The organism is Enterobacter cloacae complex sp. S1 (assembly GCF_014930525.1).
Classification (GTDB): Bacteria; Pseudomonadota; Gammaproteobacteria; order Enterobacterales; family Enterobacteriaceae; genus Enterobacter; species Enterobacter hormaechei_C.
The window spans coordinates 1-55,879 of record NZ_JADBRE010000022.1; the positions used below are offsets into that span (position 1 = coordinate 1).

Here is a 55,879-nt window from a genome sequence, read left to right on the forward strand (position 1 = left end):
ATTCTAAAATGCCCCGGTGTACATTTTTGCGTTAATTTCACCCCGAATCAGACACAAAGATTTTCAAAGAAATGTCAACTTAAGTAATACACCGAATAAAATTGAATTATTTTACTTTAAAAATAAAAACTCATAGATATATGCACTAATTTATAATTACAAATTAGTTAAACATTCTGGTTAGAGCCAATAATCCGGCAGCTTAAGCCAAATTTTCAAGTAAAACATAGCGATAACAACATACCTAAAAGATACATACATGTTTTTGATGACTGATTAATGCGATATCAATAATCACATCATTAAACTGTTTTTGGATAACATCCCGCACCTGTCGCGATTCCCTTTCCTGAAAAATGCTGTAAACTGCGATTTATTGCGACCTTTTGCAGGATACTGCCCCATGCATAAAACCGCCAGACAGAAATATGTGCTTGATATCATTACTGAGCAAGGCCAGGCCAGCATTACCGAGCTGGCAGAGCGATTGCAGGTTTCGGCGGACACCATCCGTCGCGATCTGACCGACCTGGAAAAACAGGGACTGGCACAAAAAAACCATGGCGGCGCCATCGCGCTGAATCTCTCGACGATGACCCGAGTAAGCAGGAATAGCTTGCTCCCTGAAATTAAGCAGCGGCTGGGTAAACAGGTTGCGCAATGCGTGCCTGCGGGCTCGACGCTTTTTCTGGACGCCGGAAGCACACTGCTGGCCGTTGCCTCTTTCCTTCAGGGGCCGCTGACCATCATCACCCCTTCTCTTGATATCGCCCAGCAGGTTAGCGATCGGGAAGATATTGACCTGATCCTGCTCGGTGGAAAGTGGGATCAGAAACAACGCCTGTTTGCCGGAAGCGCCACCCTCTCCCTGCTCTCTCGCTACCGGGCGGATATTGCCATCCTTGGCGCATGCGCCATCCATGCCGGGCTCGGATTGAGCGCCAGTCAGGAGGCGGATGCCGAAGTGAAGCGTGCCATGCTGGCCGCAAGCCAGGCGCACTGGGTCGTCGCCGACCATCTAAAACTCAACCAGTGCGAACCGTATCTGGTGTCAGGGTTATCCGAGATTCATCAACTGTTTTTAGATCGTCCCTGGGCAGAGCTCGGGGACCATAGCGCCTTGCAGGTTACCGTTTGCGCGCATTAACGTGGAGAAGGTCATGAATAAAGTGAAGACAATGAATATTGCGCTGATCGGGTATGGTTTTGTAGGTAAGACGTTCCATGCCCCGCTGATCCAGTCCGTCGAAGGCCTGAAGCTGGCGGTGGTCTCATCCCGGGATGAAGAGAAAGTGAAACGCGACCTGCCGGACGTCCTCGTTGTCGCCACGCCGGAAGAGGCCATTCAGCATCCGGATATCGACCTGGTGGTTATCGCCTCCCCTAACGCGACCCATGCGCCGCTGGCCACCCTGGCGCTCAATGCCGGCAAGCATGTGGTAGTGGATAAGCCGTTTACGCTGGATATGCAGGAAGCGCGAGATCTGATTGCGCTTGCGCAAGAAAAACAGCGCCTGCTCTCGGTCTTCCATAACCGCCGCTGGGATAGCGATTTTCTCGGCATTAAGCAGGTGATTGAGCAAGGCCGTATCGGCAAGGTGAAACATTTTGAGTCGCATATCGACCGTTTCCGCCCGGAGGTTCGCGTGCGCTGGAGAGAGCAAAACGTGCCCGGCAGCGGCCTGTGGTTCGACTTAGGCCCGCACATGATTGACCAGACGCTACAGCTTTTTGGTCTGCCGCAGTCGGTACAGGGCAACATCGCCACCCTGCGTGACGGCGCGGAGATTAACGACTGGGCGCACGTGGTGCTGAATTATCCGGAACACAAAGTGGTCCTCCATTGCAGCATGCTGGTGGCGGGTGGCGTTGCCCGCTTTACCGTCCACGGCGATAAGGCCAGCGCGGTGAAAGCGCACATCGATCAGCAGGAAGCCCAGCTGCTGGCAGGCGTCATTCCGGGTAGCGAAAGCTGGGGTGAAGACAGCGACGCTATGGTGCTGTTTAATGCCCAGGGTGAAGCCAGCGCTATCCCTGCGCCAAAAGGCGACCAGCGGCAGTACTATATAAACGTGCGCGATGCCCTGAACGGCAAGATTGACAACCCGGTCCATCCGGTGGAAGCCCTGGCGGTGATGGCGGTGCTGGAAGCGGCGGTAAAATCTTCGGAAACGGGTTCAACTCAGGAACTGGACTTAACGGCGCAGGAGCGCGCGCAACTGCAATAAGCCGCAAAAAAATGCCCTGCGGGTTCGCAGGGCATTATCGGTTACTGACGCTTTTTCGGCATCATGCGCAGCAGCGTGTTGTCCTTCCAGAAGTAGTGATGCATCAGCGCGGCAAAGGCGTGCAAACCAATCACGAAGTACCCCAGATTCGCCAGCGTTACGTGCCACTCCTTTAGGGTATCCACCAGGTCAAAATTCCCCTCCGCCGCATGCGGCATCGTCAGGCCAAACGCAAACCAGTCATTTCCCCGGTTATACATCATCACCATACCGATCAGCGGCAGCGCAATGAACAGCAGGTAGATTACCAGATGCCCGAGATGGGACAGCCCGGTGATCATCGCTTTTGGTTTCGGTTGAATAGGCGGAGCCGGGAATTTGAGGCGGATAAGCAGGCGCGCCACCATCAGCACCAGGATGCTGATCCCGCAGGACACGTGGATCATATTAATAAGCGGACGATCGGTTCTTGGGAACCACCCTCTCAACTCCATGGCGCAATAGGCCATAATGACTAACAGAAAAACCAGCCAGTGAATGCTGATTTGCAGACCCGTATATTTTGTGCGCATGTTGTTTCCCGATAAAGAATCATTATCGCGCCAACATAACCACCTTTCCTGAAAATGTGAACCCCCTCGCATGGAGGGGGCTCCTGATTACGATTGCAAATAGACCACCTGCGTCTGCAAATACTCATTCAGACCGTGTTTGCCATCCGCCCCGCCGATACCGGATTTACGCCAGCCTGCATGGAAGCCCTGCATCGCTTCAAAGTTTTCGCGGTTAATGTAGGTCTCGCCGAACTTAAGCCCCTTAATGGCTTTCATGGCGACGTTCAGGTCCTGCGTATAAACAGACGAGGTTAAACCGTAGTCGCTGTCGTTGGCCATGTTCAGCGCCTCTTCCAGGGTGTCGAATGCCACCACTGGCAGCACCGGGCCAAAGGTCTCTTCGTGCATGATGGTCATATCCTGACGTACGTCCAGCAGCAGCGTTGGGGGATAAAAATACCCTTTACCTTCTGCCGCTTTACCGCCAAGGACCACTTTAGCCCCCTCCTGCACCGCGCGCGCCACCTTCTGCTCCACGCGCTCCAGCGCGGCGGCGTTGATCAGCGGCCCCATGGCAATATCCGTTCGCTCAGCCGGATTGCCAAACTGGACGGCTTTCATTGCCTCGCCCAGACGATTCACAAAGCGGTCGTAGATCCCCTTCTGGACATAGACACGTTCCGCGCAGTTACACACCTGTCCGGTATTGATGACGCGTGAATCCACAATGGCCTTCACGGCCAGCTCGAGGTCGGCATCGTCCATCACGATGGCCGGGGCTTTACCGCCCAGCTCCAGCCCCACTTTGGTGATGTTTTTCGCCGCCGCAGCCATGATCTTTTCACCTGCCCCGACGCTGCCGGTCATGCTGACCATCGCCACTTTCGGGTTCCCGGCCAGCTCCTGTCCGACGGTTTCACCCCGGCCCAGCACCAGGTTAAAGACGCCTTTCGGCAGGCCAATCTCATCGACGATTTTGGCAAACGCAATGGCGTTGTTTGGGGTAAATTCGCTCGGCTTGATAACGATGGTGTTACCGGTGAGCAGCGCGGGAGCGAGCTTACGGGCAATCAGGAAGAAGGGGAAGTTCCACGGCAGAATGCCGGTGGTGACGCCCAGGGCACGCTTAAACACCAGAATATTTTCGCCCGGACGGTCGCTCTGAATGATTTCCCCTTCATAACGGCGCGCCCACTCGGCCATATAGTCGATATAGTCAGCGGTAAAGTTCACTTCCACTTCCGCCAGCTGCTGGATCTTACCGCCTTCGGCCACAATCAGCGCGCTGATTTCACTGACGCGCTCGCGGATCCCGGCGGAAATTTTACGTAGCCAGCTGGCGCGTTCAATAGCAGGCAGCGCCTCCCAGCCAGCCTGCGCGCGATCTGCCGCGTCAATGGCCTTGCGGGCGTCCTCGGCGCTGCCGTCGGGAATACGGGAAATGACCTCTTCCGTGGCCGGATTTATCACGTCAATCCATGCATCACCCTGCCAGGCAACAAACTGTCCATCAATATACATAGGATGTTGTACGGGTACTGTCATAACCTGCTCCTGTAATCACACTGTTTTTAACAAGTAAACTTAATGTTAAAAACTATAATTACCGGGGCAATTGCCTACTCTATGAGTCTGTTTTTGTGAGATATCTCATAAAAGAAACGGGTCAGCCCGTTTCCAAAATCACAAATCGGCAACACAGGATGCCCGTTTGCGTAAAAGATTGCGCAAACGGGCAGAGCATCACAGCAGAGAACGGCTCACCAGCGCGTCGGTGAGAATGACGTCGTTTCGCAAGATCTGCCACGCGGCGTCCACGTCGGCAGGGATATCGACATGGGCAATGAAATCACGTCCCGCCGGACCGTAGCCGTTGATGTCGTCCCTGAGTCGCGGAAATTCACCCAGCACCAGCGACAAGTAGCGCTCTACCGGCCATAACCCCTCGACCGGGCCGCTAAACACCAGACCGTCGTCGCTGTTTTGCAGCACGGGCGTCAGGCCGGGATGACTCACCCATGCGGGCGATGCGGCCTCGTCGCGGCAAACGCGGGCAAACGTAGCCATTGTGCGACGCTGCATTGTCGGGTCCTGCACCACCAGCACCCGGGCGGCGTTCAGTCCGGATTGTTTCATCAACGCCCGGCTGAATCGGGCGTTTTCGCCACAGTTGGTCGACTGATCCTCAACGTGAAGATGCGCAGCCGGAATGTTCCAGAACTCACGGGCGATGTCGGCCAGAATAGCCGCCTCAGCACGTCCGGTGGTGGGTATCCTGTTATAGCGGGCGTGTTTCGCAATCGCGGCGTAGAGGAAGGTCGTCGAGTGACCGATCCCGCCGCTGATGATCAGAGGAACACCCTGTTCAGCCGCGATTTTACAGGCAGCATCAATCGCGGGGATCACCGCATTACCCGCCAGAATCACCAGATCAACGGGCTGGTTGTCCTGATAGTCGTCCTGAGCAAGCCACGCCCCAACGGTATTCACGGCGTCGAGGGTTGTGCCAGGCAGACAGGGGAAAAGTGCCATTGTCATCGTTACCTCCTTACAGCATACAGAGCCTTCGATTATCCCCCTTTCTGCGCGTCATGCTATGGCATGAATGCTGAAAAAAACGGGCCGTGACGTGCTCAAAAAGCACTCACATTTGATTAACTTGAGAAAATCGTATTCACTTGAATTATGATTTGCGTCAGCCTTAGAATCATTAGCCCGCTCACAATTCAACATTTTGAAAGGTAAACTACGTTATGCGCCTGCCCCAACGCGACCCTTATGCTCCTCGCGAGTGGCAGCCACACGAGAAACCCGCCCTGCTGGGATCCCCTTCCACCCCGGAACATCCAACGTCGAAACGAATCGCCTATGGCGTGGTCGGCCTGCTGGTGTGTCTGACCGGGGCGCTGGGTAACGCGGTCGTCACCGCCAATCTGCAAAACCTGCAAGGCACCTTTGGCGCCTGGTCGACCGAAATCGCCTGGCTACCCGCCGTCTATGTCATGACCAACGTCTCCATCAACCTGCTGCTGGTAAAATTTCGCCAGCAGTACGGTTTGCGCGCCTTTACGGAAGGCTTCCTGGTGCTGTATGTGCTGGTCACCTTTTTCCACCTGTTTGTGAACGATCTCAGCTCGGCGCTGATGGTACGGGCGGCACACGGGATGGTCGCCGCCGCGCTCAGCTCGCTCGGCATTTATTACCAGATCCAGGCCTGGCCCGCGAAGCACCGACTGAAGGCGCTGACCATCGGCATAACCGGGTCGTCGCTGGCGATCCCGCTGGCGCGGCTGTTCTCCACCGAGCTGTTACAGCTTGATGAGTGGCGCGGGCTGTACTTCTTCGAGCTGGGTCTGGCCCTGATCTCCCTGGCCTGCGTGATGGCGCTCAAGCTGCCGCCGGGCGATCGACGCAAGGTCTTCGAGAAGAAAGATTTCATCACCTTCTTTTTGCTTGCGCCCGGCATGGCGCTGCTGTGCGCGGTTCTGTCGTTAGGGCGTCTGGACTGGTGGTTTGAAGCGCCGTGGATCGGCTGGGCGCTGGCTCTCTCGCTGGTGCTGATTGTCTCCGCGATCGTGTTTGAACATAACCGCAACAACCCGCTGCTTAATACCCGTTGGCTCTCCAGCGGCAGCATCGTACGCCTGGGGCTGATTATGCTGCTGATCCGCATCGTACTGGCGGAGCAGAACACGGGCGTCATCGGCTGGCTGCAATATGTGGGCCTACAGAATGAACAGATGACCCATCTGGCGTGGGCTATTTTCGCCGGGATCGTCTGCGGTATCGTCACCAGCTGTCTGACGATTAAGCCCACTAAACTGGCCTGGCCGATTATCACCTCGCTGGCGCTGATGATCATTGCCTCGCTGCTGGACAGCCAGTCCAACAACCTGACCCGGCCGGATCAGCTTATATTCAGCCAGTTCCTGCTGGGCTTCGGCAGCGCGTTCTTCCTTGCGCCTGCGATGCTGGCCGCCATTGGCGGGGTGATCGCCGATCCGCGCAATCTGGTCAGCTTTTCCGTGATGTTTGGCATGAGTCAGAACCTTGGGGGCCTGCTGGGTTCCGCGATCCTCGGCACCTTCCAGACCTGGCGCGAGAAGTACCATTCCAGCCTGCTGGCTGACCAGCTCACCACCCTTAACCCGCTGGTGAACGAACGGATTCAGCTTTACACCCAGATGTACAAAAGCCTGATTGGTGACAGTTCCCTGCTGGGAACCCAGGCCATAACCCAGCTCCAGACGGTGACGACGCTTGAGGCAAACATTCTGGCTTACAACGATACTTATCTCCTGACGGCGAGCATAGCCACTGCCACGCTGGTCTGGATTTTATGGCGCTTGCTACGCCTGCGCATCACCGCCCGTATGGCCTTAAAGAACGCCACTGGCAACAAGTAATGACTATTTTTCAGGAGAAGTTATGAGTCAGCAGGATGCCGCCAAAGAGCAGGCCAACACCCGCAAAAATGTGCGCGTCGTTTCCATTTTCACCGCCGCGGCTATCGGCATTGTTGGGGTACTGGTGATCCTTTATGCCTGGCAACTGCCCCCGTTCACGCGTCACGCCCAGTTTACCGATAACGCCTATGTGCGCGGCCAGACCACGTTCATCAGTCCCCAGGTAAACGGCTACATTACCGAGGTCCATGTTCAGGATTTCGCGCAGGTTAAAAAAGGCGAGCTGCTGTTGCAGATAGATGACCGCATCTATCGCCAGCGCGTCCATCAGGCCGAGGCGCAGCTGGCAATGAAAATTGCAGCCCTGAATAACAACCTGCAACAGCGCAGAAGCGCGGAAGCGGTGATTGCCAAAAACGAGGCGGCGCTGAAAAACGCCCGTGCCCAAAGTCTGAAAACCCAGGCGGATTTGAAACGCGTGAAAGAGCTGACCGCGGACGGTTCCCTCTCCATTCGCGAGCGCGATTCGGCGCTGGCCAGTGCCGCCCAGGGGAGCGCCGATATCGACCAGGCAAAAGCAACGCTTGAGATGTCGCGCCAGGATTTACAAACGGTCATCGTCAATCGCGGTTCGCTGGAAGCGGACGTTGAGAATGCGAAAGCCGCGCTGGAGCTGGCGCAGATCGATCTGCAAAACACCCGGATTGTCGCGCCGCGTGACGGTCAGCTCGGGCAGATTGCGGTGCGTCTGGGGGCGTACGTCACCGCCGGGACGCACCTTACCACGCTGGTCCCGCCGCAGCACTGGGTGATCGCCAATATCAAAGAGACGCAGCTGGCGAATTTACGCGTCGGACAGCCGGTGAAATTCACCGTCGATGCCTTAAACGATAAAGCCTATCAGGGCCGCGTAGAGAGCATATCCCCGGCCACAGGGGTCGAGTTCAGCGCTATCACCCCGGACAACGCCACGGGCAACTTTGTTAAAATCGCCCAGCGCATCCCGGTACGCATTGAGGTACTCGGTGAGCCGGAGGCGTACCGGCTGCTGCGTCCTGGCATGTCGGTGCAGGTGACCATCGACACGCGGGAGGCGAAACAATGACGCTTCGCCCGATAGCCGGCCTGCTGATAATGACTATCCTGGCGGGATGCCAGTCGGTAGACGTTGAGCCCGCCAAATCGTCCCTGCACATACCGGCCCAGTGGCGCGCGACGTCGGGGCCAGCCAGCCCGACAGAGCAGCTCTGGTGGCGAAATTTTCACGACAGCAATCTGAATCGCTATGTGGATCAGGCGCTGAAGAATAACAGCGACGTGCTGATTGCCCGCGAGCGGATTAACGAGTACCAGGCCCGGGTGTACGCCGCTGACGGCAGCCTGTTCCCGTCGCTTGACGCGGGCGTGACCGGGACGCGCGCGCGCTCGCAGTCCGCCGCCACGGGGCTTCCGGTATACGGTACGTTGTACAAAGGCAGCCTGACCGCCAGCTACGACGTGGATATCTGGGGCGTAAACCGCAGCACCTCCCGTGCCGCTGAAGCGTCGCTGGAGGCACAAAAGGCGGCGGCCGCGGCGGCTGATCTTACCGTCGCATCCTCGGTGGCCTCCGGGTACGTCACCCTGCTGTCGCTGGACGAACAGCTTCGCGTCACCCAGTCCACGCTGAAGTCGCGTGAAGAGGCGTTCAACCTCGCCAAGCGACAGTTTGAGACGGGATACAGTTCTCGCCTTGAGCTGATGCAATCGGATTCTGAGCTGCGCGCCACCCGCGCCCAGGTTCCACTGCTTCAGCACCAGATTGCGCAGCAGGAGAATGCGCTTAGCCTGCTGCTGGGCAGCAACCCGGGTGACGTTGCGCGCGGTGAAAGCTTTGATGCCCTGACGCCGCTGAAACTGCCCTCCCAGCTGCCGTCGACGCTACTGAGCCGGCGCCCGGATATCGTCCAGGCTGAACGTCAGCTGATCGCGGCGGACGCGACGCTGGCGGCATCGCGTGCCAGCCTGCTGCCGTCGATCAACCTCACGGCCACGGGATCGGTACAGGATCGCACGCTGTCGGGGTTGCTGGATAACCCGCTACAGCTCTGGAGCGTGGGCGGCAGTATTCTTGCGCCGCTGCTGAACCGTCAGGCGCTGAATGCGCAGGTAGATATCTCTCAGTCCCAGCGGAATCAGGCGCTGTATAGCTACGAAAAAACCGTGCGTAACGCGTTTGCTGAGGTGAATGACAGCCTTGATGCCATCACCCGCTATCAGGAACAGCTTACCGAGCTGCTGGCACAGCAGACGGTCGCGCAGGAGACGCTGCGGATTGCGCAAAACCGCTACCGCAACGGGTACTCTTCTTATCTGGATGAGCTCGATGCGCAGCGCACGCTGTTCTCGGTGCAGACCAGCGTGGTACAGGTGAAAAACAACCTGCTGCTGGCGCAAATTGATTTGTATAAAGCGCTGGGCGGCGGCTGGAGCAGTGCCTGAAGACATGCCGGGTGGCGGCTACGCCTTACCCGGCCTACGTGCTCTACATGCTCTCCCGTAGGCCCGGTAAGCGCAGCGCCACCGGGCAAGGGTTATACCCGGAGAAACGATAAAAAGCCGGGTGGCGGCTACGCCTTACCCGGCCTACATGCTCTACATATTCTCCCGTAGGCCCGGTAAGCGCAGCGCCACCGGGCAAGGGTTATACCCGGAGAAATGATAAAAAGCCGGGTGGCGGCTACGCCTTACCCGGCCTACATGTTCTACATATTCTCCCGTAGGCCCGGTAAGCGCAGCGCCACCGGGCAACGGTTTTAGCCGGAAATCTGCTCCATCGCCTGCAAGATACGCTTATCCGAAATGGGATACGGCGTTCCCAGCTGCTGAGCGAAGAAGCTGACGCGCAGCTCCTCGATCATCCAGCGGATCTCCCGCACGTCGTCGTCATCGCGACGCGCCGGCGGCAGTTTGTTGAGCCACTGCTGCCACGCCTGCTGCACGTTTTCGACTTTCAGCATCTGCGCACGATCGCGATGCGGATCGACCGCCATTTTCTCCAGACGCTTCTCTATCGCCTGCAAATAACGCAGCGTATCGCCCAGACGCTTAAAGCCATTGCCGGTGACAAAGCCGCGATACACTAGCCCCGCCATCTGCGCCTTGACGTCCGACAGACCCAGGGCCATGGTCATATCTACCCGCCCCTTCAGGCGCTTGTTGATATTGAACACGGCGGTGAGGATCTGCTCGACCTGTTTGGCAATCTCGACCACGGTGTCGTTCAGCTCCGCGCGCACCTTTTCATGAAGCTGAGCAAAGGCCTCTTCCGTCCAGACCGGCCCCCCCGCCTCGTGGATCAGCTTATCCACACCGCAGGAGATGCAGTCGTCGATCAGGTCAAGCACCTTGCCGTATGGGTTAAAGTAAAGCCCCAGCTTGGCTTTGTTCGGCAGCTTCTCGTGCAGATACTTAATCGGCGACGGGATGTTAAGCAGAAGCAGTCGACGCAGCCCGCGCCACATCATCTGCTGTTGCTCCTGCGGATTGTCAAAGAGCTTAATCGCCACGCTGTCGCGCTCATCCACCAGCGCGGGCCAGGCTTTCACCCTGTAGTTCCCGCGCTTCTGCTCGTAGCTTTCCGGGAGCTGACCAAAGCTCCAGATGTGCAGCCCGCTCTGCTCAATGCCGTCATCGGCCACCGCAGAGAGCGTCTCCTGGACTTTACCTTTCAGCGCCTCTTTCAGCTCCGTCAGAGAACGGCCTTCGAGCAGTTTTTTGTTTTTATCGTCCACCACGCGGAATGTGATTTTCAGGTGATCGGGCACCTGATCCCAGTTCCAGTCGTCGCGGTCGATGGTGGTTCCGGTCATGCGGCGGAACTCACGCTCCAGGGCGTCCAGCAGCGGCAGCTCCAGCGGCGTGACGCGGCCTAAAAACGCTTCGGCGTAGTTCGGCGCCGGCACAAAGTTACGCCGCACCGGTTTAGGCAGGGATTTGATTAACGCAATGACCAGCTCGCGGCGCAGGCCGGGGATCTGCCACTCAAACCCGCTCTCTTCCACCTGGTTTAACAGCGGCAGCGGAATGTGCACCGTCACACCATCGGCATCCGCGCCCGGCTCAAACTGATAGGTCAGACGCAGCTTGAGGTTGCCCTGATGCCAGAAGTTCGGGTAATCGAGTTTGCTGACCGACTCCGCGCCCTCTTTGATCAGCATGCTTTTTTCGAAGTTGAGCAGGTCCGGGGCCTCTTTGCTGGTTTTCTTCCACCAGCTGTCGAAATGGCGCGCCGAGATCACATCGTGACTGATGCGCTGATCGTAAAACTCAAACAGCGTCTCGTCGTCCACCAGAATGTCGCGACGGCGGGACTTGTGCTCAAGCTCTTCCACCTCGGCGCGCAGCTTCAGGTTTTCGCGGAAGAACGTATGACGCGTCTGCCAGTCGCCTTCCACCAGCGCGTGGCGGATAAACAGCTCGCGACTCAACGCCGGATCGATCTGGCTATAGTTAACCTTACGCGCGGCCACCACCGGCAGGCCGAAGACGGTGACTTTTTCCGTCGCCATCACCGCGCCCTGCCCGCGCTCCCAGTGCGGCTCGCTGTATGAGCGTTTCAGCAGGTGCTGCGCCACCGGTTCAACCCACTCCGGATCGATACGCGCGGCGATACGCCCCCACAGACGGCTGGTTTCCACGAGCTCGGCGACCATGGTCCACTTCGGCGGTTTCTTAAACAAACCGGAGCCCGGGAAGATGGAGAAACGCGCGTTGCGTGCGCCGGTATATTCCTGCTTATCCGCATCCTTCATCCCGATATGGGACAGCAGGCCGGTCAACAGGGCGATATGAATTTCGCGGTACTCCGCCGGTTCACTGTTCACCGGGATACCCAGCTCTTTCACCACCTGGCGCAGCTGGGTGTAGATATCCTGCCACTCGCGTACGCGCAGATAGTTGAGGAAATCCACCCGGCACTGACGGCGGAACTGGTTCGAGGAGAGCGCTTTTTGCTGCTCGCCAAGGTAGTTCCACAGGTTCACAAAGGCGAGGAAATCGGACTCTTTATCGTGGAAGCGACGGTGTTTTTCATCCGACGCCTGCTGCTTATCCATCGGACGCTCGCGCGGATCCTGAATGGAGAGCGCCGAGGTGATGATCATCGCCTCGCGCACGCAGCCGTGTTTTTGCGCCTCCAGCACCATGCGCGCCAGACGCGGGTCGACCGGCAACTGGCTAAGCTGGCGGCCCAATGGCGTTAGCTTGTAGGCCGTCGCCTGTTCGTCGGTGGTGATGGCCCCCAGCTCTTCCAGCAACCGCACCCCGTCCTGAATATTGCGCTTATCCGGCGCTTCCACAAACGGGAAGGCGGCGATATCGCCCAGCCCCAGCGCGGTCATTTGCAGGATAACGGATGCCAGGTTGGTCCGCAGGATCTCCGGATCGGTAAACTCCGGGCGCGACAGGAAATCGTCTTCCGAATAGAGACGAATACAGATCCCTTCCGACACGCGGCCGCAGCGGCCCTTACGCTGATTAGCCGACGCCTGGGAAACCGGCTCAATCGGCAGGCGCTGAACTTTGGTGCGGTAGCTGTAGCGGCTGATGCGCGCCGTACCCGGGTCGATCACGTATTTAATGCCCGGTACGGTCAGCGAAGTTTCGGCCACGTTGGTCGCCAGCACGATGCGGCGCCCGCTGTGCGGCTGGAACACGCGGTTCTGCTCGCTGTTCGACAGGCGCGCGTACAGCGGCAGGATCTCGGTATGGCGCAGATCGCGCTTGCTGAGCGCATCGGCGGTATCGCGGATCTCGCGCTCGCCGCTCATGAAGATCAGAATGTCGCCAGAACTCTCGTTGCCCAGCTCGTCGACGGCATCAAAGATGGCCTGAAGCTGGTCGCGCTCGGTATCGTCCGCCTCTTCCACAATCGGGCGATAGCGCACTTCCACCGGATACGTGCGTCCTGACACCTCGATAATCGGCGCATTGTTGAAATGTTTTGAGAAGCGCTCCGGGTCGATGGTCGCGGAGGTGATGATGATTTTCAGATCCGGACGCCGGGGCAGCAGCTCTTTCAGGTAGCCGAGCAGGAAGTCGATGTTCAGGCTGCGCTCGTGCGCTTCATCGATGATGATGGTGTCGTACTGCATCAGCAGACGATCCTGCTGGATTTCCGCCAGCAGGATACCGTCGGTCATCAGCTTAACCATGGTGTTATCGCTGACGTGGTCGCTGAATCGCACCTTGTAGCCGATGCAGCCGCCCGGCTCCGTTTGCAGCTCTTCCGCAATACGGTTCGCCACGGTGCGCGCCGCCAGACGACGCGGCTGGGTGTGACCGATCAGCCCTTTCACCCCGCGGCCCAGCTCCATGCAGATTTTCGGCAGCTGAGTGGTTTTACCTGAACCGGTTTCCCCCGCGACGATCACCACCTGGTGGTCGCGTACGGCCTCAAGAATGTCCTGTTTCTTCTGGCTGACGGGCAGATTTTCCGGATAGGTAATCTCCGGACGTGCGGCTTCACGCAGCACAACTTTCCCTGCCGCCTGTTCAATCTCGTTGGCCATCTCCTGGTAAATGGCCTGTTGTGCATCAGGATTTTTAACCTTCTTAACGCCGTGCAGACGGCGCGCAAACCGCTGTTTATCGCGCAGCATCAGCGAATCAAGCTTTTGCATCAGCATCGGGAAGGTCAATTTTTGGTGTTCTGTCATAGCGTTAACGGGCAGTGCACTGCCGGATAAAATCTCTTTTTAATGATTGGTATAGAGTACCACATCAGCGCTTTTCGCGCCTTATTCAAAAAATTCGAACATAGGCTTCGATATATTGCGCTATCCCTGTGGCAGGATTGTGAATAAAGTGTCAACAAGCAACGGGGCAACCCCCTCAATCAAATACAAAACAGGAATTTCCCATGAGCAAAGTATTAGTGTTGAAATCCAGTATTCTGGCAGGGTATTCACAGTCTGGTCAGCTGTCTGACTATTTCGTTGAACAGTGGCGTGAACAGCACAGCGCGGATGAAATCACCGTGCGTGACCTGGCGGCAAACCCAATTCCTGTGCTGGACGGCGAGCTGGTTGGCGCGCTGCGTCCGAGCGATGCGCCTCTTACCCCGCGTCAGCAGGAAGCCCTGGCGCTCTCCGACGAGCTGATTGCTGAGTTGCAGGCGCACGACGTTATCGTGATCAACGCCCCAATGTACAACTTCAACATTCCTACCCAGCTGAAGAACTACTTCGACCTGGTGGCGCGCGCTGGCGTAACCTTCCGTTACACCGAGAACGGCCCGGAAGGTCTGGTGAAAGGCAAGCGTGCGGTTGTACTGACCAGCCGCGGCGGTATTCACAAAGATACCCCTACCGACCTGGTCGCACCGTACCTGACGCTGTTCCTGGGCTTCATCGGCATTACCGACGTGAACTTCGTGTTCGCTGAAGGTATCGCTTACGGCCCGGAAGTGGCCACCAAAGCGCAGACCGACGCGAAAGCCGCTATCGACAGCCTGGTCGCTGCCTAAGTTTTCCCCCTCTCACCGCCCGGTGGGAGGGTTTTTCTTTTCCCCCGTATTTCGTTATCATCCGCACCCACTCTCCAGCCCGGCGGCCTGATGTCTGTCATTATCGATACGTTTATTGCACCACCCTGTCACGACGACATTGAGATCCTCTGGCAGGACGAGCATCTGCTGCTGATCAATAAACCTTCCGGTCTGCTCAGCCTGTCGGGGAAAAATCCGCAAAACCTCGATTCCGTCCACCACCGTCTTGTTCAAACCTTTCCCGGCTGCACGCTGGTGCATCGTCTTGATTTTGGCACTTCGGGTCTGATGGTCATTGCGCGTAACAAAGCGATCAACGCCGCGCTTTGCCACCAGTTCAGTCAGCGCGCCGTGAACAAGGTTTACACCGCCCTGCTGTGCGGACATGTGGAACAGGGCGAAGGGACCGTGGATGCGCCGATTGCCAAAGATCCGGCGCTGTTTCCGCTGATGACGATCTGTGCCCGCACCGGTAAGCCCGCTCGCTCCCGCTATCGGGTGGTGGAACGTATTTACCAGGATACGACAATGCCGCTGACGCGGGTTGAGCTTACCCCGGAGACCGGGCGCACCCACCAGCTGCGCATTCACTGCCAGCAGTTAGGCCACCCTATTCTGGGGTGCGATCTGTATGGTGGTCTGGAATGGCCGGGGGCGGAAGAAACGCCCCGGCTGATGCTGCATGCAAGCGCTCTGAATTTTATTCATCCGCTGAGCGGCGAGACGATGAACGCCCGTCACGCCGCGCCGTTCTGAGCGGGGATTACCACATTAAATCGTCAGGGATTTTGAAGTCTGCGTACGGATCGTCTTCGTCCTGCTCTTCCTGACTCAGGGCGCTGTTTAGCACAATGCTGTCGGCATCGCGCTGGGCAATTTTATCCGCCACTACCGCCGGGATAATCGCGTAGTCGCAGTCGCCGTTAGCATTGAGCACCAGGCGCGCAATCGCCAGACGGCCGTTGATCAGCTGGGCCTGGGTTTGCTTGTCGACTTCGATCTTTTTAATCAGATTGCCGTCGGTGAAGTTAAAGGTGATGTTGCCTCTTGTAACGGTAATGCGGTTCATCTCAATCAGCTGCTTCACCTGGGCTTTAAACTCTTTCGCCAGTACGGCCTGCTTCTGCTGCTCGCTCAGCAGCTTGTCGCGCTCGATCTGCGCCTTCTTGTTCTCTTCAACCGCTTCACGGGCCTCACGCGCCTGAACGCGTGATTTCTTTGCCGTGCGCTGCACTTTTGCCACTTTCTTGCTGCTGACTAAGCCCGCTTTCAGCATCTGCTCTTGTAAGGTGAGTTTTGTCATGATTGTTTCTAAACCGGTTTGAAATTTTGGGGATTATAGCGGGAAATGAACGGAAATAAAAAATCCCACTCACCTACAGCCGGTTAACGACGCTGAACCGTAGGCCGGGTAAGCGCAGCGCCACCCAGCAAGATGGCAGCGACACATCGAGCATTACACTTCATGAACTTCCCTCATGTTGCAGTGAAATTAAGTCACTTCCCCTCAGCCACAGGCTAAGGCATAAATTATGCATTGATAACTTCCTGGCAACATGAACTTAGGATGCATAACCACCATGAGTAAAGCTTTTACATTTACGCTTAAGCGCAGTTGCTTCGATGAGAACTATAACCCTTCCGAGAATACGCGTACCACCACCAACTTTGCCAACCTGGCGCGTGGGGAAAAGCGTCAGGAAAATCTGCGCAACACGCTCGTGATGATTAACAACCGCTTTAACGCCCTGGCGCGCTGGGATAATCCAAAAGCCGATCGTTATGCGGTTGAGCTTGAAATTATTTCCGTTGATATGAACATCGATGGAGAAAATAGCTTCCCGGCCATTGAAATACTGCAGACGTTTATTGTCGATAAAAAAACCAATGAGCGCATCGAAGGTATCGTCGGGAATAACTTCTCATCCTACGTGCGCGACTATGATTTCAGCGTATTGCTGCTCGATCACAATAAGGATCGCTCCACCTTTAGTATTCCTGAGAACTTTGGTGAACTGCACGGCAATATTTTCAAGCACTTCACCCACTCTGCCGAATACCGGGAACACTTTAAGAAGCCGCCGGTGATCTGCCTGAGCGTCTCCAGCAAAGATACCTACCATCGTACGGGCAACACGCACCCTGTATTGGGCATCGAGTACCAGCCGGACGGTACATCCCTGACTGAACAATACTTTGGCAAAATGGGCCTGAAGGTCCGCTATTTCATGCCTGAGAACAGCGCGGCGCCTTTCGCCTTTTACTATTCCGGAGATCTGCTGGCTGACTATACAAATCTTGAACTGATTGGGACCATCAGCACCATGGAAACATTCCAGAAGATTTACCGCCCTGAAATTTATAACGCTAACTCGACAGCGGGACAGTGCTATCAGCCGGATCTGAACCAGCAGGATCATTCATTAACGAAAATTGTTTATGACCGTGAAGAGCGCAGCCAGCTAGCGATTCAACAGGGCAAATATACGGAAGAGCAATTTATTAAGCCCTTCCAGCAACGTCTTGAGCAGTGGTCCCGTAACTTCACGCTTTAATTAATCGAATAAGGTCTTTTTTATTATGAAAACATTGCTCCCAACGTCAACGGCAGGCAGCCTGCCTAAGCCAACGTGGCTGGCTCAACCGGAAACCCTGTGGTCGCCGTGGAAATTACAGGACGACGAACTGATCGCCGGTAAACAGGATGCGCTGCGTTTGTCGCTGGATGAACAGGTTCGCGCCGGGATTGATATCGTTAGCGATGGCGAGCAGACCCGTCAGCACTTCGTAACGACCTTTATTGAGCACCTCAGCGGCGTGGATTTTGAGAACCGCCAGACCGTGCGCATTCGCAACCGCTATGACGCGAGCGTGCCGACCGTGGTGGATGCGGTTGCACGCCAAAAGCCCGTTTTTGTTGACGATGCAAAGTACCTGCGTCAGCTCACCGACAAGCCGATCAAATGGGCGCTGCCGGGCCCGATGACCATGATCGACACCCTTTATGATGCCCACTACAAAAGCCGCGAGAAGCTGGCCTGGGAATTTGCCAAAATCCTCAATCAGGAAGCACGCGAGCTGGAAGCCGCAGGCGTCGATATTATTCAGTTCGACGAGCCGGCCTTTAACGTCTTTTTCGATGAGGTAAACGACTGGGGTATCGCCGCGCTGGAGCGCGCCGTTGAAGGGCTGAAGTGCGAAACCGCGGTGCACATCTGCTACGGGTACGGCATCAAAGCCAATACCGACTGGAAAAAGACGCTCGGCTCCGAGTGGCGACAGTACGAAGAGGCCTTCCCTAAGCTGCAGACCTCAAACATCGACATTATTTCCCTGGAGTGCCACAACTCCCGCGTGCCGATGGACCTGCTGGAGCTGATCCGCGGCAAAAAGGTGATGGTCGGCGCTATCGACGTGGCGACGAACCATATCGAAACGCCTGAGGAGGTCGCCGACACGCTGCGCAAGGCGCTGCAATTTGTCGATGCTGACAAGCTTTATCCGTCCACCAACTGCGGAATGGCCCCGCTCTCCCGTCAGGTTGCTAACGGCAAGCTGAAGGCGCTGAGCGCGGGCGCTGAGATTGTTCGCCGCGAGATTTTGGCAAAATAACCTCGCCCCTCCCGGGAGAGGCTCGCTCTCCCGGGTATCGCATTATTCACTCACCCCGCTCAACCACTCACCTACGCTTTCTACCGATTGCTGTGCGGGCGCACGCGAGACCGCCTGCCCATGCCCGATCACCAGCAGCGTGGGCAGACCGCGCACGCCCAGCTGGCCTGCCAGTTCCGTGTTCAGATCGGCGTCCAGATAGCGGGTATCAAACCGCGCCGTCAGTGGAATCAGCTTCTCGTTCGCCAGCAGCTGCCAGAGCCTGCGGCAGTGCACGCAGCGCTCCGCCCCGACAAACAGCAGTATCGGGCCATTGCCTTCCAGCTCACTCGACGCGCTCACCGTTTTGAACGCGCTTTCCGCCACGCGGAACAGTTTCGGACTGCGGCGAAGGGTATCGTTATCCGTCGCGACGCACAGCGCATCGGCACTTTTGCTGTAGGGCTTCACGCCTGCGACCCGCACCACGCTTTGCGCCGGGCCCGCCGCCGCGGCGCCCGGCTGGCGTAAGGTTCGAACATCCACCGGGACTATGGGCGTTTCCCGCGGCTGAGGAAGCTGCGGGATCCAGCCATAAGGAATGCGGTACGCGCGGTACACCATGTTGTTGTTAAGCGTCTTGCCCCAGAACGGCGATACGTATTCCCAGACAATTTCATGATTGCGCGTCACTTCAAAAATACGCCCGTTGGAGCCTTCATTAATCAGCGTATTGCCGTTTTCGAGGCGCTGCATATTGCTGATATAGGGGCTATAAAAACGATAAGAGTCGGTTGGCTGGGGAAGATCCGCTTCATACGGCGAGTAGCGCCACTCGATATCCAGCGTCACGGGGTTAATTTCGAGGATCCGCGAATAGTCGCGCCAGGCGTTTTTCACCCCGTCCGCCGAGGCCGGGTTCGGCGCGCCGTACCCCGCCCAGCCGCCGTTATCGAAAATAAGGATATTGCCCGCGCCGGGCAGCCCCTGCGGGATCATGTGCGCGTGGTGCTGACCGATGATCCAGCCGATGTGTTTTAGCGCTGGCGTGCTGTAATCCGGGCCAAGCTGCCAGACGATGTTGCCGGTCTGCTTATCGATGATGGCGATGATGTTGGACTCGCGGGCGTCCCAGATGATGTTGTCAGGGTGGAAGCGGCTGTCTCCGGCGTCATACCATTTATTCGGCCCCAGCGTGGACATCGAGTTGATATGCATCCAGTCGCCCATTCCGCCGCCGCTGGCGCGCATGTTGGGGTTATTGTACAGCGCGGTGCGCGCCGCATCGTCGAAGCCCAGCTCCTCAAAATGATCGCTGCAGCGCCATTCCCACACCATGTTTCCCTCCCAGTCGACCTCAATAATGGTGTCGTCCAGCAGGACCTTGTCCGATATCGCCTCGTTGACCAGGTTAGTGTGGGCGAGGATCAGCGTATTCCCCCCTTCGACCTGCGGCTCCAACCCCGGCGCGTAGTAGCCAACCGGATTGCCAACGCGCTGATAGTCGTGGTGCGCCCGCGCCATCCAGCGGGTTTCATTGCCCGGATCGCTCACTTTCTCATAGCGATCGAAGGACCATGTCACATTGCCTTCCCAGTCAACCTGGATCAGATCGAGCATATCCTGCATACCGTAGCGCGGGTCGCGCTCGCCGCTGTGTCCGAGGATTGCCCCGCCCGGCAGAATTTTATTGGGGAAGCCGTGGAGCTCAGGCCATTCCCGCACCACGGCGCCGTTCATATCGACAAGCACCGCGCCGTGCTCGGTGGCCTGGAAAAGGGTATAGCCGCTCCACGCGCGCGCAGGATCGTAAAGCGTCGCGCCGGTCGGGAAAATGGAAGGATGGCCCATGTTTTGCTCCTTAGTAAACGTTGTCAGGCAGAGGTAATAAGATGACGAATATGACGGCAGGCGTCGGCGAACGCGGCGTCGTCCCGCTGTCGCGGGTGCGGCAGCGTGAGGCTCACCACCTCGCGAATGCGGCCGGGACGTGGGGAAAGCACCACGACCCGGTCGGCCAGGGCGACCGCCTCTTCAACGTCATGGGTCACCAGCAGCGTGGTGGTTCCCTCGCTTGTGTGAATATGCAAAAGCGCCTGCTGCAGGGTGTGACGCGTCAGCGCATCGAGCGCGCCGAACGGCTCGTCCAGCATCAGAATTTGCGGGCGGGCAACCAGGCCGCGAGCAATAGCGACGCGCTGGGCCATCCCGCCGGAAAGCTGCGCGGGCAGCGCGCTCTCGAACTCGGTGAGCTGCACCCGCGCCAGCATCTCCCGCGCGCGCTGGCGTTTGGCGGTCCGGCTCAGTTTTTCGTCCGCCAGACCCAGCATGACGTTGTCGATTACACTCAGCCAGGGGAACAGCCGCGGCTCCTGGAACACGATGCCGCGCTCTTTGCCCACGCCTTTGACCCGCTTGCCGCTGATGCGAATTTCGCCCTGCGTCGTCTCTTCAAGGCCGACCAGCATGCGCAGAAGCGTCGACTTACCGCAGCCGCTGCTGCCCACCAGCACCACCAGTTCACCGGCAGCGATGTCGAGACTAAAATTTTGCAGCGCCGTGACCTGCTGCCAGGTTTTACGCACATGTTGAAATGAGACCAGAGTTTGGGCGGTCATGATGGCTCCTGTTGGCGCCAGCGGGTGGCGCGAAGTTCCAGTAAACGTCCGGCTTTATCCAGCGCTGCGCCGGTGAGACCGACCAGCACCATGCCGCAGAGAATGGTGGGCATATCCAGCAGCTGTTGGGCGTTGATCATCAGGCTGCCGATCCCGGCGCCCGAGGACATGAAGTATTCTGCGCCAATGTTGCCAAGCCAGGCGTAGATCATCGCCAGCCGCAGCCCGGCGAAAATACCGGGCGCCGCGCCGGGAAGGATCAGCACCCTCAGGCGCGTCAGGCCGCCTAAACGCAGGACGCGCGCCGCTTCGTCCAGCTGCGGGCTGCGCTGCAGCACGGCCTGAAGGGTGCTAAAGAACATCGGAAAGAACGAGGCCAGGGCAATAAAGACGATTTTGCCGACGTTATCGTTGCCCACCCACGCGGTCAGCAGCGGTAGCCACGCAAAAAGGGCAATATGGCGCAGCACGTTGAGCGATGGCGTCACGATCTGTCCGGCGCGCGGCCGCAGCGCCAGCAGCAGCCCGCAGAACAGGCCACCGGCAATACCCGCCGCCCCGCCCGCAAAGGCGCGCCCGAGGCTCGCCAGCATCGCCGTCGCCAGCTCCCCGCTTGCCGCACCCTGCATAAAGCGCCCGGCGACCGTCAGCGGCGAAGAGAACAGCGCCGCATCAATCCATCCCCATAGGCTAGCCAGCTGCCACAGCGCCAGCAGCAGGATCGGCAGGTGCAGCGCCTGCCAGCTGGCCTGCGGTTTCCATGCAAGACGCCCGACGGCGGGCTGGGGCCAGAACACCAGACGGGAAAAGGCCCGATTCGCCGCCCACTCCATCAGCATGCCGCTAAAGCCCACCACCGCGATGGTGACGAAAACGATATCCAGCTGGAACAGCTGGCGCCCCCAGACCATCAGGTAGCCAATGCCCTCCGACGAGGCGAGCAGTTCAACAACGATCAGCGACACCCAGGCCTGAGAAAGCGCCAGCCGCAGGCCGGTAAACCAGCCGGGAAGTCCCGCGGGGATCACCAGCCAGCGCAGCCGCTGCCAGCGGGAAAAATTCATCACCCTGGCGGCCTCGCTCAGGGTATGGGGCTCGCTGGCAACCGCCTGCTGCGTGTTGATCGTCATCGGCACGATGGTGGTCTTGATGATTACCGCCAGCTTCAGGCCGTTATCGATCCCGAACAGCACCATAAAAAGCGGGATCCACCCCAGCGTCGGGATTTGCGCCAGCGCGTAAAACAGCGGCTCCACGCGACGCGCCGCGCCGGGAACCAGGCCGAACAGCGCGCCCAGCAGCGTGCCGGCGAAGGCGCCTGCCAGCAGGCCCAGCAGCAGATGCTGCAGGCTAAACGCCCATTGGGAGAGAAGGTCTCCTGCCAGGAGCGAGAGCGCCGCGTCGGCGACCACCGAAGGCGCGGGTAAAATTTGTTCCGGCATCCAGTGGCGCTCTGCCGCGATGGACCACAGCAGCAGCAGTAGCGCGGGCAATATCCACGGCCAGCCGTTAAGTCGTACTTTCAGCCTTCCGGATGAGCCCGTTTTTAAAATTATTTGCGACATAGTGCTTCACGTTTAAACCCGTCATGCCGTTATAAAAACCCGCCCCGTTCCCCTTCGTCATTGCGTTACGCGAATAATTCCGATGCAACAAATGCATTTCAGCCTGCCGGACTCGCTGGCGCTGATTTAGCTCATTTTCACCTGTCCTTTTCCAATAAAAGCATTTAACAGCGGGCCGGGCGGCTCATTAGGGTGAGAAAAAACACACTGGAGTAACTTGTTATGATGAAAGCAATTTTTAGCCGCGCTCTGCTGCCGCTGGTGGCCGCCTTTGCCCTGATGGGGAACGCAAGCGCCGAAGCGCTGCACGCCATTCGCATCGGCGTGCCGGATCAAAGTGCGGGCAGTAAGCCTTTTATTGAGGGCCCGGTCGGCATGGCGTACATCCGCCACCAGCTTGAGGCGGTGTTCAAACCCCAGGGCGTTGAAATCCAGTGGCAGTTCTTTAAGGGCGCGGGTCCAGCGGTGAATGAAGCCCTGGCTAACCAACAGCTTGATTTTGTCTACCTTGGCGATCTGGCGGCCATCATCGGCAAAGCGAACGGCCTTCCCACGCGCCTGCTGTTGGGCAGCCGCGGGTCGGAGTCTTACCTGGCGGCGACCCGCGCCTCGGGCATAAAAAAACTGGAAGATTTAAAGGGTAAACGGGTCGCGGTGTATCGCGGTACCGCTGACCAGCTGGCCTTCGATCGCGCACTGCAGTCCGCGGGGCTTACGGAAAGAAACCTGCAGGTCATTAATCTCGACTGGAATGCCGGAAAAGCGGCGCTGGCGGCGGGCCGCGTGGATGCCGTCTGGGGCGGCGTGTCTCTTCTGGCGCTGCGGGGCGATAAGATCGACGTGGTGGTGAAGAGCGGGGATTCCGGTCGTCAGAACACCACGCAGGCGGGATTCCTGGGGACGCAAACCTTTATTGACGCCTGGCCGCAGGCGACGCAGCAGATTATCGACGTGCTGGTGAAAAACGCGGCAGAAATCAGCGACCCGAACAATCGTGAAGCCTGGTCGGCGGAGATGGCGCAGCAAAGCCAAATCCCTAAAGCGCTGTTCCTTGAGGAACTGCAGCCGCAGGATCTTAACTTCACCACCTCACCGCGCATCGATCCCTTCCTGACCGACAGCTTTACCAACAGCGTCGAGCAGGCGCATTCGGGGCGCCTGATCCGCAGCGCCTTCAGTGCCAAAGAGTGGTTTGATGGCGCCTTCGTCGAGCAGGCCCTTAGGGCGCAAAAGCTGGAAAACCGGTGGCCGCAGTATAATACTCAGGGCCACCCGCTTTAACTCCCCTCCTCCTGCGCCAGCAGCTGATTCTGATGCTGGCGGTCGGCATGGAGGATCGTCTCAATCATCTTTTCCACCAGCGGCGGCTGGGCAGCATGGACCGGGGAAATAATGGCAAACCGGGTCTGCATCAGCCGCCACTCTTCGGGCAGGTCGCTTATCTCCAGCTTCACCAGCCGGTGGCTGTGCTGGCACAGCGCAAAGCCATCCTCGCTGGCGAAGCTTATCGCGTGGGTACAGGCGAGCGTAGAGAGCAGCGCATAGACGTGGTCGCACTGGATTGCGGGGGTAAAATCCTGCTGCTGGCTGAGGGTGGCCAGCACTTTGCGCACCCCCGGCGGTAAATAAGGTGCCGCAAAGGGGTAACGCAGGAGCGCCTGCACGGATACGGTATCCTGCTGCGCCAGCGGATGGTCGGCATGACAGATAAAAAAGCAGCGCTGCGGGCTCAGCGGCTGCACCCGCAGCTGGGGATCCAGCTCCGCCTGCCAGCTATCGGCCACGACAAACGGGAAGTGTTGCGTGTTCAGCGCCTGATGCAGCGTGAACCAGTTATCGATCTGAAAGCGTACCTTCGCCTGCGGCATACTGCGATGAAATGCCCCCACGGCGGCGGGTATCAGGCGAGCAGCCGGTGCCGGACCGCAGCCGAACGTCACTTCACCGGTTTGCGCCTCCTCCGCTTCGCGCATCTGGCTGCTGAGCTCAACGTTCAGCTCCTGAAATCGACGGGCGTAGGGCAGCAGCGTTTGTCCGTGCAGCGTCAGGGTGGCCAGTTTGCTCTGCCGGTCAAACAGGGGATGCCCGACGCTCTGCTCCAGCGCCTGAATGCTGCGGCTAAATGCAGACTGCGAGAGGCAGACCGCCTCTGCCGCGCGATTAAAACTGCCGTATTCAACCAGCGCGACGAAGTTGCGCAGTTGGCGAAAGTCTAGATGCATAGTCCCGGGTTATCCTTTAACGTTTTCGCTACAGTACGGGATAGCGGCCAGGTCGCGCAATCGCAGGTTCATCTTTGCCAGTAAAGCGGCGTGCCGAAGCGCTCTACGTAATAGTCAATCACCGCCCTGACGTTAAGGGGCGGATGACGCGCGTTCGGGTAGATCGCCGCAATGGTCTGCGGCTCTGTGTTGATTCCGCATTCATGCTCCGGCAGGAGCGACACCAGCTCGCCGCTTTTCAGCCTTTCACTCACCAGCCAGTCGGGGAACAGCACGATCCCCATTCCGCCCAGCGCGGCAATCAGCAGCGTTTCGGCGTTGTTGGAGGTCATCAGCGGCGCAACGGGATAGTGAACCCACGCCTCGCCCGGCCGACGCATCAGCCAGCGGTTAGGCCCGGACGATCCGCGGTAGACGAGGCAGCGGTGATGCGCAAAATCCTCAGGCGCCTCAGGCACGCCGTGCTTTTGCAAATAGACCGGCGACGCCGCCAGATGATAAAACTGCTGCCCGAGCACCCGCGCGTGAAACGAGGAATCCGTCAGCGTGCCGATGCGAAACAGCACGTCGGCGGCATCCCGGTGTGGATCGATAAAGTCGTCGGTGAGCGTCAGCTCAATGTTGAGCCGCGGATAGCGCGCTGAAAGGCCGGCCAGGCCGGGAGCCACGTGCCGTTGTCCAAAAAAGACCGGGCAGTTAATTCGGATCAGGCCCGTGGGCTCAAGGGATCGCTCATCCAGCTCCCGTCGCGCCTCCTCAAGGTTTCCCGCCATCGCCCGGGCGTAGCGAATAAATAGATGCCCGCTTTCGGTCGGAATAACGGCACGCGTGTTGCGGTAAAAAAGCTGCTGGCCGAGCGCGTCCTCAAGCTGGTGGATCACGCGTGAAACCTGCGAAGCGGAGACCCCTTCCCGGCGCGCGACAACGGAGAAATTCTGCGCTTCATAAACCTCAATGAAGATCAGCAGCGCGCGAATGCTAATGTTTCCGGCATCAATCATTAATGCATATCCTGCATAGGTGTTTCCTGCATTATGGCATTTTTCTCATCGATGGTAAGGCGTAATCTTCTCGGCCTGGAATAAGGGAGAAGAAGCACTATGCAATTTTTTTTGATTTTACTGGTGATTGCCGGCGGGATGGGGCTGTCCGTTGAGGCTGGCCTGCTGGGGCCGCTGGGCGAACAGGTCGGGGATTTGTGGGCGACGTTCAGCATATTTGGCGTCGGAGCCGCACTGACGTTTCTGCTGATGCTGTTTTTCAGCCCGCGCAACAGCCCGTCGTTTTTCGCGCAGCCATCCTGGCAGCTGCTGGGCGGCGTGCTTGGACCGGTTTACGTGGTTATTCTGACCATCGCCACGCCGGTCATCGGCATCGCCATGACGATGATCGGTATTCTGGCGGGACAGGTATTCAAAAGCCTGATCATCGACCACTACGGCCTGCTGGGTACACCGCACCGCAGGATCGATACGAAACGCATTATCGCGCTGGCGTTCATTATTGCCGCGCTTATTCTCGTGGCGCAGGGGTAACGTTATGACCGTCATTATGATTATGTTAGCCGTTATCGGCGGCGCAACGCTGAGCGTCCAGGCCGCCATTAACGGACAGTTGGGCAGCCGCGTGGGCGTATTTAAAAGCGCGTTTCTCACCTTTTCCGTCGGCGCGCTGGTGACCGCCCTGCTCATTTTCTTCTTTGAGCCAAAACAGGCGGTCAGCCTGATGGACGTACCGAAATGGCAGCTGCTGGGCGCGCTGTGCGGCGTGCCGTACATCGTCGTGATGGTGCTCGCCGTGCAGCGTATCGGCACGGCCGTCGCGACGGTGGCGGTTATCCTGGGCCAGCTGGCCATGAGCATGCTGATTGATAACTTTGGCTGGCTCAACAATGAAGCCATTCCGTTTTCAACGAGCCGCCTGGCTGCCGTCATCTGCCTGGGTATTGCCCTGTATTTTATTTACTCCAGCAATAAATCCCGCCCCGCCAGCGACTGAATCACGCTTTACGGGTAAAGAAGAGCGTCACCGTGGCGACGGTGACGCCTTCGATATCGCCAGCCGTCCCTTCATAGCGGTCTGCCGCCACGCGGCGGATCTGCTTCCCGCTGCGATCCTGCACCATGCTCCACGCCTCGGTTTTCCCCTGGAAATAGGTGAAAATGTCCAGCTTCGGCTGCTGCTGACGGTACTCCGTTACCTCCGTGCGGCAGCCCGCCAGCAGCATCGTCAGGGCAAAAGCCGCGATGATATCTCCGTTTTTGCCGTCATAGCGCCCGTCCGGCGTCAGTAGCTGCGAGGTGTAAACGGTAAAAGGCCCCCAGGTGAGCGTGGCGCTTCCCACCTTGCGCCAGCCGAGCCAGTCGGCATACAGCTGACGACGATAAAGGTCGGCTCCAGAAACTCAATCGCGCCAAGCCGTTCACCGATGAGGTGGGCCAGCGTGCGGGCGTAGTCTGGCCCCATATCAAAGTTGAGGTATTCGCAGGTTCCGGCGCAGAGGATAACGACGTCGGCGTAGCACCCCGTCAGGGCCTGGCGACAGGCGTCCCTGTCCGTCATGTCGAACAGGCGAACCGTGACGTTGGGGCTGTGCTGATGCAGGGCTTCAAGGCGCGCCGGGTCACGCCCGCAGGCAATGATGTGATAGCCGTCATCCGCAAAGGACCTCGCCAGCCCGGCGCCAATGCCGGAACTCGCGCCGGTAATAAGTACGGTTTTCATGATTTCACCCTGCGCTTCACGCCGCGTACCGCCCAGCCGGGAACGGGAAGATGTTCATAGATCATCTCTCCGGCGTCGTAATAGTCCCGCTGGCGCACAATCAAGTTATTTTCCGTGTCCACTACGGAACAGCCCGGCAGCTCAAGCGGATCTCCCCCGGCAATGCGCGGATGCGACCAGTGCATCGTCCAGGTGACGACAAAACGGCTGTCGCCACTCAGCGGGGGGTCGATGGAAAAGCGGCAGTTGTCCACGTTAGCCAGCAGATGGGTAAAGTAGCGCTGGAGCGCAAACAGCCCGTGATGCTCACCGAAGGGATCGATAAGCGTGGCGTCAGGGTGGTAAAGCCCTGCCAGCGCCGACGGTGGCTGGGCATCCAGCGCGGCGTAGTAATCAAAAAACCGACTGACGACGGAGGGCAACATGCTCATGGGTCACATCCTGGCTGTAAACAACGTGGCGTAATCGCATAATTAAAACTTACACAGCAACCGTTATTTGTCCAGGTTTGTTGGTGAATATATTTTTTTTAACCAACATTTACATAGGGTTAAAAATGACAACAAAAGCCATTTTTGAGATCGGGATGAGTTCCCGTGCCCAGCAGCTGCTGATTTTAAGGAAAACCTTAAGGCAGACTCGCCGTTTATCCTCCAGGCTTATCCTTTTTATTCATAAGGATGCTTCGCGATGAGACGTTTCTTTCTCTCACTCTTTTCAAGCCCGGAATCTTTGCTTCAGGTGATGACGCAGCAGGAGATCATTGAAGCCGTTGAGGACGGGGACCGCATTATTATCGATCAGGACGGAAACGCCTCGGTGAACTACAAAAGCAATGAGGTTCGCCAGGATTTTCTGCGCCACGTCACTGCGCTGAAGAGGGCGTGATATGGGAACGGCGATATTTATGGTGCTGATGGTGTGCGGGTACTGGTATACCAGCCGCGATCTCTCGACGCGGTTTAAAATTAAGCGTTCCTTCGGCTGGGACGTGTATTTCCTCGTCGCGCTTTATGGCTGTATTTTCGTTTTACAGGGCGTGATCGCCACCGGCCTCCTCTGGCTGCTGCTGTTCGCGCTGTCAGCCGCGGACAATACTTTTCACTTTACCTCGCAGAAATATGCCGACTGGCAGATAGATTTCATGAACTGGAGTTTCCTGGGGATCCAGGCGCCGGTAGTAGTGATGCTGGCCTTCGCCATTCTGTTCTGTCTCTATCGTTCTAACTGGGCGGGCAGCGCGAGGCTCGACGGCGAGGGCCGGAAAAAACTCTACAAGCGCCTGGCGCAATCAAGCGGCATTGAACAGCTCCTTTACCAGTGCATGGAGCAAGGGGAGCTGGCGCAGGTGGCGCTGAGGTCTCGGCGAATCTATGTCGGCATGATCCATACCGCCACGCTGGAATATGAAAAGACGGCCAATATCGTGCTGATCCCGATGCTAAGCGGCTATCGCGATGAAAAAACGATGAATCTGCGCATCGAAAATAACTACAGCAGGTGGTACCACGAGCATGACATCACGCTTGATTCGGATCCCCGAAGCGCCATGGACTTCCGCAGAGTCATCCTGCTCAATCAGATTGAGAGTATTTCGCTCTTCGATCCCGCCAGCGCCAGCGCGCTGGAGATGGCGCCGGAGGAGGACAACGACGAGCGGTAGCCTACTTTGTATAGCGGCGCAGCGTGGATGCCGGGTGCTTCAGCAGCGCCGCCTCAGGACGTACCGGACGGCGGACAAACTCACCGCCGCAGTTTGGACAGCGCCCGCTCAGCGCCTGAGTGACGCACTCGTTGCAAAAGGTGCATTCGAACGAGCAAATGTAGGCTTCGGATGTATCGGGCGGGAGATCTCTATCGCAACGTTCACAGTTAGGGCGAAGTTCAAGCATGGGGTTCACCTGTTTTTTAGATAGACGCCTGAAGAGGCATTCTCATTATTTTGAGTACGCTCTGCTGTGATGCCGTCTCAAACACCACTTCATTGACGCAAAGCATGCCCTGTCTCTGATAGAACCTGTAAGCGCCTTCGTTTTGCTCGAGCACTTCCAGCCATAAAGAGCGCTTGCCGTTATTTCTGGCCAGCTGTACGGCGTGTTCAAACATCAACTTACCATAGTGTTTGCCCGTTTCAGCTGGGTCCAGGTAAATCCCCCTGCCGCCGACCGGGAAAAACCGTGTAAACGGCTCATTCTGCCGAGCCGATGACGCCTCGCTCTACGCCGCCTGCCCGGTTATTTTCTCCAGCCCACTCTTCAGCCCGTGAATAACCGCGTCGACATCCATTCCCATCTGGGCATGAATGATGGCTCCGTCGATCAATATCATAATTTCATTAAGCCGTTGTTCATCGGAAATAGCCGTCAGGGCCGCAATTTTTTCTTTCGTCTCTAATTTATGGCTGCGGCAAATTTCTTTTATTTCGTTTTCAACCTCTTCGGATTTCGCTTCTGCGCTGGCGTTAATAAATGCGCAACCGTGGAATGAAGGCATCACAAACCACGCGTGAAGCGTTGCTGCCAGAGCATCCGACGCAGTTCTCCCTTCGTCAACATTCAGGCGCAGCGCGGTCTCAAACCAGTCTATCCATATTTCGTGCCGATAATGCAAATAGGCAAGAATGAGCAAGTTTTTACTGGGGAAATGACGATAAAAAGTTACTTTCGTCACGTGAGCCTGCCTGATGATGGTATCTATACCCGTTGCTTTAAACCCCGTGGAATAAAACAGCTCATGCGCGGTTAGTACTATTTTCTCTCTGACGCTAATTTTTTCGTTTTTATTCGCAATGGATGTTTTCACCACGTTCGAGCCTCAATTGAGTTGTTGACAGCGTTATTTTTCAGGCCTAGATTAACGCAAGTAGACAGATCTGTCTACATGCTATCAACCAGAGGTCATTCAGATGAACATACGCCCACCGTTACCGCCCTTTACCCGTGAAACGGCTATCGAAAAAGTCAGGCTGGCAGAAGATGGCTGGAACAGCCGCGACCCCGCAAAAGTTGCCCTCGCCTACTCCGTGGATACAAAATGGCGAAACCGTGCGGAATTTGCCGCTAACCGCGAAGAAGCCCAGGCCTTCCTGGACCGCAAATGGAAAAAAGAGCTGGACTATCGCCTGATCAAAGAGCTTTGGGCGTTTACAGAAAACCGTATTGCCGTGCGCTATGCCTATGAATGGCATGATGATTCGGGCAACTGGTTCCGTTCTTACGGCAATGAAAACTGGGAGTTTGACCAGGATGGCCTGATGACGCGTCGTTTCGCCTGCGTAAATGACATGCCGATCGAAGAATCAGAGCGTCTGTATCACTGGCCGCTGGGCAGACGTCCAGATGACCATCCTTCTTTAAGCGATCTTGGGTTATAGGTTGAGTCGCGAGGGGATCTTCAATCACACCTTTCTGAGCATCATTCGGGGGAACGGCAGCGAGACGTCCCCTGAATGAAGATGGGTACGGGCGATCAGGCAGCCTTCACGGCTCTGATTTTTTTCCCGTCAGCCTCTTTCTTGCTGGCAAATGTCATTTTCTCTTCACCTTTTCTTACGACAATATATTTTATTTCAACAGCCATGATACGCCCCTTGCACTGTGGTTATATACAGTATAATAGCACCAGCTAATGTTGCAGCCAAAATGTGTTTCACAGGGCACATTTCCTTTCCAGCCGTACAGGGATACGCTACTCTCACAGCAGCGTTCGCAACCCAAGCGGTTCAGTGCCTGTCCCCTTTCTTACCTCCTGAAAAATCAGATAAACATCTGATTTACGATTGCTCAAAAAAGGTTAAGAAATGAAAAAAACAGCCCCAGAATATACACCTGTTGAACTATCCCGCTGGGCAAGAAAGGAACATTTCGAGGTCTTTCAGGCTTTTGCGCAATGCACGTTCAGCCAGACCGTTCAGTTAGACATTACCGGGCTGCTAAAAAATACAAAAAAGTTTGGCTGGAAATTTTACCCTACAATAATTTTTCTCCTTTCACAGGCTGTGAACCGGCATGCTGAATTCCGTATGGCCATGAAGGATGATGAACTTATAGTCTGGAATGAAGTCCACCCCAGCTATACCATTTTCCATAATGAGACGGAAACGTTCTCATCATTATGGAGCCATTATGATGGCAATATTCTCCACTTCCTGGACGCCTATTCAGCAGACGTTGCCCGCTATGGCAACAACGTTGCTTACTGGCCGAAGGGCGAGTCTCCGGAAAATATATTTTTCGTATCGGCGATCCCCTGGGTAAGTTTTACCAGTTTTGATACCAACGTCGCGAAGATGCAGAATTTTTTCACCTCCATGTTTACGCTTGGGAAATACGTTGAGCAGGAGGGGAAAATACTGTTGCGACTCGCCGTTCTTGTCCATCACTCCGTGTGCGACGGTTTCCATGTGGCAATAATGATCAACGAGTTACAAGAGACATGCCATGACCTGCTGAAGCATTTAGACGAACTCAATGCCTGATTAGCCGTTTGCCAGCAGGCAGGCTAGCGTAACCACTTTTAATGGCTGTTTCCCGCCACGTTATTACAGCCCCCCCTGAACGTTCTGCTGGCGTTTAAAACGTATTCACCTGTCTCTGACCAGATTGGTTATTCATCAGCAGTGCCGATGCTGAATAATTCCGCTGCCGTTGTGAGTCGGTAGCGGATTTTTAAAGTTCAAAATCCATTTAGCGAAAAATCATCTACTATTCTTAGTGCAAGTAATGAATTTCCAACCTGATGGGAATTTTTTCACGTTTTACCGGATTTCTTTTTATAAATGGACTACCCGGCTCCTTTAGAGCACAGGTGTTGAAGGTGGTTATATTTCCTGTTTCTTCAATCAGTTCCTGGTTCCGAACGCATATATTATTTAAAGGACAACCGTTATGACTCACATTCACGAAAGCGCCATAAACAGCACGACACCCGACACTCGTCTGACGCTGCCCGCCGCGAGCAGCAGCGCTGTATCATGGGGCGCAATCTTCGCCGGCGCAGCAGCTGCGGCCTCTCTCTCTTTGATTTTACTTATGCTGGGCGCCGGGTTAGGTCTTACGTCTGTTTCGCCATGGGAAAGTCGCGGGCTTGACGCAGGTAAGGTGGGTATTGCCGCTATAGCGTGGTTAACCTTTACTCAAATTGTTGCGTCAGGAATGGGTGGCTATTTATCCGGGCGACTGCGCACCAAATGGGTCGATACGCGCGGCGATGAAGTCTATTTCCGGGATACTGCACATGGATTTTTAGCCTGGGCCGTAGCGGCGCTCATATCCGCTGCGCTGTTCACGAGCGCCGTAAGCTCCGTCATCGGAGGGGGAGCTAAAATCGTGGGGAATGTTGCCGGCGGAGCAGCGCTAACTACGGCGGCGGGTGCCGCAAGCATGGCTAACGGGTCCCAGGACGAACAGGGTTCGTCGATGCAGTATTTCGTCAATTCGATGTTCAGGTCGAATGCCCCAGGCACCTCCTCAGGCAACGCCGACGCTCCCGCATCGCCAGCCGCTCCGGCAACGCCTTCAGCATCTCAACAGCCCGTCTCTCCTGCACAGCTGAGCGAGGTGTCGGGGATATTTGTAAACAGCATTACCAGCGGGACCCTGCCCCAGGAAGATCGTCAGTATGTCGCTCGGTTGATCGCTCAAAATACGGGTATCAGCCAGCAGGAGGCTGAACAGCGGGTGCAGAGTACCTATGACAAAGCCCAGGCTAAATTAAAAGAAACGAAGGAGAAAGCTCAGCAGGCTGCGGATGCCGCACGCAAAGCCACGAGCTATCTGATGCTCTGGACGTTCATTTCTCTGCTGGCAGGTGCCTTCGTCGCCAGCCTGTGCGCGACCTTCGGTGGTCGTCAACGTGATTTATAATCGTTAAAAATGCGGGAGGTTTTAAATGCGCTCTTTATTACTGTTCTTTTTAGGGGTACCCATTCCAATTATTATTTTGATTGCCCTGTTTTTCCACTGATGCACGTGTAGCAGCAGGCCTTTTAAACGTACGTCATGAGAGTAGCCAAAACATAAATGCCCGGAAGGGCATTTATGTTTTTTCTTTTGGGGTTATGCCAGCGCGAGCTGACTGACGCTCTTTTTACGTGGCAGACTTCGGGCGTAAATTCTCATCAAACGTCAGCCGCTTGCGCCCTTCTTCCGCCTCGCGCAGCGGCTCAACCTGATGCAGCGTCTGCTTACAGCGCTCCACCAGCACCTGATACTCTTTTGTGCCCTGCTTCTTCCACGCTATCTCCTGCGCGCTTAACTCACGAATCGCTTTCGCCGGACTGCCAAGAATCAAGTGATTCGCAGGCATCTCCGCTTTGGCCTTCACAAACGCCGCCGCCCCGACGATGCTGTTTTCGCCGATCGTCGCCCCGTCCATCACGACCGCATTCATCCCCACCAGCGCATTACGGCGGATAATGCAGCCGTGCAGGATCGCGCTGTGGCCGATATGCCCGTCCTCTTCCACCACCGTGTCCTGCTCCGGAAAACCGTGCATCACGCAGTTATCCTGGATGTTCGCGCCGTCTTTCACCACGATCCGGCCAAAATCACCGCGCAGGCTGGCGTTAGGGCCAACGTAAACGCCCTTGCCCAGAATCACGTCGCCAATCAGCACCGCGGTCGGGTGTACATAGCTCTCGTCAGGCACGACCGGCGTCAGACCATCAATTTGATAAACAGGCATACCCTCTCCTTATGTGATATTCAGACCACCAAAACGCTGGTGATAAAGCGTGCCGGGAGCGGGCAGCTCGCCTACGGAGGTTTCCCCCTTCTCACTGACAAACGCCAGGGCTCCCGCCGCCACGCGCTGATAGATGTTAATACACAGCTGTCGCGCGCTCTGTCCCGCCCAGTGCGCAGGAAGTAACTCCTCCGGCAACAGCGGATCTTTCAGCACCACGCGACGATAAAAATGAATGAGTAACAGCTGGATCTGGAAGCAGCGTTCCGGGGTCAAATCCTCAGGCGGCGCCTCTTTCAGCAGCGGCAGCAGCGGACGGAACGAGTTGATAAACGTTTCGTACATCGCGTTTTGTTCGGTCAGCTGCCAGCACTCTTCCACGCGGGATCGTAGCGCCGCGCGTGACAAGGCCAGCGGCGAATGGGCTTCAAAGAAAATGACGTTTTCCGCCACGCCCGCGTCGTGGAGCAGCGACTGTACGTCCGCCAGATGCTGCGACGGCGAGGCCATCAGGCTCGGTGCCAATGTGCCAAACCCTTGCCATATCAGCTGTTTTTTCACATCGGCCAGCGTGGTTTTATCCAGCCCTTCTGACAGCAGAAGCAGCCACTTGCCGTCCCAGGCGGGCAGCTCCGCGCGGTAGATTTTGCTTTCCGCACGGCGGGTCAGGCGCAGCCCTTTGTCGCTGAGACGGTAAAAGCTGCGGCGGCCAATGCGGGACACGTCCAGCCAGCCCTCTTTGTTGAGGCGAAACAGCGCGGTGCGCACAAAGCGCTCCCCGAAACCCATCCCTTCCAGCAGGGCCGCCAGGCTGCCGAGCCAGATCTCTCCGCCGCGATGGGAAAGCGCGTCGCCATACAGCGAGGAGATAAGCGACGTTCCGCTGACGGGAACAGAGCTGACTGCGTGCTGGATAAAGGCATCAAGTTTATTCATGTGATTCATTCTGTTGTGATTTTTATCCTGGATGAATCATAGCACAGGAATTTGGGGTTTCCCCCTCACCCTAACCCTCTCCCAAAGGGAGAGGGAACGTTGTCCACCCTCTCCCTTTGGGAGAGGGCTGGGGGGAGGGAAATTCAACCGTTGGCCGCAACCTTGCGCAAATCAAACACCCGGCAGGCTTTCCCTTCCGAGCGCGGAATGCTGCCGCAGTTGACGATCGTCACGTCCGTTGAGATCCCCACCATCGATTTAATGCGGTGGCGCAGCTGGTGGCACACCTGGCAGCGCTGTTCGTGTGAGAGCGTCAAGCTACTCTGTTTCAGCTCGACCTTCACCGAAAGTGAATCAAGATGCCCGCGGCGGTTTACCTCCAGCTGGTAGTGCGGCGAGAGGTGTTCGAACTTAACGATCTCCTCTTCCAGCTGTGACGGGAAGACGTTAACCCCGCGAATGATGAGCATGTCGTCGCTGCGCCCGCTGATGCGATCCATCCGGCGCATGGTGCGTGCGGTGCCCGGCAGCAGGCGCGTCAGGTCGCGGGTGCGGTAGCGGATCACCGGCAGCGCCTCTTTGGTCAGCGTGGTGAACAGCAGCTCGCCCTGCTCGCCGTCGGCCAGCGGCGTGCCGTCATTCGGGTTAACGATCTCCGGATAGAAGTGATCTTCCCAGATGGTCGGGCCGTCAGCGGTTTCAAGACACTCCATCGCCACGCCCGGCCCCATCACTTCGGAGAGACCATAGATATCCAGCGCGGTAATGCCCAGCCGTTTTTCAATTTCGCGGCGCATCGCCTGCGTCCACGGCTCAGCGCCAAACACGCCGACGCGCAGGGAACAGGCGCTGGCATCGCCGCCCATCTGACGCTCCAGCTCTTCAATCAGGTTCAGGCAGTAAGACGGCGTCACCATGATCATATCCGGCTGGAAATCGCGGATCAGCTGCGCCTGCTTCTCCGTCTGGCCGCCGGACATCGGGATCACCGTCGCTCCCAGACGCTCGGCACCGTAGTGCGCCCCCAGCCCGCCGGTGAAGAGCCCGTAACCGTAAGCGACGTGAATTTTATCCTTCGCGCTGCCCCCGGCGGCGCGCAGGGAACGGGCGACGATATTGGCCCAGTTGTCGATATCATTCTGGGTATACCCCACCACGGTCGGCTTTCCGGTGGTGCCCGACGAAGCGTGGATACGCACCACCTGCTCCATCGGCACCGCAAAGGTATCAAACGGGTAGTTGTCGCGCAGATCCTGCTTGGTGGTGCACGGGAATTTTTGCAGGTCCGCCAGCTCGGTGAAATCGTCAGGGTGAACGCCCGCGGCATCAAACTTGCGTTTGTACATCGGAACGTTGTTGTAGGCGTGGTGCAGCGTCCACTTCAGGCGCGCGGTCTGCAACGCCTGCAATTCATCAATGGACGCGGTTTCGATCGGATCAAGCTTTGTTGTATTTATCATCGCAGGGTACTCACATTATTGTTCGCTCAAACACGCTCAAGGATCATGGCAATGCCCTGACCCACACCGATGCACATCGTACACAGCGCGTAGCGACCGCCGCGTCGGTGCAATTCATTGCTTGCGGCCAGCGCCAGTCTGGCACCGCTCATTCCCAGCGGATGACCTAGCGCGATCGCCCCGCCGTTCGGGTTGACATGCTCCGCGTCATCCGGCAAGCCCAGCTGACGCAGCACACCCAGCGCCTGTGCGGCGAAGGCTTCATTAAGCTCAATGACGTCCATATCGGTGATACTGAGTCCGGCACGCTCCAGCACCTTGCGGGTGGCGGGCACCGGGCCTAATCCCATCAGGCGCGGCTCGACGCCCGCTGTCGCCATGGCCACAATGCGGGTGCGCGGGGTTAACCCCTGGGCAAGCGCCATCGGCTCGCTGGCGATAATCAGCACCGCCGCCCCGTCGTTGACGCCAGAGGCGTTCCCCGCCGTCACCACACCGTTCTTACGGAACGGGGCTTTCAGCGCGGCAAGCTGTTCCAGGGTGGTTTCGGCGCGCGGATGCTCGTCCACGCTCACTTCCGTTACCGCACCTTTTTTCCCCGCCACCTGTACCGGGATAATCTCCTGCGCCAGAACGCCATTCTGCTGCGCCCGCGCGGTGCGCTGCTGGCTGCGCAGGGCAAATGCGTCCTGATCGGCACGGCTTATATTTAACAATTCCGCTACATTCTCTGCCGTTTCCGGCATGCTGTCAGTTCCGTATTGCTGATGCATGAGCGGATTCACAAATCGCCAGCCGATGGTGGTGTCGAAGATCTCCGCCTGACGCTGAAACGCCGCCGTGGCTTTGCCCATCACGAACGGCGCACGGGACATGGATTCGACGCCACCTGCGATCAGCAGATCGCCATCCCCGGCCCTGATGGCGCGCGCCGCAAAGCCAATGGCATCCAGACCGGAGCCGCACAGGCGGTTAATGGTGGTGCCGGATACCGTCTGCGGCAGCCCGGCCAGCAGCGCCGACATGCGCGCCACGTTGCGGTTATCCTCCCCGGCCTGATTCGCGCAGCCGAAGATCACGTCATCTATGCGCTCCAGATCGAGCTGCGGGTAACGCGCCAGCAGCGCACGCAGCGGCACGGCCCCTAAGTCATCGGCGCGCACGCTGGATAATCCTCCGCCGTAGCGACCAACCGGGGTACGCACCCCCTCACAAATAAATGCGTCACGCATCAGGCTTCTCCTGTCACACTGCCGCCGGTGCGGTGCGATTTCCCGCGAAAAAGAGCGACGGTTTTCTGGTGTTGGTTCTGAATTTCAATGTCGTAGACGCCGGTCAGTTTGCCCTGATGCTTCACCCGCGCGGTGGCGGTGAGCTTATCTCCGGCAAAGCCTGGACGCAGAAAATCGATAGCGCAGCCTGAGGCCACCGCCGCCAGCCCCTGACTGTTGCAGGCGTAGGCAAAGGCGGTATCGGCCAGCGAGAACAGCTGTCCGCCGTGGCAGGTTTTATGCCCGTTGAGCATCTGCGGGGTGATGGTCATGGTCACCACCGCGTAGCCCTCGCCCATGTCGATAATGTCCATCCCCATCGCCTGCGCGCAGGCGTCCCGTTCGTACATCGCGCGGGCGTTATGCCAGGCGTTATGACTCATAGCTACTCTCCAGAAGCGCACGCTGGCGCAGCAGTGAACAGGGCCGATAGCGTTCCTCGCCGTAGTGACGTTGCAGATTCTCCAGCAGCGTTAACAGACGCTGCCAGCCAAGGCGCTCGCCCCAGGCGATGGGCCCGCAGGGATAGTTGACCCCTAAGCGCATGGCGGTATCGATGTCTTGCTCGCTGGCGACCCCTTTTTGCAGGGCGTCCAGCGCTTCGTTGGCAATCATCGCTACCGTGCGCCAGACCAGCAGACCGGGGTAATCGGCAATCTGTACCACCCGTTTCTCCTGGTGCTGCAACCAGTAAATGGCTTTCTGCGTGGCGGCGTGCGGGTTGCCGGGTGCGGCGGCTATCACGGCCACATCCCGCTCGATGCGGTCGACCACCACCACCGGGCAGCCGTGGCGCAGCGCCAGCGACTGCGCAGTTTCACCCTGCGTTTCGATCAGCAACAGATCGTCAATTTCCGTGACACCGTCACTTCTTCGCTGTACGCGCATCGGGCTGAAGCTGTCGCTGACCGGGGCGAGCCAGCTGACGGCGGGTTTCTCCTCCAGCCAGCGGTAAACGCCCTGCCCGCTTTTCTTACCCAGACGCCCCGCCAGCACCAGCTCCTGCTGCACCAGCGACGGCAGAAAACGACGCTCCTGCCAGAAGGCGTTAAACACGGAGCAGGTCACGGCAAAGTTGACGTCCTGACCAATCATGTCCGTCAGCTCAAGCGGCCCCATCGGGAAGCCTCCGCCGTCTCGCAGGGCGGCGTCGATCACCTCGGGCGTTGCCACCTGCTCTTCCAGCGCACGCCAGGCTTCCGAGTAGAACGGGCGCGCCACGCGGTTGACGATAAACCCCGGCGTGGACTGGCAGCGTACCGGCTGCTTTCCCCAGCTCAGCGCCAGCTCGCACAGTGCATCGGCCACTTCGGGAGAGGTCGCCAGCCCGCTGACCACTTCCACCAGCTTCATCACCGGGGCAGGATTGAAGAAGTGCAGCCCGGCGACGCGTTCAGGGTGGTTTATCTCCGCTGCAATCGCGGTAACGGAAATGGACGAGGTATTGCTGGCAAGCAGCGTCTGCGGCGGGCAGATCTCTGCCAGCTGGGTAAACAGCGCTTTTTTTACCTCAAGCCGCTCGGAGGCCGCCTCGATCACCAGATCGGCTTTCGCCAGAGTACTGATAGTCGTCACCGGCGTCAGGCGGGCGAGGATCTGTTCCCCGGCGTCGGCAGAGAGTTTTCCGCGCGCAACGCGAGAGGAGAGCCGCTGACGAATGCCGTCGATGGCGCGGGAAATCGCCGCTGCATCAATGTCGTACACCAGAACCGGATGACCGTGGCTGGCTGCCACTTCGGCAATCCCGGCGCCCATGGTGCCGCTGCCAATGACGGCGACCGTATGGATATTCACCATCTTATTTCCCCGTAAAGTTCGGCGCGCGTTTTGCCAGGAACGCGCTGACGCCTTCCCGGTAGTCGTCGCTGCGTCCGGCCAGACGTTGATAGTCGCGCTCCAGATCAAGCTGGGCGTCGAGGGTATTGGTTTCGGCGGCGTTAATCGCCTGCTTGATCAAGCCCAGGCCAAAGGTCGGCTGCGAGGCAAAATGCAGCGCCATCTGCTGTGCGGTGGCGGAGAGCTGGTCGTCGTCCACCACCTGCCAGATCATTCCCCAGGCCTGTGCCTGCTCGGCGCTGAGCTTATCGCCCAGCAATGCCAGCCCCATGGCGCGGGCGCGTCCGGTCACGCGCGGCAGCAGCCAGGTTCCGCCGCAGTCCGGTACCAGCCCGAGCTTGCTGAAGGCCATCACAAAGCTGGCTGAACGGGCCGCAATCACCATGTCACAGCCGAGGGCCAGCGTGGCCCCCGCGCCCGCCGCCACGCCGTTAACCGCGCAAATCACCGGCTTCGGCAGTTTTGCCAGACGGCGCACCAGCGGGTTGTAAAAAGTCTCAACGGACATGCCCAGATCGGGCGCGGGGCCGTTCGGGTCGACGTTACGGTCGTTAAGATCCTGCCCGGCGCAGAAACCGCGTCCTGCCCCGGTGATCAGCAGGCAGCGGATGGCGTCATCGCGCTCGGCCTGCTTCAGGCATTCGGAAAGCTGCTGGTGCATGACGTCGTTAAAGCTGTTCAGGCGCTCCGGGCGGTTCAGCGTAATGGTCATTACGCCCTGCTCAACATGGCTCAGAATAGATTCCACAATTAGCGTCCTTTAAAGTCTGGGGTGCGTTTTTGTAAAAAGGCGTTGATACCTTCCCGGCGATCGTCGGTGGCCGCGAGCAGCGCAAACAGCTGACGCTCCTGCGCCAGCCCGGCCTGAAGCGGGACTTCCTGCGACTGGCGAAGCGCCTGCTTCGCCGCCTGTAGCGCCAGCGGCGAGTGGCGCGCCATCAGCGCCGCCTGCTTCAGGGCGTACTCCAGCGTCAGCGAGGCCGGGTAGACGTCGCTGACCAGCCCGGCGCTGTGCGCCTGAACCGCCGTGATGCTTTCGCCCGTCAGCACCATTTTGCTGGCCAACGATTTGCCCACGCTGCGGATCAGCCGCTGGGTGCCGCCTGCGCCCGGCATGATCCCGAGGGTGATTTCCGGCAGACCAAAACGGGCGTTATCGCCAGCAATCACGACATCGCAGAGCAGCGCCAGCTCACAGCCTGCCCCCAGCGCGAAGCCGTTTACGGCGGCAATCAGCGGTTTGGTGAAGGCGTTGATCCGCGCCCACAGCTGCGGACGGATATCGTTCAGGGTGGCGGGCAGGTCTTTCTCCGCCATTTCGTTGAGATCGGCCCCGGCGGCAAAGCAGCGTTCGTTGCCGTACACCACGCAGACGGCGATCTCAGCATCCGCGGCGGCGGCCTCAAGCTGCTCCGCGATTTGCAGGAGCAGCGCATTGTTGAGCGCGTTGCGCGCCGCCGGACGGTTAAGCGTCAGCTGCAACACGCGACCGTGACGGGTGACAATCAGTTCACTCATGCCATCCCCTTCGCATCAAAATCGACGATAACATCGGCGGTTAACGGCAGCGCCTGACAGCTCAGCACATAGCCTGCGGCCAGCTCGTCCGGCTCCAGGCTGTAGTTGGTCGCCATATCGACTTTTCCGCGCAGCACTTTGCATTTGCAGGTGGCGCATACGCCGCCCTTGCAGGCGTAAGGCAGATCCGCCCCCTGACGCAGGGCCGCGTCAAGAATGCTCTCGTCGTCCGCCGTCAGGGTGATCTCCCTGTCGCGCCCGTCCTGACGGACGGTGACCTTCTGCCCGTCGGCCTGCACGCTGGCTGTCCGTTTAACGGCGGTACCTGGCGTGTTAAAGCGCTCAAGATGAATCGCTTTTTCCGGCATACCCAGCGCTTGCAGCGCCGCTTCGGCCTCATCCATCATCGCCGACGGGCCGCAGATGAAGGCTTCATCGTACTGACGGAAATTCACCAGCGTTTTTGCCAGCGCCTGGAGCTTTTCCCCGTCAATGCGGCCATGGAGCAGATCGCTGTCGAGCGTCTCCTGGCTGAAGATGGCGATCAGCTGCAAACGCTGCGGGTATTTATCTTTCAGGTCCGCCAGCGCCCGGCGGAACATCATGCTCTGGCTGCTGCGGTTGCCGTAAATCAGGGTGAAGTGGCTGTGGGCTTCAGTGGCCAGCGTAGCGGACATAATCGCCAGCATCGGGGTGATCCCGGACCCGGCGGCAATCGCCAGATAGTGGCCTTCGCGTTCGGCCTGCGGCTGATAGCCAAACTGCCCCTGGGGCACCATCACCTCCAGCGCCATGCCCGGTTTGATCTCGTCCCGGGCATAGGGGGAAAAACGTCCGCCCTCGATGGCTTTGACCGCCACGCTGATCTCACCGCACGCGGTGCTCCGGCAGATGGAGTAGCAGCGGCGCAGTTCATCCCCGCCAGGACTGGCTTTCAGGGTCAGATGCTGACCGGGACGGAAGCGGTACGCCTCCTGTAACGCCTGCGGCACCGCGAAGGTAATGGTCACCGCGTCGCGGGTTTCGGGTTCTACTTTTGCCACTGTTAATGAATGAAACGTTGTCATGGCAGCCTCAAATACATTTGAAATAGTCGAAGGGCTCACGGCAGGTATTGCAGCGGTAGAGCGCTTTGCAGGCCGTAGAACCAAATTCACTGATAAGCGAGGTATCGGTGCTCGCACAGCGCGGGCAGCTCACCTCAGCGGGAACGTGGGCATGGCAGCTATGGCCGACAGGCGGGCTGATGCCATATTCACGCAGGCGCCTGCGGGCATCGTCGGTCATCCAGTCGGTGGTCCAGGCGGGCTCCAGTTGCAGCACAATATGTACCGGGCTAAAGCCGTTTCCGGTCAGGGTTTCGCGGATCGCCCCCAGCAGATGCTCCGTTGCCGGACAGCCCGAATAGGTTGGCGTGAAGCCGATGACCCAGCCTTCCCCCTGCGCCTTCACGCTGCGCACCATGCCTAAGTCGGTGATGGTCAGCACCGGCACTTCCGGGTCGGGGATCTGGCTTAACAGCGCCCAAATCTGCGGGATTTGTGCAGGCGCGATGTCGACGAGGCGTTGCATGGCGTCCTCCTTTACCACTGCTGGCCGGGGTAAACGCGCTGGAGATACTGCATCTCTGCCAGCATCGGCCCGAGGTGTTCAGTATGTAGCCCCTTCTTGCCGCCCGTGCGATACGCCACCTCTTCGGGCACGCGGAGGGTGGCTTCCGCCAGGCCAGCAAACACTTCGCGCTCCCACGGGTCCCGCAGTTCGCGGGGATCAACCGCCACGCCGTCATCAATCAGCGCCAGCTCGACGTCGTCGGCGTCGAACAGTTCAGCCGTAAAGCGCCACAGGCTATCCACCGCCTGCTGCATTTTTTGTGCGGAGGTTTCTGTTCCGTCCCCCAGCCGCACCAGCCAGCCGCGGCTAAAGCGCAGGTGATAGCGCGCCTCCTTAATGGCTTTTGCCGCGATGGCGGCAAGCTGACTGTCGCTGCTATGGATCAGCCGCTCGTAGAGCGCCACGTTCCACGCATCCATCAGATACTGACGGGCAATGGTGTCGGCGAAGCTGCCGTTTGGTTGTTCCACCAGCAGCAGATTGCGGAACTGACGCTCATCGCGGCCATAGGCCAGGGTGTCTTCATCGCCCTTACCCTCCCGTTCAGCGGCGTAGGTCAGGAAATTGCGCGCCTGCCCGAGCAGATCAAGGCCGATATTGGCGAGCGCCAGGTCAATTTCCAGCTCCGGCGCGTGGCCGCACCAGGCGCCCAGACGCTGTGAGAGCACCAGACCGTTGTCGCCCAGACGCAGGGCATAAGCAGATACGTTGTTCATCCCCAACCTCACATATGCTCGATGCCATCAGGGATGGTGTAAAACGTCGGATGACGGTAGACCTTACTTTCCGCCGGATCGAAAAACTCCCCGCTCTCTTCCGGCTGGGAAGCGACGATTTCACTCGCCTTCACCACCCAGATGGAACAGCCTTCGCTGCGGCGGGTATAGGCATCGCGCGCGTTTTCCAGCGCCATGCGGTCGTCGGCAGCGTGAAGGCTGCCCACATGCCGGTGCGACAGCCCCTGCTTCGAACGGACAAAAACTTCGTATAACGGCCAGTAAACATTGCTCATGGTTGATTCCTCTTATGCGGCCTGGCGGACGCGTTGTTTTTCCGCGTGGGCCAGAGCGGCTTCACGCACCCATGCGCCGTCGTCCCAGGCTTTACGTTTTGCGGCCAGACGTTCGTGGTTGCAGATCCCGCGCCCGGTGATCACCTCGTCAAATTCCTGCCAGTCGATTTCGCCGAAGCGGTAGTGGCCGCTCGCTTCATCGAAACGCAGGTCGGGGTCCGGCACGGTCATACCGAGCATCTCCACCTGAGGCACCGTGTTGTCCACGAAGCGCTGGCGAAGCTCATCGTTGCCAAAGCGTTTGATCTTCCAGGCCAGACTGCGGGCGCTGTTTGGGGAGTTGTCGTCGTTGGGTCCAAACATCATCAGCGCGGGCCACCAGAAACGGTTGATGGCGTCCTGCAACATCTGCCGCTGGGCTTCGCTGCCCTGCGCCAGCGCCATGCAGGCCTCAAAACCCTGACGCTGGTGGAAGCTCTCTTCTTTACAGATCTTCACCATCGCCCGGGCATACGGGCCGTAAGACGTACGGCACAGCGCCACCTGGTTCACAATGGCCGCCCCGTCCACCAGCCAGCCAATGACGCCGATATCGGCCCAGCTCAGGGTCGGATAGTTGAAGATGGAGGAGTATTTCATCTTGCCGTCGAGCATCTTTTGATAGATGTCCTCCCGGGCGCAGCCCAGCGTTTCCGCCGCGCTGTAGAGGTACAGGCCGTGTCCGGCTTCGTCCTGCACCTTCGCCAGCAGAATGGCTTTCCGGCGCAGCGTCGGCGCGCGGGTGATCCAGTTTCCTTCCGGCAGCATGCCGACAATCTCAGAATGGGCGTGCTGTCCAATCTGGCGGATCAGCGTCTTGCGGTAGGCATCCGGCATCCAGTCCTGCGGCTCGATGGCCGTCTCCTGTGCGATGCGTTGCTCAAAGCGTTGTTCTTGCGTCACATAACCACCTTTGTGATTCGTTAAATCACCACAAATAGCAAAATGGTGAATCATTTGGTTTCTTAAATGTTACACAAAGGTTAAATATAACCCCAAGAAGCGTTTGTTTATTTTGTGACGACGCTCGCAAGCCTTTTCATGAAAGGCCGATAACGCAAGGCTTCTGGGTGGTCAGGTTAAGCAATACAGATCACAGCGTTAACAATTCATTAAAACTCAGCTTGATTTTTATGATTCGCGATCAAACTATTTATAGTGAAATTACGAAACATCTGGAGAGAAGAAATGCAGCAGTTAGCCAGCTTCTTGTCCGGCACCTGGCAATCAGGCCGGGGCCGCGAGCGCACCATCACTCACGCCATCAGCGGGGAAACGCTATTTGAAGTCACCAGCGAAGGGCTGGATATGGCGGCCGCGCGCCGTTACGCCATTGAACACGGCGGAGAAGCGCTCCACGCAATGAGCTTTATCGAGCGCGCCGCCATGCTGAAGGCGGTGGCCAAACATCTGCTGAGCCAGAAGGATCGCTTTTATGCCCTGTCAGCTCAGACCGGCGCGACGAAGGCCGACAGCTGGGTGGATATTGAAGGCGGTATCGGCACCCTCTTCACCTACGCAAGCCTCGGCAGCCGTGAGCTGCCGGACGATACCCTGTGGCCGGAGGATGAACTGATCCCGCTGTCGAAGGAAGGCGGCTTTGCGGCACGTCACGTGTTAACGTCGAAATCCGGCGTGGCGGTGCATATCAACGCGTTCAACTTCCCGTGCTGGGGGATGCTGGAAAAGCTCGCGCCCACCTGGCTTGCCGGGATGCCCGCCATCATCAAGCCCGCCACCGCCACCGCGCAGGTGACTCAGGCGATGGTGAAAGCGATCGTCGAGAGCGGACTGGTGCCCGACGGCGCCATCAGCCTGATCTGCGGTGGCGCGGGCGATCTGCTGAACCAGCTCGACAGCCAGGACGTGGTGACGTTTACCGGATCGGCCAGCACCGGGCAGAGTCTGCGCGTCCACCCGAATATCGTCGCGCATTCCATTCCGTTTACCATGGAAGCAGATTCTCTCAACTGCTGCGTGCTGGGTGAGGACGTGACGCCGGAGCACCCGGAGTTTGCGCTGTTTATCCGAGAAGTGGTGCGCGAGATGACCGCCAAAGCCGGACAAAAATGTACCGCCATCCGCCGCATCATCGTGCCGGAAGCGCAGGTTGACGCCGTCAGCCAGGCGCTGATTGCGCGGCTGGAGAAAGTGGTCGTCGGCGATCCGGCCCAGGAAGGGGTGAAGATGGGGGCCCTCGTCAACGGTGAGCAACGTGCTGACGTGCAGGAAAAAGTCGATCATCTCCTTGCCGCGGGCTGTCAGATCCGTCTGGGTGGTAAAGCTGATTTGCAGGCGGCTGGCGCATTCTTCCCGCCCACCCTGCTGTTCTGCCCGCAGCCGGACGAAACCCCGGCCGTCCACGCCACCGAAGCCTTTGGCCCCGTCGCAACCCTGATGCCCTGCCGTAACACCGAACACGCCATGCAGCTGGCGCGGGCGGGTGGCGGCAGCCTGGTGGGAACGCTGGTTACGGCAGATACCCGCATGGCGCGGCAGTTTATTGCCGGTGCCGCGCGCGCCCACGGACGCATTCAGATCCTCAACCAGGAATCCTCGAAAGAATCCACCGGCCACGGTTCACCGCTGACGCAGCTGGTGCACGGTGGTCCGGGACGTGCGGGCGGCGGCGAAGAGCTGGGCGGCCTGCGCGCGGTGAAGCACTATCTTCAGCGCACGGCCATTCAGGGCAGCCCGTCCATGCTCGCCGCGATCGGTAAACAGTGGGTCCGTGGCGCGGAGGTGCAGGAAGATCGCGTTCATCCCTTCCGTAAATACTTCGAGGAGTTACAGCCGGGCGACAGCCTGCTGACCCCGCGTCGTACCCTGACGGAAGCGGATATCGTGAATTTTGCCTGCCTGAGCGGGGATCATTTCTACGCCCATATGGACAAAATTGGCGCGGCGGAGTCGATTTTTGGCGAGCGCGTGGTACACGGTTATTTCCTGATTTCCGCCGCGGCGGGGCTGTTTGTAGATGCCGGGGTTGGGCCGGTTATTGCCAACTACGGCATGGAAAACCTGCGCTTTATTGAGCCGGTCAAGCCGGGTGATACCATTCAGGTGCGCCTGACCTGTAAACGTAAAACGCTGAAGAAACAGCGCACTGCCGAGGAAAAACCCACCGGCGTGGTGGAATGGGCGGTGGAGATCTTCAACCAGCACCAGCAGGCCGTGGCGCTCTACTCCATCCTGACGCTGGTGGCGCGCCAGCAGGGTGACTTTTAATCAAAGCAATAGCATTAACCTTGCTGCCTCGAGTGTTTGAGCGCATCAAAATCAGCGGAAGGTAAAACATGGACTGGATGGCTTTGATTAATCGGACCATCCAGTCTGCCTGGTTTGGATAAGTTACAACCGGAAACACTAAGCAAATTGACCATGTAGTTAGCATGGTTATTATTTAGCGCCGGGAATATTCCCGCATTAAATTACATGGATGATTAACAGACTATGGCAATTCCTGTTTACCTTTTCTTAACTGACGATGGTGGGTCAAAAATTACAGGCTCGGTGGATGTTCGTTACCGTGAGGGAAGCATTGAAGTCACCGGCTTTACACACAATCTTCGCCTCCCAACCGATCCATTGACCGTGAAAATTACCAGCAAACGTAACCATGCCCCAGTCGTATTTCAAAAAGAAATCGATTCCTCCTCCCCTTACCTGATGAAAGCCGTTGCGACTGGCCAAACCCTTAAAACGGCTGAGTTCAGGTGGTATCGCATTAATGACGCCGGGCAGGAAGTAGAATATTACAATATGCGTCTCGATAATATTCGCGTCGTTTCCATCACGCCATTGATGCATGACATTAAAGACCCGATGAAAGAAAAACATAATCATCTTGAAGTCGTGGAGCTACGCTATGATAAAATAACATGGACATATTGCGATGGTAATATACAGTTTGCAGACTGTTGGGCTGAACGTTAAATATGCGAATGCCTTCCTATTCAACACCCTATAATATTGCATCCTTTGCACCACCTGGCGTGGACGTCGTTAGCCATATGGTAATAGCGCGATTTCATGGTGGCCCCTCATTAATGACTTACATATGGTTTTATCAAATGGTCAGAAACCATGGTCCCTGGGATTATAAACAAGGCCGTGCAGAGTATACCAATTTTGGCAATTTTCATTACGGTGCCGTTGGTGCGGCAGCAGGCATCCCTGAGGGAATTCTGCTCCGGGGGGCAGGTACTGCACAGATTCTTGCCGGAACAAGCGATCCTGCCGAATTTGCAAAATTCCAGAACAATAATAATTACGGTGATGACCCAGTCGATCAGTTATGGATAAGGGCAGGAATAGATTATGCGCGACGTTCGGGTTTTTAACTGGCGAGCTGGAGTCATTATCTTTTTTCTTCTCATATTCATTGCATACCCTTTCCGCGATCTGTTTACCGTGTATGAGAATTTGCAGGAAAAAATCAAGGTTAACGATCGTTTAACTCTTTACATCACCCAGGTTGAGACGGGCTCACTGTCTAAAAACAGGTATCATATTTATCTCTTTGATGCGAAAAAAAGTCCGGAAGACTTCATGTCTAACATTAAAGATATCGATCCCGTCATGATCACCGATGATGATAAAGCTTCAGTGGCAATTAAAAATGGAGACATTTATCTTCGCGTTCGCGGTACGGTTTATTCGTTCACGACGGCAGGTTTTGATGTCCGCATGCATCTCGATAGCTCGCCTTACTGAAGCGCACTTTATCTGCCATGGGGGTGTGATGCACCCCCGCTCTTTTTTTAACCTGGCAAGACTGACAAACAACCTGGCAGATGCAGGCAAACGCTTTTCGTGCGCGCCTGTCAGGATAAGGCTGACACAACACAATAAACACAACAAGATGAGGTCTGCGATGGGAAGCAATTCTTCTTTTTCTGCCCGTAGAACGGCACTGGCCATGGCCGTTGCGCTCTGTTGCGCCTGGCAATCCCCTGTTTACGCTCACGGCAGCGAGGCGCATATGGTCCCGATGGACAAAACGCTTCAGGCGTTTGGCGCGGACGTGCAGTGGGATGATTACGCCCAGATGTTCACCATCGTCAAAGACGGTGCCTTTGTGAAGGTCAAACCCGGCGCAAATACCGCCATCGTTAACGGCAAACCGCTGACGCTCCAGGTGCCCGTGGTGAAGAAGAACAATAAGGCGTTTATCCCGGAGACCTTTATCAACGATGTTTTTCAGTCCGGTCTTGATCAGACATTCCAGGTTGAAAAAAGCCCCCACCCGTTAAACGCGCTGACGGCTGATGAAATCAACCAGGCCGTAGCCATTGTGAAAGCCTCTGCGGATTTTAAACCCAATACCCGCTTTACCCAGATTGCGCTGGCGGAGCCAGAAAAGGCCAAAGTCTGGGACTTTGTGCTTAACGGCACGGCGGTGGATGCGCCCCGCCAGGCCAATATCATCATGCTTGATGGTAAACACATCATCGAAAGCCGGGTGGATCTGAAGGAGAAAAAGATCCTCCGCTGGGAGCCGATCAAAGACGCGCACGGCATGGTGCTGCTGGATGACTTCAATACCGTGCAGCAGATCATCAATGAAAGCCCGGAGTTTGCCGCCGTGCTGAAAAAGCGCGGCATTACCGACCCGAAGAAAGTGATCACCACTCCGCTTACCGTCGGCTTTTTTGACGGCAAGGATGGGCTGAAACAGGAAGACCGCCTGCTGAAAGTGATCAGCTATCTCGACGTGGGCGACGGTAACTACTGGGCGCACCCGATCGAAAACCTGGTTGCGGTGGTGGATCTCGAGCAGAAGAAAATCCAGAAGATTGAGGAAGGCCCGGTCGTGCCGGTTCCGCTCACGCCGCGCCCTTATGATGGCCGCGACCGCGTTGAAACGGTGAAAAAACCGCTGGAAATTATCGAGCCGAAAGGCAAGAACTACACCATCACCGGGGACAGGGTGCACTGGCAGAACTGGGATTTTCATCTGAGCCTGGACTCACGCGTCGGCCCGATAATCTCCACCGTGACCTATAACGACAACGGCAAAAAGCGACAGGTGATGTATCAGGGATCGCTCGGCGGCATGATTGTGCCGTACGGCGACCCGGATATCGGCTGGTACTTTAAGGCCTACCTGGACTCCGGCGACTACGGCATGGGGACCCTGACCTCCCCGCTGGTGCGCGGCAAAGATGTTCCGTCTAACGCCGTGATGCTCAACGAAACCATCCCGGATTACACCGGCGCGCCAATGGAGATCCCCCGGGCGATCGCCATTTTCGAGCGTTACGCCGGGCCGGAATATAAGCATCAGGAGTTAGGTAAACCCAACGTCAGCACCGAACGCCGCGAGCTGGTGGTGCGCTGGGTCAGCACCGTGGGTAACTACGATTACATCTTCGACTGGGTATTCCACGAAAACGGCACCATCGGCATTGATGCAGGGGCTACGGGCATTGAAGCGGTGAAAGGCGTGCAGACGAAAACCATGCATGATGCCACCGCGAAGGATGACACCCGATACGGAACGCTGATCGACCATAATATTGTCGGTACCACCCACCAGCACATCTACAACTTCCGTCTGGATATGGACGTGGACGGCATCAACAATAAGCTGGTGGCCATGGATCCGGACGTCAAACCGAACACCGCTGGCGGACCGCGCACCAGCACCATGCAGGTTAATCAGTATGATATTGATACCGAACAGCAGGCGGCACAGAAGTTTGACCCGGGCACCATCCGCCTGCTAAGCAATCCCAGCAAAGAGAACCGCATGGGCAACCCGGTCTCGTATCAGATCATCCCTTACGCGGGCGGTACACACCCGGTAGCGTCCGGCGCGAAGTTTGCCCCGGACGAGTGGATTTATCACCGCCTGAGCTTTATGGATAAACAGCTGTGGGTGACGCGTTACCATCCCGACGAGATGTACCCGGAGGGAAAATACCCGAACCGTTCCACGCACGATACCGGCCTCGGCCAGTACAGCAAAGATAACGAGTCGCTGAACGACCAGGATAACGTCATCTGGATGACTACCGGCACCACCCATGTCGCCCGTGCCGAGGAGTGGCCGATAATGCCGACGGAATGGGTGCACACGTTACTCAAGCCGTGGAATTTCTTTGACGAGACGCCAACGCTCGGCAAGAAAAAAGAGCAGAAATAACCCACCGACCGGGCGTAATGCCCGGTTTTTCATCCGCTTACTTGCTGAATTACTCTCCCCGATTATAGTTATTGTTACCTCGCTTAATCCTTTTGCATTTCTTGACACACTTTCACCAGGATTCGAAGTCCCCACAAATAACGTCACAGTTTACTGAGAGGTTTTAGGATGAGAATCAATGAGATCGTCAGGAGTCTCGCGCTGGCGGGATGTTTTATTTCTGCCAGTTCCTTGACCAGGGGAACTACCGCTGGGTGGCCCAGGTGGTCAGCACAGTGCTCTTTGCCGATCCAAATAATCAGGCCGCGCGAAACCTGGAAGCGGATGCGCTGGAGCAGCTGGGCTATCAGGCTGAATCAGACCCGTGGCGTAACTTCTACCTGACCGGCGCGCAGGAGCTGCGTAACGGCGTGGTGAAAGGACCGACCCCGAACACCGCCAGCCCGGATACCGTGCGCGCGATGACGCCAGAAATGTTCTTTGACTATCTGGCGGTGCACATTAACGGTGAAAAAGCGGCGGATGTAAAATCGGTGTTTAATATCGACCTCGGCAGCGACGGCGGCAAATACAAGCTGGAGCAGGATAACGGCGATATCAAAGTGACCGGCGATGCCGCAAAACTTGATGCCATGCTCGGTTACATGGATAAATTTGAATTCTGGTTTAACATTGTGACCCCGTAAAGGCAGCACTCGCGGGCGGACGTTCCGCCCGCTCAAGGAAAATTCTCTTCAATGGAAAAAAGACATCTAGCCACACCCGAACCCGCAATATGGCCTACCCGTAAATCAATGGTTGTTCACGGGCTGGCCGTGAACCTGCCGTGGCTCGCCTTTGTGAATGCGAGCTTTGCCCTTATGGTCCTGCTGCGCAATTCGCTGTTCGGCCATATCGATGCCCTCCTGCACATCAGCCCCCCTCTGCGGCAGATGATTGACGCCTCCATGCTGGGCGTGGTGATCCTTTCCGTGGCGCTGGTGATCATGGCCTGGCGCCACATCCGCGGCGTTAGCGCCGTTTTGTTTATGTGCAGCCTGCTGTGGTCGATAAGTTGTTACTGGTTTATCAACGTGTTACAGCTTCCTCATCCCTGGCCTATATTCGTTACCCTGCTGATGGCCGGTATGACCGCGCTCTATTTTCACCCGGTGGCACTGCTCTGCTTCACCGTTCCGCTATGGGTAAGCCTGCCCGTTGCCAGCATGCTGCTGAATCAGGAAATTAATTATCGCTTTGCCGGGCTGTGGGTGGTGTTCACGTTCATTCTCGTGTGCGGGCGCTATATCCTGTTGAGCTGGTTTGAAGAGGCGTGGCGTCGCAACCAGCAGAATCAGCGTTTAATTTCGCGGCTGGATGCGCTGGCCCATCAGGATCCGCTGACGAAAACGGCCAACCGCCGGGCGATGGAGCTGGTGCTGGAAAACGCCGTGGAGCAAGGCAAACGCTTCGCGGTGCTGATGCTGGATGTCGATTACTTCAAACTGTATAACGATACCTACGGTCACCAGGCCGGAGATGCGTGCCTCGCGCGGGTGGCAGAGGTGCTGAACACCTCGGTGCGCACGCCAGAGGATGTGGTTTCGCGCTACGGTGGCGAGGAGTTTGTGGTGATCCTCTTTGACTGCGAAGAAAGCATTGCTGAGAAAGTCGCCGCGCGGATCCAGGCTGGCCTTTGCAACGCAGCCATTCCGCACAGCGCGTCGAAGGTGAGTGAATGTGTGACGGCGAGTATGGGCATTGCAGGCTATACCGCAGGGCTGGCCGGCCCGGAAATCATCGCCCGCGCCGATGCGGCGCTGTACAGGGCTAAGGAGGCCGGGCGGGATCGGTGGTCGCTGTAAGTTACGCCGGGTGGCGCTGCGCTTACCCGGCCTACAAAACCAACCTTTTTCCTCGATCCCGTAGGCCGGGTAATGCGTAGCCGCCACCCGGCGTTTTTTTAATACCGCACACACACCGACTTGGTTTCACACCAGCCGTCCAGCCAGGCGGGGCGGAAATCATCGCCCGCGCCGATGCGGCGCTGTACAGGGCGAAGGAGGCCGGGCGGGATCGGTGGTCGCTGTAAGTTACGCCGGGTGGCGCTGCGCTTACCCGGCCTACAAAACCAACCTTTTCCTCGATCCCGTAGGCCGGGTAAGGCGTAGCCGCCACCCGGCGTTTTTTTTAATACCGCACACATACCGACTTGGTTTCACACCAGCCGTCCAGCCAGTCGGGGCCGAAATCGCGCCCGGTGCCGGACTGCTTCATGCCGCCGAACGGCAGGTTGGCGTCTATCAGCGTGTGGCTGTTCACCCACACGGTTCCGGCCTGTAACCTGTCGGTATACGCCAGCGCTTTACTGATGTTCTGCGTCCAGACGCTGGCCGTTAAGCCATATTCGGTGTCGTTCGCCAGCTGAAGCGCCTCTTCCCCGTCGTCCACACGAACCAGGTTCACCACCGGCCCGAAGACCTCTTCACGCGTCAGTCGCAGATGATTATCCGGGTTGACCACCAGCGTTGGCGAAACGTAATAGCCTTTGCCGTCTGGCCCCCGGTTCCCGGCGATCAGCTCCGCATTGTGCGCCTTCGCCTCATCCAGGAACGCCTGAACCTTATCGCAGTGGGCGCGCGACACCAGCGGGTTGATAAACGCCTCCGGCGACATGCCCGGCCCGACGCTGAGGGATTTCACGGCCTGTTCAAACCCGCTGACCAGCGTGTCGAACAGCGGAGCCTCAATATAAATGCGCGAGCTGGCCGCGCAGACCTGCCCCTGGTTCAGGAAGCTGCCGGTCATCAGCCCTTCAATCACCCACGCCGGATCGGCATCTTTCAGCACGATGGCCGGGTTTTTGCCGCCCAGTTCCAGCGTCACGCCCGTTAGCGTGTCCGCCGCCGCGCGGGCAATCTGCTTGCCCGTCGCCGTCGAACCGGTAAAGCTCACCTTGGCAATGCGCGGGTGCGAGGTCAGCGCCGCGCCACAGATGGCGCCACTGCCGGTCACCACGTTGAACACACCATCCGGGATCCCCGCCTCGCTCGCCAGTTCCGCCACCCGTAACAGGGTGAGCGGCGTGGTTTCCGACGGTTTGATCACGATGGAGCAACCTGCCGCCAGCGCGGGCATCACTTTCCACATGCCAATCATCAACGGGAAGTTCCACGGCACAATCCCCGCCACGACTCCCACCGGCTCTTTACGCGTCCACGCCTGATAACGCGCGCCCTGCGGCAGTGGAATCGAGAGATCGAGGGTTTTACCGGCAATTTTGGTGGTCAGCCCTGCCGTGTAGCGCATCCAGTTCAGGGTGCAGCCCACCTCGAAGGCGCGGGAAATGTTAATCGATTTCCCCTGCTCCAGGGTTTCGAGCTGTGCCAGCTCTTCGCCATGCTGTTCCACCAGATCCGCAAACCGCAGCAGGATGCGTTCCCGCTCTGCCGGCAGCCGTCCGGCCCAGCTTCGGGCGACAAAGGCGCGCCAGCCAGACATCACCGCACGATCGACATCATCGACGCTGGCATCGGCGGTAGAGGCAATAACCTCTCCGGTCGCCGGGTTGTAGACGTTCAGACGCTTTTCGCTATCGGATGCCGCCTGACGCCCTTCGATCCACAGGCCGTGCTGGCGATCTAAAAACTGCTGCACGCCTGGCAGGATGGCGACGTGTGATTCGGACATAGGATACTCCTTCGTTATGCTTCGCAGGGTGTGTATGCAGTCTAAGAGGGGATTCGCATTCCTGCTTTTGTCTGTGTGACATTCGCTTTGCCAGCTGTGACAGGGTCCGCAAATCGTGATAATTCCCGCTTATATCGCTGTAACCGTTGAGTGTTCTTTCCTATAGTCAGCCTCGTAGCCCTGACAAAATGCAACATAAATGCAACAATGCGAAAACAGTGACGGTGCAGCGAGAACATCAATGGCGTGTGCAAGCGAACAGGACATTTTTCAGCAGTGGCTGGCGCAAATTAACCAGGTTTGTGGGCGCTTTGCGGCACGTCCGTTAGAGGGGGCGTTTCTCGGCGAGCTGGAAACCAGCTACACCCAAAGTCTGAAGCTGAGCACGGTGACCGCCGCAGGCGTTAACCTGTTTCGCACCCGTCAGGAGATCAAAAACGGCAACGATGCCTGGTTCTACACCGTGTTTCAGCTGGAAGGCAGCGCCGGAATCGAACAGGACGACCAGCGCGCGATGCTGAAAGCCGGGGATATCACGCTGATTGACGCCTCCCGCCCGTGCTCCATTTACTGGCAGGAGCGTTCCCGCCAGATTTCGCTCCTGCTCCCGCGACAAATCATTGAGCAACACGCGCGTTTTCAGGAAGTGAGGTGCGCGCTGCCCCTCTCCCGCAGTCTGCCTACCGTACAGCTAAGCTACCGTCTGTTGCAGGAGAGCATGGGCAATGCCGATCTCAGCGCCAGTGAAAGCGAAGCGGCGCTTGAGGCGATGGTGTGTCTGCTGCGTCCGGCCTTCCAGCAGCGTGACGAGGTGCTGCCACGCAAGGAGCGTCAGTTCCGCCACGTTCTGTCCCTGATTGATGATCATATTCAGTCGGAGGCGTTAAGGCCGGAGTGGATAGCTTCAGAGAGCGGCATGTCCGTGCGTAGCCTGTACCGCATGTTTGCCGGGAAAGGGCTGGTGGTAGCGCAGTATATTAAGAACCGTCGCCTCGATTTATGCGCTCAGGCGCTGCGTTCCATCAGCGATGACGAAAAGCTGGCGGGGATTGGCTACAGCTGGGGTTTCACCGACCATAGCCATTTTTCCACCGCCTTTAAGCAGCGTTTCGGGGTTTCGCCGGGCGAATACCGCAGGCGTTATCGCTAGCTATTTTTTCAGCCACTTGCCGTTAATTCCCTTCACGTACTCACCCGGCTGCGCGCGGGCCACCAGCTTTTGTCCCGCCATTTTCGCCACCTCGTCGACGGGTA

53 protein-coding genes and 4 pseudogenes (1 of these 57 cut by a window edge) are annotated in these 55,879 nt (G+C 57.7%); 25 read left to right on the forward strand and 32 right to left on the reverse strand.

The genetic code is table 11. The annotated features are described in order from the left end of the window. The first annotated feature begins 403 nt into the window (after positions 1-403). Complete coding sequence (locus tag IM290_RS15080) at positions 404-1,147, forward strand: DeoR/GlpR family DNA-binding transcription regulator (RefSeq protein WP_193041952.1); 744 nt, start codon at positions 404-406, stop codon at positions 1,145-1,147. Between the two features lie 13 nt (positions 1,148-1,160). Next, the gene (locus IM290_RS15085) at positions 1,161-2,228 is read left to right on the forward strand and encodes an oxidoreductase (RefSeq protein WP_193041951.1); all 1,068 of its coding nucleotides are present in this window, start codon (positions 1,161-1,163) and stop codon (positions 2,226-2,228) included. A gap of 41 nt (positions 2,229-2,269) precedes the next feature. On the opposite strand, the gene cybB is transcribed toward IM290_RS15085, so the two are convergent. The 3 genes from cybB to IM290_RS15100 form a co-directional block, all read right to left on the reverse strand. After that, positions 2,270-2,800 (reverse strand): cytochrome b561, encoded by a 531-nt coding sequence (gene cybB / locus IM290_RS15090; protein ID WP_193041950.1) that lies wholly within the window; start codon positions 2,798-2,800, stop codon positions 2,270-2,272. 87 nt (positions 2,801-2,887) lie between these two features. Further along, the gene (gene aldA, locus IM290_RS15095; RefSeq protein ID WP_032669926.1) at positions 2,888-4,327 is read right to left on the reverse strand and encodes an aldehyde dehydrogenase; all 1,440 of its coding nucleotides are present in this window, start codon (positions 4,325-4,327) and stop codon (positions 2,888-2,890) included. A gap of 198 nt (positions 4,328-4,525) precedes the next feature. Continuing rightward, positions 4,526-5,320, reverse strand: a complete 795-nt coding sequence (locus IM290_RS15100; RefSeq protein ID WP_193041949.1) for a YdcF family protein — start codon at positions 5,318-5,320, stop codon at positions 4,526-4,528. A 215-nt stretch (positions 5,321-5,535) separates the two neighbouring features. On the opposite strand from IM290_RS15100, the gene IM290_RS15105 reads away from it, so the two are divergent. From IM290_RS15105 to IM290_RS15115, 3 genes are read left to right on the forward strand one after another with little or no spacing between them, the layout of a single operon-like run. Next, entirely contained in the window at positions 5,536-7,188 is a 1,653-nt protein-coding gene (locus IM290_RS15105; RefSeq protein WP_370532103.1) for an MFS transporter, read from the forward strand. Between the two features lie 22 nt (positions 7,189-7,210). Further along, entirely contained in the window at positions 7,211-8,293 is a 1,083-nt protein-coding gene (locus IM290_RS15110; protein WP_193041948.1) for an HlyD family secretion protein, read from the forward strand. Beyond that, positions 8,290-9,669, forward strand: coding sequence for an efflux transporter outer membrane subunit (locus IM290_RS15115; protein WP_193041947.1), 1,380 nt, complete (start codon positions 8,290-8,292; stop codon positions 9,667-9,669). The genes IM290_RS15110 and IM290_RS15115 overlap by 4 nt, the downstream gene beginning before the upstream one ends. Positions 9,670-9,983: 314 nt before the next feature. On the opposite strand, the gene hrpA is transcribed toward IM290_RS15115, so the two are convergent. Then, on the reverse strand, positions 9,984-13,886 hold the full coding sequence (gene hrpA / locus IM290_RS15120; protein ID WP_193041946.1) for an ATP-dependent RNA helicase HrpA: 3,903 nt from the start codon (positions 13,884-13,886) through the stop codon (positions 9,984-9,986). A 203-nt stretch (positions 13,887-14,089) separates the two neighbouring features. On the opposite strand from hrpA, the gene azoR reads away from it, so the two are divergent. Together azoR and IM290_RS15130 are read left to right on the forward strand one after the other, a co-directional pair. Next, positions 14,090-14,695 (forward strand): FMN-dependent NADH-azoreductase, encoded by a 606-nt coding sequence (azoR, locus tag IM290_RS15125; RefSeq protein ID WP_015570577.1) that lies wholly within the window; start codon positions 14,090-14,092, stop codon positions 14,693-14,695. Positions 14,696-14,785: 90 nt separating this feature from the next. Beyond that, entirely contained in the window at positions 14,786-15,472 is a 687-nt protein-coding gene (locus IM290_RS15130) for an RluA family pseudouridine synthase (RefSeq protein WP_193041945.1), read from the forward strand. 7 nt (positions 15,473-15,479) lie between these two features. Here IM290_RS15130 and IM290_RS15135 read toward each other — a convergent pair whose 3' ends face one another. Then, positions 15,480-16,019 carry a DUF2058 domain-containing protein gene (locus tag IM290_RS15135; RefSeq protein ID WP_193041944.1) on the reverse strand — a complete coding sequence of 180 codons (540 nt, stop codon included), beginning with the start codon at positions 16,017-16,019 and terminating at the stop codon, positions 15,480-15,482. A 277-nt stretch (positions 16,020-16,296) separates the two neighbouring features. On the opposite strand from IM290_RS15135, the gene IM290_RS15140 reads away from it, so the two are divergent. Both IM290_RS15140 and IM290_RS15145 read left to right on the forward strand, forming a co-directional pair. Beyond that, complete coding sequence (locus tag IM290_RS15140; RefSeq protein WP_032669934.1) at positions 16,297-17,271, forward strand: DUF1852 domain-containing protein; 975 nt, start codon at positions 16,297-16,299, stop codon at positions 17,269-17,271. 25 nt (positions 17,272-17,296) lie between these two features. After that, complete coding sequence (locus IM290_RS15145; RefSeq protein ID WP_062937758.1) at positions 17,297-18,328, forward strand: methionine synthase; 1,032 nt, start codon at positions 17,297-17,299, stop codon at positions 18,326-18,328. 42 nt (positions 18,329-18,370) lie between these two features. On the opposite strand, the gene IM290_RS15150 is transcribed toward IM290_RS15145, so the two are convergent. Genes IM290_RS15150 through IM290_RS15160 form a run of 3 tightly spaced genes read right to left on the reverse strand, consistent with a single transcriptional unit; the run spans position 18,371 to position 22,490 of the window. Then, positions 18,371-20,158: an aryl-sulfate sulfotransferase gene (locus IM290_RS15150; protein ID WP_193041943.1), complete on the reverse strand. Its 1,788-nt coding sequence runs from the start codon at positions 20,156-20,158 to the stop codon at positions 18,371-18,373. 23 nt (positions 20,159-20,181) lie between these two features. Continuing rightward, on the reverse strand, positions 20,182-20,925 hold the full coding sequence (locus tag IM290_RS15155) for an ABC transporter ATP-binding protein (protein WP_193041942.1): 744 nt from the start codon (positions 20,923-20,925) through the stop codon (positions 20,182-20,184). Then, positions 20,922-22,490 carry an ABC transporter permease gene (locus IM290_RS15160; protein WP_193041941.1) on the reverse strand — a complete coding sequence of 523 codons (1,569 nt, stop codon included), beginning with the start codon at positions 22,488-22,490 and terminating at the stop codon, positions 20,922-20,924. Before IM290_RS15160 ends, IM290_RS15155 begins: the two co-directional genes overlap by 4 nt. 222 nt (positions 22,491-22,712) lie before the next feature. Here IM290_RS15160 and IM290_RS15165 point away from each other — a divergent pair, with 222 nt between their 5' ends. Beyond that, on the forward strand, positions 22,713-23,771 hold the full coding sequence (locus tag IM290_RS15165) for an ABC transporter substrate-binding protein (protein ID WP_193041940.1): 1,059 nt from the start codon (positions 22,713-22,715) through the stop codon (positions 23,769-23,771). Here IM290_RS15165 and IM290_RS15170 read toward each other — a convergent pair. Next, positions 23,768-24,712: a LysR family transcriptional regulator gene (locus IM290_RS15170; protein WP_032669943.1), complete on the reverse strand. Its 945-nt coding sequence runs from the start codon at positions 24,710-24,712 to the stop codon at positions 23,768-23,770. The two genes, IM290_RS15165 and IM290_RS15170, sit on opposite strands and share 4 nt — an antisense overlap. 68 nt (positions 24,713-24,780) lie before the next feature. Next, the gene (locus IM290_RS15175) at positions 24,781-25,713 is read right to left on the reverse strand and encodes a LysR family transcriptional regulator (protein ID WP_062937754.1); all 933 of its coding nucleotides are present in this window, start codon (positions 25,711-25,713) and stop codon (positions 24,781-24,783) included. 99 nt (positions 25,714-25,812) lie between these two features. Between IM290_RS15175 and IM290_RS15180 the strand changes: the two genes are divergently transcribed. Together IM290_RS15180 and IM290_RS15185 are read left to right on the forward strand one after the other, a co-directional pair. Continuing rightward, entirely contained in the window at positions 25,813-26,247 is a 435-nt protein-coding gene (locus tag IM290_RS15180; RefSeq protein WP_032669945.1) for a DMT family transporter, read from the forward strand. 4 nt (positions 26,248-26,251) lie between these two features. Continuing rightward, positions 26,252-26,710 carry a DMT family transporter gene (locus IM290_RS15185; protein ID WP_032669947.1) on the forward strand — a complete coding sequence of 153 codons (459 nt, stop codon included), beginning with the start codon at positions 26,252-26,254 and terminating at the stop codon, positions 26,708-26,710. Positions 26,711-26,753: 43 nt separating this feature from the next. On the opposite strand, the pseudogene IM290_RS15190 reads toward IM290_RS15185, so the two are convergent. From IM290_RS15190 to IM290_RS15200, 3 genes and pseudogenes are all read right to left on the reverse strand, one after another. After that, positions 26,754-26,939: pseudogene (locus tag IM290_RS15190) on the reverse strand (DUF3833 family protein); the annotation flags it as partial. A 65-nt stretch (positions 26,940-27,004) separates the two neighbouring features. Beyond that, positions 27,005-27,436 (reverse strand): annotated as a pseudogene (locus IM290_RS15195) (SDR family NAD(P)-dependent oxidoreductase); the annotation flags it as partial. Then, positions 27,433-27,867: a nuclear transport factor 2 family protein gene (locus IM290_RS15200; RefSeq protein ID WP_193041939.1), complete on the reverse strand. Its 435-nt coding sequence runs from the start codon at positions 27,865-27,867 to the stop codon at positions 27,433-27,435. The gene IM290_RS15200 and the pseudogene IM290_RS15195, both read right to left, overlap by 4 nt. Positions 27,868-28,126: 259 nt before the next feature. On the opposite strand from IM290_RS15200, the gene IM290_RS15205 reads away from it, so the two are divergent. Together IM290_RS15205 and IM290_RS15210 are read left to right on the forward strand one after the other, a co-directional pair. Further along, positions 28,127-28,324 (forward strand): hypothetical protein, encoded by a 198-nt coding sequence (locus IM290_RS15205; protein WP_032669954.1) that lies wholly within the window; start codon positions 28,127-28,129, stop codon positions 28,322-28,324. A gap of 1 nt (position 28,325) precedes the next feature. Continuing rightward, the gene (locus IM290_RS15210) at positions 28,326-29,099 is read left to right on the forward strand and encodes a hypothetical protein (protein ID WP_032669955.1); all 774 of its coding nucleotides are present in this window, start codon (positions 28,326-28,328) and stop codon (positions 29,097-29,099) included. A gap of 1 nt (position 29,100) precedes the next feature. On the opposite strand, the gene IM290_RS15215 is transcribed toward IM290_RS15210, so the two are convergent. The 3 genes from IM290_RS15215 to IM290_RS15225 form a co-directional block, all read right to left on the reverse strand. Next, positions 29,101-29,328, reverse strand: a complete 228-nt coding sequence (locus tag IM290_RS15215) for a DUF1272 domain-containing protein (RefSeq protein ID WP_193041938.1) — start codon at positions 29,326-29,328, stop codon at positions 29,101-29,103. Positions 29,329-29,344: 16 nt separating this feature from the next. Then, positions 29,345-29,587: a GNAT family N-acetyltransferase gene (locus IM290_RS15220; protein ID WP_080276443.1), complete on the reverse strand. Its 243-nt coding sequence runs from the start codon at positions 29,585-29,587 to the stop codon at positions 29,345-29,347. A gap of 66 nt (positions 29,588-29,653) precedes the next feature. After that, positions 29,654-30,238, reverse strand: coding sequence for a TetR/AcrR family transcriptional regulator (locus tag IM290_RS15225; RefSeq protein ID WP_193041937.1), 585 nt, complete (start codon positions 30,236-30,238; stop codon positions 29,654-29,656). Positions 30,239-30,341: 103 nt separating this feature from the next. On the opposite strand from IM290_RS15225, the gene IM290_RS15230 reads away from it, so the two are divergent. Next, positions 30,342-30,809 (forward strand): DUF1348 family protein, encoded by a 468-nt coding sequence (locus IM290_RS15230; RefSeq protein WP_193041936.1) that lies wholly within the window; start codon positions 30,342-30,344, stop codon positions 30,807-30,809. Between the two features lie 128 nt (positions 30,810-30,937). Here IM290_RS15230 and IM290_RS15235 read toward each other — a convergent pair. Beyond that, positions 30,938-31,015, reverse strand: a pseudogene (locus IM290_RS15235) (YebG family protein); the annotation flags it as partial. 220 nt (positions 31,016-31,235) lie between these two features. Between IM290_RS15235 and catA the strand changes: the two are divergent. Together catA and IM290_RS15245 are read left to right on the forward strand one after the other, a co-directional pair. Beyond that, complete coding sequence (gene catA, locus IM290_RS15240) at positions 31,236-31,913, forward strand: type A chloramphenicol O-acetyltransferase (protein WP_193041935.1); 678 nt, start codon at positions 31,236-31,238, stop codon at positions 31,911-31,913. Positions 31,914-32,322: 409 nt separating this feature from the next. Further along, positions 32,323-33,300, forward strand: a complete 978-nt coding sequence (locus tag IM290_RS15245) for a hypothetical protein (RefSeq protein WP_193041934.1) — start codon at positions 32,323-32,325, stop codon at positions 33,298-33,300. Positions 33,301-33,523: 223 nt separating this feature from the next. On the opposite strand, the gene paaY is transcribed toward IM290_RS15245, so the two are convergent. The 13 genes from paaY to paaA form a co-directional block, all read right to left on the reverse strand. After that, positions 33,524-34,120, reverse strand: coding sequence for a phenylacetic acid degradation protein PaaY (gene paaY, locus IM290_RS15250; protein WP_193041933.1), 597 nt, complete (start codon positions 34,118-34,120; stop codon positions 33,524-33,526). 9 nt (positions 34,121-34,129) lie between these two features. Next, positions 34,130-35,065, reverse strand: a complete 936-nt coding sequence (gene paaX, locus IM290_RS15255) for a phenylacetic acid degradation operon negative regulatory protein PaaX (RefSeq protein WP_039270818.1) — start codon at positions 35,063-35,065, stop codon at positions 34,130-34,132. Between the two features lie 134 nt (positions 35,066-35,199). Then, complete coding sequence (paaK, locus tag IM290_RS15260; RefSeq protein WP_193041932.1) at positions 35,200-36,516, reverse strand: phenylacetate--CoA ligase PaaK; 1,317 nt, start codon at positions 36,514-36,516, stop codon at positions 35,200-35,202. Positions 36,517-36,542: 26 nt separating this feature from the next. Further along, on the reverse strand, positions 36,543-37,748 hold the full coding sequence (pcaF, locus tag IM290_RS15265) for a 3-oxoadipyl-CoA thiolase (protein WP_193041931.1): 1,206 nt from the start codon (positions 37,746-37,748) through the stop codon (positions 36,543-36,545). Further along, positions 37,748-38,170, reverse strand: a complete 423-nt coding sequence (gene paaI, locus IM290_RS15270) for a hydroxyphenylacetyl-CoA thioesterase PaaI (protein ID WP_017693477.1) — start codon at positions 38,168-38,170, stop codon at positions 37,748-37,750. The genes pcaF and paaI overlap by 1 nt, the downstream gene beginning before the upstream one ends. Next, positions 38,160-39,584, reverse strand: coding sequence for a 3-hydroxyacyl-CoA dehydrogenase PaaH (paaH, locus tag IM290_RS15275; protein ID WP_193041930.1), 1,425 nt, complete (start codon positions 39,582-39,584; stop codon positions 38,160-38,162). The genes paaI and paaH overlap by 11 nt, the downstream gene beginning before the upstream one ends. A 1-nt stretch (position 39,585) precedes the next feature. Next, positions 39,586-40,374, reverse strand: a complete 789-nt coding sequence (gene paaG, locus IM290_RS15280; protein ID WP_026094304.1) for a 2-(1,2-epoxy-1,2-dihydrophenyl)acetyl-CoA isomerase PaaG — start codon at positions 40,372-40,374, stop codon at positions 39,586-39,588. Next, positions 40,374-41,141, reverse strand: coding sequence for a 2,3-dehydroadipyl-CoA hydratase PaaF (gene paaF / locus IM290_RS15285; RefSeq protein ID WP_045141540.1), 768 nt, complete (start codon positions 41,139-41,141; stop codon positions 40,374-40,376). The genes paaG and paaF overlap by 1 nt, the downstream gene beginning before the upstream one ends. After that, a complete protein-coding gene (paaE, locus tag IM290_RS15290; protein ID WP_193041929.1) occupies positions 41,138-42,208 on the reverse strand; it encodes a 1,2-phenylacetyl-CoA epoxidase subunit PaaE in 1,071 nt (356 codons plus the stop codon). Before paaE ends, paaF begins: the two co-directional genes overlap by 4 nt. Before the next feature lie 7 nt (positions 42,209-42,215). Further along, positions 42,216-42,713: a 1,2-phenylacetyl-CoA epoxidase subunit PaaD gene (gene paaD / locus IM290_RS15295; RefSeq protein WP_003857347.1), complete on the reverse strand. Its 498-nt coding sequence runs from the start codon at positions 42,711-42,713 to the stop codon at positions 42,216-42,218. 11 nt (positions 42,714-42,724) lie between these two features. Continuing rightward, the gene (gene paaC, locus IM290_RS15300) at positions 42,725-43,471 is read right to left on the reverse strand and encodes a 1,2-phenylacetyl-CoA epoxidase subunit PaaC (RefSeq protein WP_193041928.1); all 747 of its coding nucleotides are present in this window, start codon (positions 43,469-43,471) and stop codon (positions 42,725-42,727) included. 8 nt (positions 43,472-43,479) lie between these two features. Further along, positions 43,480-43,767, reverse strand: coding sequence for a 1,2-phenylacetyl-CoA epoxidase subunit PaaB (gene paaB, locus IM290_RS15305; RefSeq protein WP_003857353.1), 288 nt, complete (start codon positions 43,765-43,767; stop codon positions 43,480-43,482). 12 nt (positions 43,768-43,779) lie between these two features. Beyond that, entirely contained in the window at positions 43,780-44,709 is a 930-nt protein-coding gene (paaA, locus tag IM290_RS15310) for a 1,2-phenylacetyl-CoA epoxidase subunit PaaA (protein WP_193041927.1), read from the reverse strand. A 285-nt stretch (positions 44,710-44,994) separates the two neighbouring features. Between paaA and paaZ the strand changes: the two genes are divergently transcribed. The 7 genes and pseudogenes from paaZ (at position 44,995) to IM290_RS15345 (ending at position 52,800) form a co-directional block, all read left to right on the forward strand. Further along, on the forward strand, positions 44,995-47,034 hold the full coding sequence (paaZ, locus tag IM290_RS15315) for a phenylacetic acid degradation bifunctional protein PaaZ (RefSeq protein ID WP_193041926.1): 2,040 nt from the start codon (positions 44,995-44,997) through the stop codon (positions 47,032-47,034). 225 nt (positions 47,035-47,259) lie between these two features. Next, positions 47,260-47,742 (forward strand): Hcp family type VI secretion system effector, encoded by a 483-nt coding sequence (locus IM290_RS15320; RefSeq protein ID WP_193041925.1) that lies wholly within the window; start codon positions 47,260-47,262, stop codon positions 47,740-47,742. 113 nt (positions 47,743-47,855) lie between these two features. Further along, a complete protein-coding gene (locus IM290_RS15325; protein WP_226876000.1) occupies positions 47,856-48,149 on the forward strand; it encodes a polymorphic toxin type 44 domain-containing protein in 294 nt (97 codons plus the stop codon). Further along, the gene (locus tag IM290_RS15330; protein WP_063413472.1) at positions 48,127-48,522 is read left to right on the forward strand and encodes a hypothetical protein; all 396 of its coding nucleotides are present in this window, start codon (positions 48,127-48,129) and stop codon (positions 48,520-48,522) included. Before IM290_RS15325 ends, IM290_RS15330 begins: the two co-directional genes overlap by 23 nt. Positions 48,523-48,682: 160 nt before the next feature. Then, positions 48,683-50,956, forward strand: coding sequence for a primary-amine oxidase (gene tynA / locus IM290_RS15335; protein WP_193041924.1), 2,274 nt, complete (start codon positions 48,683-48,685; stop codon positions 50,954-50,956). Positions 50,957-51,189: 233 nt separating this feature from the next. Beyond that, positions 51,190-51,642: pseudogene (locus IM290_RS15340) on the forward strand (alkyl sulfatase C-terminal domain-containing protein); the annotation flags it as partial. Between the two features lie 51 nt (positions 51,643-51,693). Beyond that, positions 51,694-52,800, forward strand: a complete 1,107-nt coding sequence (locus IM290_RS15345) for a GGDEF domain-containing protein (protein ID WP_193354482.1) — start codon at positions 51,694-51,696, stop codon at positions 52,798-52,800. 325 nt (positions 52,801-53,125) lie between these two features. On the opposite strand, the gene IM290_RS15350 is transcribed toward IM290_RS15345, so the two are convergent. Further along, a complete protein-coding gene (locus IM290_RS15350) occupies positions 53,126-54,625 on the reverse strand; it encodes an aldehyde dehydrogenase family protein (protein WP_193354483.1) in 1,500 nt (499 codons plus the stop codon). A gap of 241 nt (positions 54,626-54,866) precedes the next feature. On the opposite strand from IM290_RS15350, the gene feaR reads away from it, so the two are divergent. Then, entirely contained in the window at positions 54,867-55,775 is a 909-nt protein-coding gene (gene feaR / locus IM290_RS15355) for a transcriptional regulator FeaR (protein WP_039270829.1), read from the forward strand. Here the strand turns inward: feaR and IM290_RS15360 are convergent, their stop codons facing one another. Continuing rightward, a protein-coding gene (locus IM290_RS15360; RefSeq protein WP_193041922.1) for a YdbL family protein crosses the window boundary here: on the reverse strand, positions 55,776-55,879 show its 3' portion. The gene runs 214 nt beyond the window's last position; the window shows 104 of its 318 coding nt (coding positions 215-318); the start codon falls outside the window, past its right edge — the gene reads right to left on this strand; it ends in the stop codon at positions 55,776-55,778.

Bases quoted from the DNA above. Each gene is read 5' to 3' on its own strand.
- IM290_RS15245 (WP_193041934.1), top strand. From the start codon at position 32,323: ATGACTCACATTCACGAAAGCGCCATAAACAGCACGACACCCGACACT.
- IM290_RS15130 (WP_193041945.1), top strand. From the start codon at position 14,786: ATGTCTGTCATTATCGATACGTTTATTGCACCACCCTGTCACGACGAC.
- paaE (WP_193041929.1), bottom strand. From the start codon at position 42,208: ATGACAACGTTTCATTCATTAACAGTGGCAAAAGTAGAACCCGAAACC.
- IM290_RS15135 (WP_193041944.1), bottom strand. From the start codon at position 16,019: ATGACAAAACTCACCTTACAAGAGCAGATGCTGAAAGCGGGCTTAGTC.
- paaK (WP_193041932.1), bottom strand. From the start codon at position 36,516: ATGATAAATACAACAAAGCTTGATCCGATCGAAACCGCGTCCATTGAT.
- IM290_RS15200 (WP_193041939.1), bottom strand. From the start codon at position 27,867: ATGAGCATGTTGCCCTCCGTCGTCAGTCGGTTTTTTGATTACTACGCC.
- hrpA (WP_193041946.1), bottom strand. From the start codon at position 13,886: ATGACAGAACACCAAAAATTGACCTTCCCGATGCTGATGCAAAAGCTT.
- IM290_RS15100 (WP_193041949.1), bottom strand. From the start codon at position 5,320: ATGACAATGGCACTTTTCCCCTGTCTGCCTGGCACAACCCTCGACGCC.
- IM290_RS15215 (WP_193041938.1), bottom strand. From the start codon at position 29,328: ATGCTTGAACTTCGCCCTAACTGTGAACGTTGCGATAGAGATCTCCCG.
- IM290_RS15145 (WP_062937758.1), top strand. From the start codon at position 17,297: ATGAAAACATTGCTCCCAACGTCAACGGCAGGCAGCCTGCCTAAGCCA.
- paaX (WP_039270818.1), bottom strand. From the start codon at position 35,065: ATGAATCACATGAATAAACTTGATGCCTTTATCCAGCACGCAGTCAGC.
- IM290_RS15210 (WP_032669955.1), top strand. From the start codon at position 28,326: ATGGGAACGGCGATATTTATGGTGCTGATGGTGTGCGGGTACTGGTAT.
- paaH (WP_193041930.1), bottom strand. From the start codon at position 39,584: ATGGTGAATATCCATACGGTCGCCGTCATTGGCAGCGGCACCATGGGC.
- catA (WP_193041935.1), top strand. From the start codon at position 31,236: ATGAAAAAAACAGCCCCAGAATATACACCTGTTGAACTATCCCGCTGG.
- paaB (WP_003857353.1), bottom strand. From the start codon at position 43,767: ATGAGCAATGTTTACTGGCCGTTATACGAAGTTTTTGTCCGTTCGAAG.
- IM290_RS15150 (WP_193041943.1), bottom strand. From the start codon at position 20,158: ATGGGCCATCCTTCCATTTTCCCGACCGGCGCGACGCTTTACGATCCT.
- paaD (WP_003857347.1), bottom strand. From the start codon at position 42,713: ATGCAACGCCTCGTCGACATCGCGCCTGCACAAATCCCGCAGATTTGG.
- IM290_RS15165 (WP_193041940.1), top strand. From the start codon at position 22,713: ATGATGAAAGCAATTTTTAGCCGCGCTCTGCTGCCGCTGGTGGCCGCC.
- IM290_RS15230 (WP_193041936.1), top strand. From the start codon at position 30,342: ATGAACATACGCCCACCGTTACCGCCCTTTACCCGTGAAACGGCTATC.
- tynA (WP_193041924.1), top strand. From the start codon at position 48,683: ATGGGAAGCAATTCTTCTTTTTCTGCCCGTAGAACGGCACTGGCCATG.
- IM290_RS15155 (WP_193041942.1), bottom strand. From the start codon at position 20,925: ATGACCGCCCAAACTCTGGTCTCATTTCAACATGTGCGTAAAACCTGG.
- IM290_RS15320 (WP_193041925.1), top strand. From the start codon at position 47,260: ATGGCAATTCCTGTTTACCTTTTCTTAACTGACGATGGTGGGTCAAAA.
- IM290_RS15085 (WP_193041951.1), top strand. From the start codon at position 1,161: ATGAATAAAGTGAAGACAATGAATATTGCGCTGATCGGGTATGGTTTT.
- IM290_RS15140 (WP_032669934.1), top strand. From the start codon at position 16,297: ATGAGTAAAGCTTTTACATTTACGCTTAAGCGCAGTTGCTTCGATGAG.
- cybB (WP_193041950.1), bottom strand. From the start codon at position 2,800: ATGCGCACAAAATATACGGGTCTGCAAATCAGCATTCACTGGCTGGTT.
- IM290_RS15185 (WP_032669947.1), top strand. From the start codon at position 26,252: ATGACCGTCATTATGATTATGTTAGCCGTTATCGGCGGCGCAACGCTG.
- IM290_RS15080 (WP_193041952.1), top strand. From the start codon at position 404: ATGCATAAAACCGCCAGACAGAAATATGTGCTTGATATCATTACTGAG.
- IM290_RS15325 (WP_226876000.1), top strand. From the start codon at position 47,856: ATGACTTACATATGGTTTTATCAAATGGTCAGAAACCATGGTCCCTGG.
- IM290_RS15175 (WP_062937754.1), bottom strand. From the start codon at position 25,713: ATGATTGATGCCGGAAACATTAGCATTCGCGCGCTGCTGATCTTCATT.
- paaY (WP_193041933.1), bottom strand. From the start codon at position 34,120: ATGCCTGTTTATCAAATTGATGGTCTGACGCCGGTCGTGCCTGACGAG.
- IM290_RS15180 (WP_032669945.1), top strand. From the start codon at position 25,813: ATGCAATTTTTTTTGATTTTACTGGTGATTGCCGGCGGGATGGGGCTG.
- paaC (WP_193041928.1), bottom strand. From the start codon at position 43,471: ATGAACAACGTATCTGCTTATGCCCTGCGTCTGGGCGACAACGGTCTG.
- IM290_RS15110 (WP_193041948.1), top strand. From the start codon at position 7,211: ATGAGTCAGCAGGATGCCGCCAAAGAGCAGGCCAACACCCGCAAAAAT.
- IM290_RS15160 (WP_193041941.1), bottom strand. From the start codon at position 22,490: ATGTCGCAAATAATTTTAAAAACGGGCTCATCCGGAAGGCTGAAAGTA.
- azoR (WP_015570577.1), top strand. From the start codon at position 14,090: ATGAGCAAAGTATTAGTGTTGAAATCCAGTATTCTGGCAGGGTATTCA.
- IM290_RS15105 (WP_370532103.1), top strand. From the start codon at position 5,536: ATGCGCCTGCCCCAACGCGACCCTTATGCTCCTCGCGAGTGGCAGCCA.
- feaR (WP_039270829.1), top strand. From the start codon at position 54,867: ATGGCGTGTGCAAGCGAACAGGACATTTTTCAGCAGTGGCTGGCGCAA.
- IM290_RS15330 (WP_063413472.1), top strand. From the start codon at position 48,127: ATGCGCGACGTTCGGGTTTTTAACTGGCGAGCTGGAGTCATTATCTTT.
- IM290_RS15170 (WP_032669943.1), bottom strand. From the start codon at position 24,712: ATGCATCTAGACTTTCGCCAACTGCGCAACTTCGTCGCGCTGGTTGAA.
- paaI (WP_017693477.1), bottom strand. From the start codon at position 38,170: ATGAGTCATAACGCCTGGCATAACGCCCGCGCGATGTACGAACGGGAC.
- paaF (WP_045141540.1), bottom strand. From the start codon at position 41,141: ATGAGTGAACTGATTGTCACCCGTCACGGTCGCGTGTTGCAGCTGACG.
- IM290_RS15350 (WP_193354483.1), bottom strand. From the start codon at position 54,625: ATGTCCGAATCACACGTCGCCATCCTGCCAGGCGTGCAGCAGTTTTTA.
- IM290_RS15345 (WP_193354482.1), top strand. From the start codon at position 51,694: ATGGAAAAAAGACATCTAGCCACACCCGAACCCGCAATATGGCCTACC.
- aldA (WP_032669926.1), bottom strand. From the start codon at position 4,327: ATGACAGTACCCGTACAACATCCTATGTATATTGATGGACAGTTTGTT.
- IM290_RS15115 (WP_193041947.1), top strand. From the start codon at position 8,290: ATGACGCTTCGCCCGATAGCCGGCCTGCTGATAATGACTATCCTGGCG.
- IM290_RS15205 (WP_032669954.1), top strand. From the start codon at position 28,127: ATGAGACGTTTCTTTCTCTCACTCTTTTCAAGCCCGGAATCTTTGCTT.
- paaZ (WP_193041926.1), top strand. From the start codon at position 44,995: ATGCAGCAGTTAGCCAGCTTCTTGTCCGGCACCTGGCAATCAGGCCGG.
- pcaF (WP_193041931.1), bottom strand. From the start codon at position 37,748: ATGCGTGACGCATTTATTTGTGAGGGGGTGCGTACCCCGGTTGGTCGC.